At 61.1% G+C, this 47,810-nt stretch carries 36 protein-coding genes and 2 pseudogenes; 12 read left to right on the top strand and 26 right to left on the bottom strand.

Annotation, left to right across the window (positions count from 1 at the left end; genetic code table 11):
- Window positions 1-362: 362 nt before the first annotated feature.
- A pseudogene (locus AC629_RS19415) lies at window positions 363-874 on the top strand (LysR substrate-binding domain-containing protein); the annotation flags it as partial.
- Window positions 875-1,033: 159 nt separating this feature from the next.
- On the opposite strand, the gene AC629_RS46925 reads toward AC629_RS19415, so the two are convergent.
- A complete protein-coding gene (locus tag AC629_RS46925; protein ID WP_168195533.1) occupies window positions 1,034-1,195 on the bottom strand; it encodes a hypothetical protein in 162 nt (53 codons plus the stop codon).
- Between the two features lie 379 nt (window positions 1,196-1,574).
- Complete coding sequence (locus tag AC629_RS19410; RefSeq protein ID WP_084806632.1) at window positions 1,575-2,402, bottom strand: exopolysaccharide biosynthesis polyprenyl glycosylphosphotransferase; 828 nt, start codon at window positions 2,400-2,402, stop codon at window positions 1,575-1,577.
- Between the two features lie 428 nt (window positions 2,403-2,830).
- Between AC629_RS19410 and AC629_RS19400 the strand changes: the two genes are divergently transcribed.
- The 3 genes from AC629_RS19400 to AC629_RS19390 are packed head-to-tail and all read left to right on the top strand — an operon-like array spanning window position 2,831 to window position 6,404.
- The gene (locus tag AC629_RS19400; RefSeq protein WP_084806630.1) at window positions 2,831-4,165 is read left to right on the top strand and encodes an O-antigen ligase family protein; all 1,335 of its coding nucleotides are present in this window, start codon (window positions 2,831-2,833) and stop codon (window positions 4,163-4,165) included.
- A 17-nt stretch (window positions 4,166-4,182) separates the two neighbouring features.
- Window positions 4,183-4,938 carry a glycosyltransferase family 25 protein gene (locus AC629_RS19395; RefSeq protein ID WP_168195532.1) on the top strand — a complete coding sequence of 252 codons (756 nt, stop codon included), beginning with the start codon at window positions 4,183-4,185 and terminating at the stop codon, window positions 4,936-4,938.
- Between the two features lie 20 nt (window positions 4,939-4,958).
- Entirely contained in the window at window positions 4,959-6,404 is a 1,446-nt protein-coding gene (locus AC629_RS19390; RefSeq protein ID WP_143199262.1) for a hypothetical protein, read from the top strand.
- A 26-nt stretch (window positions 6,405-6,430) separates the two neighbouring features.
- Here AC629_RS19390 and AC629_RS19385 read toward each other — a convergent pair whose 3' ends face one another.
- Together AC629_RS19385 and AC629_RS19380 are read right to left on the bottom strand one after the other, a co-directional pair.
- Complete coding sequence (locus AC629_RS19385) at window positions 6,431-7,672, bottom strand: glycosyltransferase family 4 protein (RefSeq protein ID WP_245331919.1); 1,242 nt, start codon at window positions 7,670-7,672, stop codon at window positions 6,431-6,433.
- 72 nt (window positions 7,673-7,744) lie between these two features.
- On the bottom strand, window positions 7,745-8,434 hold the full coding sequence (locus tag AC629_RS19380; RefSeq protein ID WP_168195531.1) for a class I SAM-dependent methyltransferase: 690 nt from the start codon (window positions 8,432-8,434) through the stop codon (window positions 7,745-7,747).
- Between the two features lie 260 nt (window positions 8,435-8,694).
- Here AC629_RS19380 and AC629_RS19375 point away from each other — a divergent pair, with 260 nt between their 5' ends.
- From AC629_RS19375 to AC629_RS19360, 4 genes are all read left to right on the top strand, one after another.
- On the top strand, window positions 8,695-9,870 hold the full coding sequence (locus tag AC629_RS19375) for a polysaccharide deacetylase family protein (RefSeq protein ID WP_168195530.1): 1,176 nt from the start codon (window positions 8,695-8,697) through the stop codon (window positions 9,868-9,870).
- A gap of 33 nt (window positions 9,871-9,903) precedes the next feature.
- Complete coding sequence (locus tag AC629_RS19370) at window positions 9,904-10,971, top strand: putative sugar O-methyltransferase (protein WP_084806624.1); 1,068 nt, start codon at window positions 9,904-9,906, stop codon at window positions 10,969-10,971.
- A gap of 223 nt (window positions 10,972-11,194) precedes the next feature.
- Window positions 11,195-12,712: an oligosaccharide flippase family protein gene (locus tag AC629_RS19365; RefSeq protein ID WP_084806623.1), complete on the top strand. Its 1,518-nt coding sequence runs from the start codon at window positions 11,195-11,197 to the stop codon at window positions 12,710-12,712.
- Window positions 12,709-13,779, top strand: coding sequence for an acyltransferase family protein (locus tag AC629_RS19360; RefSeq protein WP_084806622.1), 1,071 nt, complete (start codon window positions 12,709-12,711; stop codon window positions 13,777-13,779). Before AC629_RS19365 ends, AC629_RS19360 begins: the two co-directional genes overlap by 4 nt.
- Window positions 13,780-13,827: 48 nt before the next feature.
- On the opposite strand, the gene AC629_RS19355 is transcribed toward AC629_RS19360, so the two are convergent.
- Together AC629_RS19355 and AC629_RS19350 are read right to left on the bottom strand one after the other, a co-directional pair.
- Window positions 13,828-15,105, bottom strand: a complete 1,278-nt coding sequence (locus AC629_RS19355; RefSeq protein ID WP_168195529.1) for a polysaccharide biosynthesis/export family protein — start codon at window positions 15,103-15,105, stop codon at window positions 13,828-13,830.
- Window positions 15,102-16,673 (bottom strand): tyrosine-protein kinase domain-containing protein, encoded by a 1,572-nt coding sequence (locus tag AC629_RS19350; protein ID WP_168195528.1) that lies wholly within the window; start codon window positions 16,671-16,673, stop codon window positions 15,102-15,104. Before AC629_RS19350 ends, AC629_RS19355 begins: the two co-directional genes overlap by 4 nt.
- 569 nt (window positions 16,674-17,242) lie before the next feature.
- On the opposite strand from AC629_RS19350, the gene AC629_RS19345 reads away from it, so the two are divergent.
- Together AC629_RS19345 and AC629_RS19340 are read left to right on the top strand one after the other, a co-directional pair.
- Complete coding sequence (locus tag AC629_RS19345) at window positions 17,243-18,526, top strand: WecB/TagA/CpsF family glycosyltransferase (RefSeq protein WP_084806619.1); 1,284 nt, start codon at window positions 17,243-17,245, stop codon at window positions 18,524-18,526.
- Between the two features lie 8 nt (window positions 18,527-18,534).
- Entirely contained in the window at window positions 18,535-19,746 is a 1,212-nt protein-coding gene (locus AC629_RS19340) for a glycosyltransferase family 2 protein (RefSeq protein ID WP_084806618.1), read from the top strand.
- Here the strand turns inward: AC629_RS19340 and AC629_RS19335 are convergent.
- The gene (locus AC629_RS19335) at window positions 19,743-20,684 is read right to left on the bottom strand and encodes a glycosyltransferase family 2 protein (RefSeq protein WP_168195527.1); all 942 of its coding nucleotides are present in this window, start codon (window positions 20,682-20,684) and stop codon (window positions 19,743-19,745) included. The genes AC629_RS19340 and AC629_RS19335 overlap by 4 nt on opposite strands.
- Window positions 20,685-21,758: 1,074 nt before the next feature.
- On the opposite strand from AC629_RS19335, the gene AC629_RS46920 reads away from it, so the two are divergent.
- On the top strand, window positions 21,759-22,178 hold the full coding sequence (locus AC629_RS46920; RefSeq protein WP_168195526.1) for a response regulator transcription factor: 420 nt from the start codon (window positions 21,759-21,761) through the stop codon (window positions 22,176-22,178).
- Window positions 22,179-22,279: 101 nt separating this feature from the next.
- Here the strand turns inward: AC629_RS46920 and AC629_RS19325 are convergent, their stop codons facing one another.
- Window positions 22,280-22,675 (bottom strand): response regulator, encoded by a 396-nt coding sequence (locus tag AC629_RS19325; protein WP_084806635.1) that lies wholly within the window; start codon window positions 22,673-22,675, stop codon window positions 22,280-22,282.
- Between the two features lie 422 nt (window positions 22,676-23,097).
- Here AC629_RS19325 and AC629_RS45420 point away from each other — a divergent pair, with 422 nt between their 5' ends.
- The gene (locus AC629_RS45420; protein WP_143199261.1) at window positions 23,098-23,310 is read left to right on the top strand and encodes a hypothetical protein; all 213 of its coding nucleotides are present in this window, start codon (window positions 23,098-23,100) and stop codon (window positions 23,308-23,310) included.
- 7 nt (window positions 23,311-23,317) lie between these two features.
- Here the strand turns inward: AC629_RS45420 and AC629_RS19320 are convergent, their stop codons facing one another.
- The 18 genes and pseudogenes from AC629_RS19320 to AC629_RS19235 form a co-directional block, all read right to left on the bottom strand.
- The gene (locus tag AC629_RS19320; RefSeq protein WP_084806634.1) at window positions 23,318-24,301 is read right to left on the bottom strand and encodes a FecR family protein; all 984 of its coding nucleotides are present in this window, start codon (window positions 24,299-24,301) and stop codon (window positions 23,318-23,320) included.
- A 353-nt stretch (window positions 24,302-24,654) separates the two neighbouring features.
- The gene (locus tag AC629_RS19315) at window positions 24,655-25,197 is read right to left on the bottom strand and encodes an RNA polymerase sigma factor (RefSeq protein WP_084806615.1); all 543 of its coding nucleotides are present in this window, start codon (window positions 25,195-25,197) and stop codon (window positions 24,655-24,657) included.
- Window positions 25,198-25,375: 178 nt separating this feature from the next.
- Window positions 25,376-25,969 (bottom strand): energy transducer TonB, encoded by a 594-nt coding sequence (locus AC629_RS19310; protein ID WP_143199260.1) that lies wholly within the window; start codon window positions 25,967-25,969, stop codon window positions 25,376-25,378.
- A gap of 47 nt (window positions 25,970-26,016) precedes the next feature.
- On the bottom strand, window positions 26,017-26,667 hold the full coding sequence (locus AC629_RS19305; RefSeq protein WP_245331918.1) for an STN domain-containing protein: 651 nt from the start codon (window positions 26,665-26,667) through the stop codon (window positions 26,017-26,019).
- A gap of 282 nt (window positions 26,668-26,949) precedes the next feature.
- Window positions 26,950-28,014: a lytic transglycosylase domain-containing protein gene (locus AC629_RS50610; protein WP_502693029.1), complete on the bottom strand. Its 1,065-nt coding sequence runs from the start codon at window positions 28,012-28,014 to the stop codon at window positions 26,950-26,952.
- A gap of 145 nt (window positions 28,015-28,159) precedes the next feature.
- Entirely contained in the window at window positions 28,160-28,564 is a 405-nt protein-coding gene (locus AC629_RS19290) for a hypothetical protein (RefSeq protein ID WP_143199258.1), read from the bottom strand.
- Window positions 28,565-28,625: 61 nt separating this feature from the next.
- Window positions 28,626-31,001 (bottom strand): filamentous hemagglutinin family protein, encoded by a 2,376-nt coding sequence (locus AC629_RS19285; RefSeq protein WP_084806610.1) that lies wholly within the window; start codon window positions 30,999-31,001, stop codon window positions 28,626-28,628.
- Window positions 30,937-40,779, bottom strand: a complete 9,843-nt coding sequence (locus AC629_RS19280; RefSeq protein ID WP_084806609.1) for a two-partner secretion domain-containing protein — start codon at window positions 40,777-40,779, stop codon at window positions 30,937-30,939. The genes AC629_RS19285 and AC629_RS19280 overlap by 65 nt, the downstream gene beginning before the upstream one ends.
- A 122-nt stretch (window positions 40,780-40,901) precedes the next feature.
- Complete coding sequence (locus AC629_RS19275) at window positions 40,902-41,435, bottom strand: YbjN domain-containing protein (RefSeq protein ID WP_084806608.1); 534 nt, start codon at window positions 41,433-41,435, stop codon at window positions 40,902-40,904.
- A gap of 37 nt (window positions 41,436-41,472) precedes the next feature.
- Window positions 41,473-41,970, bottom strand: coding sequence for a hypothetical protein (locus AC629_RS19270; protein WP_084806607.1), 498 nt, complete (start codon window positions 41,968-41,970; stop codon window positions 41,473-41,475).
- Window positions 41,971-42,326: 356 nt separating this feature from the next.
- The gene (locus AC629_RS50195) at window positions 42,327-42,893 is read right to left on the bottom strand and encodes a peptidylprolyl isomerase (protein WP_349531127.1); all 567 of its coding nucleotides are present in this window, start codon (window positions 42,891-42,893) and stop codon (window positions 42,327-42,329) included.
- Window positions 42,859-43,374 (bottom strand): SurA N-terminal domain-containing protein, encoded by a 516-nt coding sequence (locus AC629_RS50190; RefSeq protein ID WP_349531126.1) that lies wholly within the window; start codon window positions 43,372-43,374, stop codon window positions 42,859-42,861. The genes AC629_RS50195 and AC629_RS50190 overlap by 35 nt, the downstream gene beginning before the upstream one ends.
- Window positions 43,371-43,973 carry a hypothetical protein gene (locus AC629_RS19260; RefSeq protein ID WP_084806606.1) on the bottom strand — a complete coding sequence of 201 codons (603 nt, stop codon included), beginning with the start codon at window positions 43,971-43,973 and terminating at the stop codon, window positions 43,371-43,373. The genes AC629_RS50190 and AC629_RS19260 overlap by 4 nt, the downstream gene beginning before the upstream one ends.
- A 2-nt stretch (window positions 43,974-43,975) precedes the next feature.
- Window positions 43,976-45,853: a putative porin gene (locus AC629_RS19255; protein WP_084806605.1), complete on the bottom strand. Its 1,878-nt coding sequence runs from the start codon at window positions 45,851-45,853 to the stop codon at window positions 43,976-43,978.
- Window positions 45,854-45,898: 45 nt separating this feature from the next.
- On the bottom strand, window positions 45,899-46,639 hold the full coding sequence (locus AC629_RS19250; RefSeq protein ID WP_084806604.1) for an energy transducer TonB: 741 nt from the start codon (window positions 46,637-46,639) through the stop codon (window positions 45,899-45,901).
- Window positions 46,636-47,124, bottom strand: coding sequence for a hypothetical protein (locus AC629_RS19245; RefSeq protein ID WP_245331917.1), 489 nt, complete (start codon window positions 47,122-47,124; stop codon window positions 46,636-46,638). Before AC629_RS19245 ends, AC629_RS19250 begins: the two co-directional genes overlap by 4 nt.
- Window positions 47,125-47,133: 9 nt before the next feature.
- Window positions 47,134-47,538: an ExbD/TolR family protein gene (locus AC629_RS19240; protein ID WP_084806603.1), complete on the bottom strand. Its 405-nt coding sequence runs from the start codon at window positions 47,536-47,538 to the stop codon at window positions 47,134-47,136.
- Between the two features lie 5 nt (window positions 47,539-47,543).
- Window positions 47,544-47,810 (bottom strand): annotated as a pseudogene (locus tag AC629_RS19235) (MotA/TolQ/ExbB proton channel family protein); the annotation flags it as partial.

Here is a 47,810-nt window from a genome sequence, read left to right as displayed (position 1 = left end):
TCAGTTTGCGGCGTTGGTCGGAGCGGCCATGTGTTCGGCCTGTTTGCGCGGTTCACTTGACCGCTGGCCATAATGCCCTCCGCGGATCAGGTCCCGATCAAAAGCACGCATTCGAAGATGCCATGGCCCATGTGGGTTGTCCTGATCGCCGGATCGACCTGCGCTCGCCGGCGGCCGCACCAGCGAACAGACAGGATAAAAACAAGATCGCTGCGACCGTTCTCATCGCGGGTCTCCTTCGATGGTGGTCGGGTTCGCGATCAGCCACCAGGCCACGAGCGAAGCGCTCAGCACGGTCGCCGAACTGACTGCACGACGGTAGCGCCCCGTGCCGACCGGAGCCGTGCGGTGGCCTCTCCCAAGTCGAGGTGATCATCGACTACGGGCTGACCAACATCGTGGCGCAGCAGGTCGATGCGGGCATCCGCCCCGGCGAGCTCGTGGCCAAGGACATGATCGCCGTGCGTATCAGCCCCGATCTCCGGATGGCCGTCGTCGGCTCGCCCTCCTACTTCGCCGATCGCAAGCGGCCGAAAACACCGCAGGATCTGACAAACCACAATTACCTCAACCTTCGCCTGCCGACGCATGGCGGCAGTCTCTACGCGTGGGAGTTCGAGAAGAACGGGCGGGTCGAGGGACAGCTAGTGTTCAATAGTGCCGGCCTTCTCCTGGACAGCGCGTGAAGGGCTTGGGCCTAGCCTACCTCACCGAGGGACACGTCCGGCCTTACGTCTCGGAAGGTCGACTCATTCGCGTGCTGGCCGATAGGTGTCCGCCATTCTCCGGCTATCACCTGTACTATCCAAGCCGCCGGCAGCCCTCGCCGGCTTTCTCGTTACTGGTCGATGCGCTCCGCTACAGGGGGCACTGATCCGCTCGGAGCATCGCGGCGCTCGTGGCCATCTACGGCCTGTTCTCCGATCCCGGAAGCAAGCAAGATCAGTCCGGCAATACGCAGCACTCAGCTATCTGGATGCGAAGCTTCTCCAAGTGCGCTCGCAAGTCCTTCATCTCGCCCGCCAGTCTCGGGCTAGTGCTCCGTCCGCCAAGGTTTTTGCCGCGCCTTCGCCTGCTGCTTCTCCAGCTGCTCCTCCACGGAGAGGACGACGATGCGCCGCGCTTCCTGGTCGGTTATTTGCTGAAACGCTTTGATCAGACGAAGCATCTGCAGATCTTCGACGTAACTCGACATGGCAACGGCCTCATCGAGAAAACCGCAAGCTCAAATCGGGAAAGATATGCAACGGTCCTCATCAAATGGGAACAGGGAATTTCGTCAAAGGTTAAATCCTGCCGGCTTGCCGTTGAGCCGGCGGAGCGGCCCCGGCGATATCCCCAAAGCCCCCTGCCAGCCGGGGCCGTCTCTCCGCCAAGAGGTCTAATTCGACGAACGGATGAACTTAAGTTCGGCTCTCGGCGTATTGGGTTCATTAGTGCCAACCCAGCGGTTAGGCCCCGTATGCACGAGTCCCTTGAAGATCGTCTTACGGAACAGGCGAAAAGATTGCGGGGAGGAAGCCAAAACGGCTCCGCCAGGTATCGAGCGGTGCAACCTAAGTGAACTGATAAGCTCAACAAGCATTCCTGGATCGCAGGATTTCGACGACAGTTCTCGCGATGATGACGATGTCGAGCCAGAGGGACCACTGGCGTATGTATTCCAGGTCGTGCTGAACTCGCCCCTCCATGGCAGCGATCTCGCGTGTCTCGCCCCTGAATCCATTCACTTGGGCCCAGCCTGTGATTCCAGGCCTCACGACCTGACGACTAGAATAGGCAGTGATCAGCTCTGAATACATCGCATCGTGAACGAGTGCATGCGGCCGTGGTCCAACAAGGGACATGTGGCCACAAATTACATTGAAGAGCTGCGGAAGCTCGTCGAAGCTCGTTCTCCGGAGAACGCTTCCAACTCGCGTAATGCGCGGGTCCCCCGATCGCGCCTGACAAACCTCGACACCATCCTCCATGCAGGTCATCGTCCGGAACTTCAGAATTCGAAAGCACTTGCCATTCCGACCGCCCCGAGATTGGCGAAACAGAACCGGCCCCGGCGTTTCGAGCCTCACGGCTATCGCTACAGCAAGGAACAGCGGGAATAGAAAGACGATTCCGGTCAAGGCCAACACAACGTCCAAAACTCTCTTGCTCGCACAATTTGGGTCGCGCCGTGGAGCTTGTCGTGCGACGCGCCCTGCGATGTCGGCTCGCCCGCCTCTATCAAGGCGGTCATTGTCCGTTCCGTATCCGAGCCGTATGTCCGGCACTTCGCCTGCTCCCTCGGACCGGCGCCTCCCAACCAGAGCCGGTCGAACAGAACCCGCCGGCGCCGGGCCAAAAACGGTGAAGTTTTGTGGACGGGCAGCAGCGGACCGCCCATTCGGATCAAGCAACCGCATCTTGGCATTACCTCAAGGGCCGACGACCCAACGTGCTCCCGAGGAGTTATCCTGCCCGTTCCCAGGGCACTTAGCCCTTGACGGCGCACGCTTTGCGGCCGGGCTGCAGGAGCACGATAATCGCATCGTACACATAGCGCATGAACCGGACGACAATTCATTGGTGCTAAGTCCGATGCTCCCGCGCCGATACATTCGGGTGTTTGCTCGTGGGCACCGAAGCCAGCCAAATTGCGAGGCGACAATCAACTGAGTCGCCATCCGATCGAGGCATTTCCGCTCAGTGAACGTTTGCTGGATTCGGCGACTTCCAACGTTCACGCAAAGGAGCTCATCAGCGCCGGCGTCGCCGCTTCCCTTATTTCAGACGTACGCGCCCCGCCTTGGCCCGATCGCCAATCCTGCGCGATCTTCGGAAAGGCTTGATCATGGTTCTGACCGCCGCCCTCACAGGCCTTCTTCTGCTCATCGCCCTTGTTACGGGCGTGCGGCATATGACACTAGCGATCATGCTGATACGCCCATCGTGCGATCGCCTGTTCGAATGGGTGAGGGATGCGTCTGGTGGCCACCTCGGCCCGGGCGCCGCATTTAACGCGATTGTCATCGGAATGGCGCTCGTCGCGATATTCTATGTTCCGGCACTTGCCTTCTCCGCCACCTTCGTCGCTTGGTTCGCCTTTCTTCTGGCCGCTGCTTGCTCACTCCTTCGCACTCCGGATCCCGAGGGTGGACTTCGCCTCCTGTTGGCGCTGATCACCTATGCGGCCATGTTTATGATCCCTCACGTTGTGATAAAGAGCCGCGGGACAATGTCACTCTGTTTCACCGTGGCGATCGCCTCATCTGTCGTACCGTCAACCTTCGCGCTGCTGGAAATTGCAATGGACCCCGCCACCCTGGTGGGAGACCACAGACTGCAAAGCACATTTACACATCCTAACATCTACGCGTTCTACCTTCTCAGCTTGGTAGTTCTAATACTCTTCTTGAACTCGACCAGGCGGATCGCGCTTACCGCCTCCACGCGACGAGCGATGTTTGCCTATGCAGGCTATCTTCTCTTCCTGCTGCTGCTCACCAAGACACGAAGCGCCTGGTTCGCAATGCTCATCGTCCTGGTCGCATACGCGATCGTAATCGACTGGCGCTGGCTGCTTCCCATGCTGATTCTGCCCGCCCTCGCCGTTGTCATTCCCGGCACCAGTGAACGGCTATCGGATCTCGAGTCTGGAACAGTTGCTGTTGGCATCGAGCAGCTCAACTCCCTGGCATGGCGCGAATTGCTATGGCGAGACACACTCGAATGGCTGCGAGACAATCCGCCGGGTCTGCTCGGGTATGGGCTAAACTCGTTCCAGTCTTACGTGCCACTCTTTTTTTCGCTTCTGGATGCGGAGGCCGGAAGCCCCGATGTGCAAGAGGGGCTCGGTCTCCACAACGGCTTTCTACAGATCTACTTCGAAATGGGGCTGGCGGGCCTCATCGCGTTCGCGTTCTTGATGGGGGCAATCGTCCTCAGACTGATCACCGCGTTCAATAAGGACTTCGCCGGGTCTTTCGTCATGTTGATGCTGTGCGTCGGATACATGATCGTCCTCTACTACGACAATCTCTTCGGCTATTTGCAATTCCAATGGTTCTTCTGGTTCACGGTTGGCACCGCATGCGCTTCGGGTGAGCTCGTTTCTGCCTCGCGCTCCCTCTCGCAACCGCGCGTCGTGTCGAGACCAAATCGGTTAGCGTCTCCGCCAGGGGTTTGACAATGGAGATGCCCGCGATGGAATTTGAGCCGACCACAGCGGGTCGTTCACTGCTGAATACGTTTGACGCAACAAGAATAGTCAATCTGGCGGCTCGGGAAGATCGTCGCCGCGACACGACCTCTGAATTCGCTCGGCTCGGCCTGACCATCGATGGCCGCAGGATAAAGTTCCACAATGCTTCGACCTTCGATAACCCGCACCCCTTTCCGACGGTCGGCGCGAGAGGCTGCTTTCATAGTCATTTGGCCGTACTCGAAGAGGCGCTGCAGAAGCGATTCGAAAATGTACTAATACTTGAGGACGATTGCGACTTCGTAGGAAGCATTGAAGTTGCCCTCGTGCGTGCTCTAGATGCGCTGGGCGAGCAGGACTGGGATATGTTCTTCGGCGGCCATGAAGACCTTGAACGTGACGAATGCCAAGCAGGACCAATCCAACGGATTTGTCCCGGATGCTGGATACGCGGTGCGCATTTCGTAGCTTTTCATCGCAAGGCGATCGAACTGATGGTGCCCTTCCTTCACGAGGAAATCGCGCGTCTTGCAATTGATCCTGTCGGAGGATCGCGCGGCATCGACGCCGCGTATACCAACTTCGGAAAGAGATTTCCGGAGCTCCGCTACTTTGTCGCGTGGCCGAAATTGGGTTACCAGCGTCCATCCCGAACGGATATAGCCCAGCCATCGGTCTTTGACCGAATGCCTGTCGCGAACCTCCTGGTTGTGCCTGCTCGCCGACTGAAACGATATCTAAAGAGAAGCGCAAGCTGAAACAGTGCAGCGGTGGGCCCATGAAATTGACCACCTCGCGTCGTGAGTTTCTGGTGACCTTGACAGGCTTGCTGACCATGCAGCCTCGGTTGCTGGCAAGCACAACTGGTTCCACCGGCACCTTCGAGCGCCTCTTCAATTCACAGTCGCTCTGGAATGCACGCCCCGTTGATCCTGTGCTTGGCAGGGCGACGATCCCGCGAAAAGACAACGTGGCGTGGCTGGAGCAGGACAAGTACGCTGCGAAACTGTTTCGCGCCACCGCCTCGGACGGCCCCATGACGGTTCAGGGAAAAGATGCGGCCGAAGGAATCTGGGTGGCCGACGAGCTGCGGAACAGGCCAGTCATCGTTCCACATTTCCCGGACAACGTCGTGCCAGCAACCGGCCTGGACGGCCATTGCGAAATCCTGGACGAGAGTACCGGTTTCATCCATTCTTTCTTCCAACTGAGTTTCGACCCTACTGAGAGAGTTTGGAAGGCCGGCAAATACACCGCGTCGTCTGTGAGCGGTACCGGATGGGGATCGCCGGCTCGTCCGGACGGACCACGTGCGTCTGGAACTCCTTCCACCAGCGGCATTTTACGAGCGCACGAGATTGGCAGTGCTATCGTGCCTCACGCGCTAGCCGTTGCAGCCCACACGAACGCCTTGAAGTCGGGGCCTCTCTATCCCGCAACTTTGCAAGACACGACGGGCGCAAGCGAATATTCAGGCTCCTTTCCGATGGGCACGCTCTTCATGCTGCCTCCCGACTTTGATTCCGAGGCGCTGAGTTTGCCAAATGCCCAAGTTATCGCCAGGACATTGAAGGTTTACGGCGCGCGGCTGACCGATACCGCCTTCCGGACCTTTTCGTTTGCGGGCGAGATCGGCGGCCAATGGTCTCAGGCTGTCGATCGAAACAACCTTTGGCGGTCATCCTGGGCAGCGGATCTCGACCGAATTCGCGATCATCTCAGGCCGGTGATATCCACGTCGAGTTGGTTGGACTCGGAAGGCGTAGCCTTTACTCCGCTTCCGTGGGAACGAATGAACCTTCTTTCCATGCGCGGGCCTTGGGCAAAACAAGAAGGCCCGGAAGAGTCGGAGAGCGGCTTCGAAACGATCTCCAACTTGTTCTTGTTTCCTGAGACCCGGAGCCCTATCGCATACAACCAGACACTTCATCTAAGAGACGACGCGAGTCACGATCCCTGGTTTCAATGGACACAGGGTTGCTGGTACATCAACCCCAAGCCTGGCCAACGCTATCGCGTGAAGGCTGTGGGGTTCAATCAAGCAACAGGTGGGCTTGACGTCCGGGCGCGCGACGGCACAACCGTTCTGGCTTCAGTGTGGGACTTGAAGGTAGGGGAAACAGCTGACCTCACCTGGCCGGCGCGCGCGTCAATGACCAAGGTCTTTGTCCGCGCGCCCCCGGGACCTCCATCCGGCATTCGACTCGAACTGCAGGCTGCATAGCTGCTTCTGGAGATTTACGGGGTAATCTATTGGACTGCAGTTGACAGAGGCGGCGAGCTTTGAAGCGCGGTCTGCTTTGGGCATGCCTTCGTGGCAAAAAGATCGGCCAGCGCCGCGGCTTCGCTCTCGATATTGTGCAGCGCAAGTACCCGTTCGCGGCCACGCCGTCCCATTGCCGACAGCTTTTCGCGCGACGCCAGGAGACACTCTGTCATGGCAGTTGCCAGGGCCTCGATCGAACCGGCAGGGACCAACCAACCGGTTTGGTCTGGGACGACCAACTCGGGAATGCCGGCGATTTGGGTGGCTACCACCGTACGCCGCAGTGTCATCGCCTCCATAATGACGACCGGGAGGTTCTCCGCCAAGCTCGCAACAACCAGTGCTCGCGCATAGATCATCTCCCGGCGAACGTCCTCGCTGCTCATCCAGCCGCGCAGGCGCACGATCTCGGAAAGCCGGAACGTCGCGATCAGGCCCTCAAGCTCTGCTCGCATCTCGCCATCTCCGACCAAGATTATTTCGAATTTGTGCCCCGCAGCCGCCATGAGCGCTGCAGCCTTGATCAGGATGTCCTGCCCCTTCTCGCGGCACAGTCGTCCAACGCAAACGAACCGTGCTGCTTCGCAGGGAGTTTCGTCGTTCCCCGCTGCGTGGTGAAACTGTTGTTCTATGCCGCAGCGTATCAGCTTGATCTTGCCGCGATCGGCACCGTCGCACCAGCGGTACAGCTGAGAACGCCCGTAGTGGCTCACTGCAGCAACAAACGCGGCCCGGCGAATCTTAACCCGGAGCCCAAGGAACTCGGGCTTGTCATATTCATCGTAGCCATGAACCGTAAAACTGTACGTCGCCCCAGAAAGCTCCGCGGCAAGCATGGCTACTTCGGCAGGGTTCGTCCCAAAGTGGGCATGAATGTGCGCCGCGCCCGTCGCGCGCACGAGCGAGGCAACGCGGCATGCCTCGAGCAGGTACAGAACATGCAAGATTGGACCACGATCGCTCCGGCGCATCATTCGCAGGCTCATGACCAGAGACCTGATGAGGCTGCGGGGACGCAGGATGAGCATTAACCCCGCAGCTTGGATCAGACCGAGCGGACGACGCAGCAGGTAGAATGTGCGTCGTTCCTCTTCGATATCGCCCGGATCGACCAACGCCTTACCGGACTTGGCTGCGACACGGATGATTTGAACATCCAAACGCTCCAGCGCAAGGATTTCTCGTTTGATGAACGTGTGTGTGACGGCGGGATATTGATTGACCAAGTAGAGGACGCTCGCCCTCTTTGCGGCTGCAGCGAGCGGCTCCTGCAATCGTCCTTGATGCATATGTCCCCCTCAATCAAGCAAGTACTCATGCTGCCGGATGGCTGGTCGAGATAGCCGAACCTGCCAGGAAACTCCCGAACCATGCTGAAGTTTCACCTCATCGAGGACCTGCACGCTATCGCGCGAGCGTTGCCAGGCACGCCGGGACTCCGCTGACTCCCACAGGGAAATGACAAACCTTCCGTTCTGTTCAAGGAAAGTCGAAAAGTGCATCAATATCTGATCCGGCTGCTCGAAGTAATAGAGGACCTCGTTGAAGACGATCAGGTCGAATTTCCGATCCGGCACATAGGTTGCGAGGTCCGTCGCCACAAATCTCGTGGAAGCGTCTGTCCACTCCTGCCTCGCAGTCTCGATCGCACGATCAGACAGATCAACGCCAACATAATCGATCGGCAGTGGATGCAGCCAACGACGCAGGACACCGGATCCGCAGCCGAGATCGAGGACGCTGGAAACGTTGCCGCCGCACCTGCAATACCCGACGATCACAGCGTAGCGCGTCATTTCCTCAGGACGGCTGAGATAATCCCAGCGGCCACATGCATATTCATGATCGAGAATCTCCCTGGACGCACGGATCCTGAGGCGGCCCGATCGCTCGTTCGCAAAGGCCGTGTCCACCAGATCGCGAACGCCTTCGCGCAGCCGCGTCGGCACCATCTGCAGGATCGCCTGAGGCGGGTGAAACATCTTCATGAGATATCCCGAGGTCGCTTGGCACGGACGCTCCCGCATCCGTGTCGCGCGAGTCATCAGTCCCAGCGGTTGTTGCGAGGTTGCCACGCGCTAGTATTCACATCGCATCGAACACTAGCATTCGGTTCGCTAGTGCACAGCGGATGCACGCCCCTAGCGGCCGGGATTCCGGACTAGTCCGGATCGGTCATTGACCCACTGCGCCCCTCGCCGACTATGGCGGACTTGATCGGCGGACAGCCCGACCTGGGATCACTCATTTGGATTCGACTGCAAGAGCAGCAGGTGCAACCTCCCCGGGTACCGGTTGGAGGCGATCGCCCGCAATTGGCTTCTTCCGCGCCCTCGCCCGCAACCTGCTCTATCGGAGTGGTGCGCTAACGCTATATCACAGGCTCCGCAACCGTCAGGCTTTGACTGTCGTAACCTTTCATCGTGTGCTGCGGCACAACGACCCCCGCTGGGAAACAGCTCTATCCCCGTGGACCCTCGCTGACGATATCTTCGACCAATGCCTGACGTTCTTCAGAAGCCATTACACGATCGTCACGCTTGATGACGTCAAGGCTTCGGTCGCAGGGGCGCGTCCTCTGCCACCTCGGTGCCTGCTCATCACGTTCGACGACGGCTTTGCGGACAATCTCGACTATGCCCTCCCCTTGCTGCGGAAGCACGGGGTCTTCGCGACCGTCTTCGTGAGTTCCGACGTCATTGGTCGGCAAGAGCGGCTCTGGACCGAAGATCTGCTTTGGGCGTTCATGGCGGGACGCGTTCGTCCGTGCGAGCTTGCCCAATTGCATGCGCTCCTTCTCGGCCGAGGAGAGCACGATCCCGACGATCCAAAGCTGATTTGGGACATCGTGCGACGCGGGCCAGAGCTACATGATGAGCAGGTCCAGGCAGCATTTTCCGGACTCGACATCGACTTGAATCGAATTACGTGGCCGAGACAAATGCTTACCAGAGATGATCTGGCACACCTCGTTGCTTCCGGGGTATCCATAGGAGCGCACGGCAAGACGCACACCGCCCTGACCTCCTCTTCGGATGTAGCCACTGAGCTGAGCCACCCGCGCGCTGTTTTGAACGACATCGTGATGGCCCATGGCCAGAGTTCAGTTGATGCGCTGTCCGTTCCCCACGGGGCATACACACCTGGCATTGTCGATCGGGCGCTGGCCGCCGGCTACGAGCTCGTCTTTACCGGCGACGCCGTACTTTCGAGGCTGAAGAACGGTTTCCTGGTCAGTCCGCTCGTAGGACGCCTCGATGTGGACGGTCGGCGGATCGCTCCAACCGGCGACTTCCTGCCCGAGGTGCTGGCGGCTTCGCTATTCATCGCCCCGCAGCGACAGTCTGGCGTCGCCTTACGATTTGTTCGCCCAGCACGACGCAGTAGATTCGCTAATATGGCCGCGCGATGCAATGTGCCGTAAGCTCCGTCCTCCTGTGACGGAGCGGGAGCATGGATGCGCACGTCGCCGTTCCGTGGTGCCGTTATGATCAGACACATTCTGAGGAAAGTGAACGATGCGGCCGGCGAGACGCTTGGAATACGACTCATTAGAGAGCGAGATCTTTATCCTTGGCAGTTACATCAGCCCGGTGGATCATGCCAGACGACGAACTTGCCGCCATCGGCAGAGGCTTATCTGCGGCCCGACAATCCCCGCCTGATAGAACTTAAGGAACGATACGGAAAGTGTGACGCACGGGTCACGACGCCAGCGATCTGGGAAGATGGCATCCTAGCCGCCGCGGATATCGCGTACTTCCGAAGAGACAATGCGTTTGTTTGGCAGGAACCTCGAGGAACCCGCTTTAACGAGCTCGCTTACGCTGCGAGCTACTACGCCCTTAAGGCAAGTGGTGCCGACGACCTACTAACTCTACTCGATGAGGACGGCTTGTTCGGCGCCCATGTCTTCAGAATCGATGGCCGGAACGTTTCCCGAGATCTGCTGGATTCAGTACGAGAGATCGATTTTGTCCGTACGCATCTACCTCTCGCCAACACGCGCACCAACATTCTTGATATCGGTGCTGGATATGGTCGGCTACCGCACCGACTGTCTCTCGTTACGCAGGACACCGTCAACATATATGCCACCGATGCGATTGCCGAATCCACCTTTGTTTCGGAGTTCTATTTGAAGTTTCGCGTCGCGGAACGAGTCTCCATCATACCACTCGATGAGTTTGAAACGTTTATTGCCAGCACTCCGATTGATCTCGCAATCAATATCCATAGCTTTTCGGAATGCAGCTTGGTGGCCATTGATTGGTGGGTGGAGCGTCTCGCAGCAAACAAGGTGAAGCAGCTTTTGGTCATTCCTAACCATGTCGATGCCGCGAGCCAACGTTGCCTCACAAACCGGGGCGAGGACATGGAGCTGATTTTTGAGCGCCATGGGTATATCGCCGTCATCCGGGAACCGCGATACCCTGACGGCATACTGCAACGCTATGGCATAGATCCGTCGCTCATTGCGTTGTTCTCACTATCTCCCCGCGCACCTCCAAATATAGAACGCTAAGGGTTAGGCTTGGGAAGAGGCGTCATGTCCCGGACATGTCGCCTCAACCGTTTGAAACGAAACGGCGATCATCGCATCCGCCTTCCGCCATTCGCTCTGCGTCAATCATCAGATCCGCGACTGCTTCGCTGAGATTAAGAACTAGTCCGGATAGCTATTTTACTCGGCCCGCCAGTCTTGCTTACGCTCCGACCATCGCCGGACACACGCGGAAGACCCGTTCATGCGCCTGCGCAATGCGATGCTGATCTCGGCGCTGCAGCAGAACGCCACGCTACTCGTGCTCTTTGCAACCGGGGTCGTCATTGCACATCTGCTTACACCGACGCAGGTCGGTTCATACGCGGTGGCAATCGCGGCCGCGAACATATTCATTGCGCTGAAGGATACTGCCGTCGGATCCTACGTGATCAGCGCGCCAGAACTCGACACTGGGCTCTTGAGAGCGGGATACGGCTTGAGCCTCGCGATTACCGGGTGTGTTAGTATCGGATGCATCGGCCTGAGCTTTGCTCTTTCGCAGTTCTATGACGACCCGGTCCTAGGTTCAGCCTTGCGAATAGTCGCGTTTGCTCAGTTGGCGCCTGCCGTTGCCTTCCCCGGAACTGTTCGCCTGACGCGCGGCATGCGATTCGATTCGCTACTGGCGATCGGTCTTGGAGCGGCCGTGGCGCAGAGCCTGGCTTCAATCGTCATCGCTGCCCGCGGCTACGGAGCCGTGGCCTTGGCTTGGGGCTATTTCGCAGGGGCTATCGTTACAGCAATGATGACCATTGCCTATGAACCAGAGACGTTACGGCTGCGGCCAACTCTGGCTGGCACGCGGCGCCTGCTCGCCTTTGGGGGCTGGACCTCGGCGATGATCGTGGTCGCCAGCACATCTTCGTCGGCACCGGAACTGATGATTGGCCGGATCTCGGGCCCCGCCGATGTCGCCCTGTTTTCCCGTGCACAGAATTTGGTTTCGTTTATTCGCAATAGTCTTGTGTTCGGCATCGGGCGGCCCCTGCTTCCGAGTTTTGGGCAACTCGAAGCGACGGGCGCCAGTGTTGCCCCGATGTACCGGCGCTTCATTGAGATCATTACCGGACTAGCCTGGCCGGCCTACGCTGTGCTGGCGATATGGGCCGAGCCGCTCGTCACCTCGATCTACGGCAAGGCGTGGAGCGTCACGGGCACAATGATGGTGCCGATCGCGATCGCTCACGCACTTACGTTGACGGTCGCCGCCCACTACGATGTCTTGATCGTGAAGCGGCGTGAGCGAGCTCTGTTCGCCTGCGAGTTCGCGAGCTTCGCCTTTACGGCCGCCGCACTTGCGATCGGTCTGATGTTCAGCACCAGCGCAGCCGTCTGGAGCCTCGTTGCAAGCGGTGCCTTTTCAGCCATCTGCTATTTTGGGGCCGTCATATCCGCAACGGGCGCCGCGCCCAATGGGCTGTTCCAGGCCTGGCGCCGAAGCCTCGGGCTTGCTCTGGTCGTCATTCCCGGTTCGATGGCAATGCGGGTCCTGATGCCAGACCAGCCCGTCGCGATCATGATTGGATTCGTCGCGTCGGGCGCGCTCTCCGCCCTAGTCTGGATGGCCGCGGCTATCATTCTTCGACATGAACTGTCGTTTCACATCAGCGCCGTGCTCGAGAAACTTTCGCCCACATTGCGTCTTTCTCCTTCTCGATTCTCGGTTGCAGCCAAAGAAGCCGATGAACATGTACGTCGGCGTAGAGCTCCGATCATATGAAACAACCAGCGCCGCCGTTCGATGACATGGAGCCACAGGGGCTGGACGCGCGTGAAGGTGAACGGCGAGCGCACAGCCCAGCGCTCGACGGGCTACGCGCAATCAGCATCCTACTCGTACTGGCCACTCACCTGCTTCCGTTGGGCCCCAAAGCTCTTCACCTGAACTCTACGGCTGGGCCCATGGGAATGAGCCTGTTCTTCACTCTTTCAGGCTATCTGATCGTCAGCACGCTACGGTCCACCGCAACCCTGGAATTTGTCGTAAAACGGCTCGCCCGGATCCTCCCGCTTTCATATCTGTACATCCTGTTGGTCTTCTTCATTTTTGGATTGAGCGGAAGAGCACTACTCTTCCATCTTGGGTTCATCGTCAATTACAGGGAAGATCAAATGCTGCCGGTGACGGCGCATCTCTGGTCGCTGTGCGTCGAGGTTCATTTCTATATACTCGTGACACTACTCGTCGTACTTGGAGGCCGACGGACTCTCTTGCTCGTGTGGCCACTCTGTGCTGCGATCACCGTCATACGCATTGCCGGCGGCGTCTACATAGATATACCAACTCACCTTCGCATGGACGAAATTCTCGCAGGCGCCTGCGTTGCCACCTTGCCCGTCAGTCATTTCCGCCATCCCACCATCGCCTGTTTCATTTGGATAGTGGCGGCCGGCGTCTGGGCGCTGACGTCGCACCCGGATAGCGCTTGGCTGCAATACTTTCGCCCGTATGCAGCAGCCCTTTTGCTCTGGGCAACGATCTCCCAGCCATCGAATCGACTGGTCGCGCTGCTTGGCAGCCGAGTGCTTCGCTACCTTGCAGCGACCTCGTATGCCCTTTACATCATTCATCCGCTGACAGCCAATGGATGGTGGAACGCAGGGACCATCTGGGAGCGATATCTCCTCAAGAGGCCGCTAGGGATTGCCTTCACCTTGATCGTAGCTCACCTGTCCACCTTCTATTGGGAGCGCTTCTGGATACAGAGGACACGAGGCTGGGTTCGCTCCATGCGTATGAAGAGCGGCCGCGCGGTTGGACGTGCTCAAAATGTCGTGGGGACTTGACTCGGATCTCGCGGTTGCTCTTGGCCAGCGGCGCCTTAGGCCCGTGCGTTATCTTATTTGTTCTTCTGGATTGTCAGCCCGCGACAGATTGGTCGAGTTCCTGGAATCGTACCCCTTGAGGGGGATCCTCGGAATCTTGACTACATCATTGGGCAGGACAAGGGTCGTTTCGTCCGCCACAAATTCGCGTGTTGTATCACCGTCTCTCCGAACCAGCGTGACGTCGGGCCGTTGAGCTTGACCGGCCAGGCGCTCGCGCGCTTCCGCCGGCGCGCTGATCTCTGCCTCGGCTAGGAGGTCTACCGCCGTCTTGAGGCGTGCCCGAACCTCGGCGAGTTCTTCCTTCGTCTGTTGCAGATCGCGCGTGTTCGACCGGTCCCTCTCGAGGTCGCGTTCTCGGAGCCGTTGTTCGGCAAGTGTGGTATTTTCCTCAGCTCTCACGATCGCCGTTTTCATGTTCATCTGCTCATTCGCGATTTGTGCGGCCGCTCGTTCCAGGTTGAACAGGGTCGGCATGAGGGCGAGGCCCCGAGCCGAGAGTGAGCGCATATCCTTCAGCTGCTGCTGAATGGTGGCGTCCTCTTGCGAAAGGGCGTCGATTTGCCCCCGCAACGAAGCAATCTCGCGCTGATACAGCGACTTGATTTCGTCGAGCGCCACCTTCTCTGAATTCGCGGTTTCGTTTGCCAGAGCGAGCGTAGCCTGCTCACTTTCCATAATGGCCAGAATGACGGAATTATCCTTCTGGTCGTTGAATTCCGACGGCAGGGGAATGTCCTTGCGCGCGGCAAGCTGGGCCGTTAGACGCGCTGCGCGCGCTATAAGTCGGGTCTGCTTCATGGACAGAGTCCGGATCTCGCCCCTTGCGATTGCGACATCGCGATCGAGCCGGAAAAGACCGAGTTCGGCTCGATAGTATCCGCCAGCGATTGAAATTGCCTGCAGGACCGTGAGTCCTGGTCGATACGGGTACTCTCCTGGTCGCTGGACGTCTCCGACAATGGAAAACGGGCGATACTGAACGATCTCGGCCGCGGCGAGCGGTCGCTCCGCGCCTTCAGAACGTCGCGCGAGCCGATTGGAGATTTCCTCCGTCAAATCATTCAGGCGCAGGCCAGTCACGCTGATATTGCCTATCAGAGGCAATGACACAACTCCGTCCGGAGTGACGGCATACTCGCCATTCAGGTCCGGCCATTCCTGCACCTTCACCTTAAGCCGGTCTGAGATGCCGAGCCTGTAATCCTCCGCGTCAACCGCGGCCGTGCTGAGCAGCAGCGCGGTACCGACAGCGAAGGCAACCTCAGTCCATCTTCGTTTCATCATAATGGCTCGCCCTTCCGAGTTATGTGGCCCGGTTCCTGTCGAACGGGAACGAACGATCGCGTCTGGGCCAACGTTTCGGCATCGAGCGAACTCCAGGGAGTCTTGTTGATCACGGCGCCTCTGACCTTGTGCCGCATGGACCCCAACGCCTCCAGCCCTCGCTCCATCTGGCCTTCCGATGTGCGGCCCCATTCCACGACGATCAGCAGATCGTCAAGAATCTGTCCCGCCGAGCGAACTTCCACCGCGGATACAAGGGAAGGCAAGTCGAGGATGATCCATTCGTACGACTGGTCGCGCTCGCCAGTGATAGCGCTGACGAGATTGCCCCACAGCAAATCGGGGCTGGTGAGCGCTCTGCCTGACGGCATGAAATCGAGATTGGAGCCGACCTGTGCCCGGATAACCTCGCTCGCAGCAACTTCTCCTCGAAGCAATTCCTGAAGACCTGCCGCTTCCGAACGGTCTTGAGGTCCGGGGATGTGCGGGCAACATCGGGAGGCGTCGACAAAGAGGACCCGCTGCCCGTCGCGAGAGATCAGCTTCGCGAATTCCGCAGCAACCGTCGTCTTTCCCTCTCCGTCTTGACAGGATGTTACGCCGACAAATCGGGGGGGCCTTTCAGACTGTTCAAGGACCGCCGAGCGCGCGCGCCGGAGCACTATGTTTTGCAACGTCCAGGCTTTTTTGACATCGCTGCCAGTGTTGCTCTTCGTCCTCACCACTTGCGGCACATATCCGAAGCACTCGGCTGACGTGAGCGCGACGAGTTGGCTCGAGCTCCGCAAGCGTCGATTCAGGAAGGTGATGGCCAGTCCTGCGCCCAGTCCCAGCATCCCGCCGGCGCCGGCTCCAAGGATAAGTATCAACGGCTCCCCCAGTCCATCCCTGGAGGGGGGCGGAAACGCTTCGCTGATAATCCGGGCCGTCGGACCCAGCACCTTGATTCGCTCTCGCAGAGCGGCACTTGTGGTGACAACCGCATTCGTGTCGTTCTGAACCTCAACGAATGCGCTGGCGATCTCATTGGTTAGCTGGGCAGCATCTCCGGCTGCGAGCGCTCTGCTACGAATCGAAATGATCTGGCTTGCGCCAACGCGTGCAATCAGCGTGTTCGACCTGAGGTTTCGTATCGCCGAGCGCCTTCTGTCCGCATCCGCCCTCTCCTGTCCGGACGCTTGCATCGAGTTCGACAAGGGCCGGTCAGTGGGATCAAGACCCATCCTGCCCAGCACACGTTCTGAGAAGCCTTTCGGGAGAATGCGCTCGATGACGTCGAGTCCAACTCGGTCGATGACCCGGTCAAGCACGCTGTTTGATCTCAATATTTCGATTGCGCTCTGGATCAGCGAATTTTCGACCAGGATCTGCGTCACCACGGCATCCGGGCCGGACAACTGCAATGTCGTGTTCGAAATGAGTAGTTCGGAAGAAGCGCTGAAGGCTTGGCTCCTGACGAGGCTGTAGCCGAGCCCCACCAATGATCCCACGGCCGCGGCAATGAGCATCGAGCGACGGATCATCCGCTTGCGCTGCCGCACCTTCATCAGGAATGTGCTCAGGCCCATGCCATCGCGCCACGCCTCCGATGGCGTGGATGGGTCATCTGCAGGAAGCGTGACGGACGGGCGCCGTCTATTCGCCATATCAAGCATTGCGACCAGTCCCCGCGTTCCGCGCGCATTACGGGGTCCCGAGACCTTTATTCACTGGCGCTCGAGCCCGAGTCTCGCAAGGAAATTCCGTCCTCGCAACGGATGCGACAGTAGCGATCATGCCGAAAGCTACAACGTAGCTGCAATCACTCCAGAGTAACTAGTCCGTCTGGATCCTCCCCGCGAGGTGAGGTGCTGACCAAAATCGCTCCTGAAGATCTCACACTAGAAATGCGATTGAGTGCCCGGGCGCCCGATCAAGTACACCGGTTCGGACCCAGCGAGAGCTATCCACAAAACCGTTTCGAACTACTCAGCATGCGAGGGCTCGTCCATCCCGCAAGAGGATGGCTTTCGTCAGTCCACGCTGAATACACTCCACATCCAATTCGCGCGTAGCGGTGCTCGAAAGACGTTTGCTTGGTCCCGCACGTCACCTCTCGCGATTTGATCGATGGCCAAGGTTAAGATGGAGAGGGACGATGTCACTTTCTATGCAGGCACATCCGAGCACTGTTCTTCGACGCTCGCTGAAGCCGGTGGTTCCCAATTTCTCACGACCTGCTGTTTGCATCCAGGGTCTGCTGTGTGACGTCGTGACGCTTGACGAAGCGCGGCAGTTGACAATGGCAAGCATCGACGGTTCGCAGCGTTGCAGCATCGTCACGCCGAATGCGGACTTCTTGCGACTCATCCGCGCCGATCCCGAGTTTAGAGATGCGGTGCTTGCCAATGATCTCTCCATCTTCGATGGATTGCCGCTCGTCTGTCTGGCGCGAGCGCTTGGTATACCGGTCCGAAATCGGGTTTGTGGATGCGACCTGTTTGATACCCTGATGCATCAAACGAGTAGAAGTGTCAGCGCCTTCTTCTTCGGCGCGACTGACGAAGTCGGGCGGCGTGTACAGGAACATCTCGGCGATATCCGATCTGGTTTGCAGTGCGCCGGGCTATGCGCGCCGGGCTTTGGCTCCGTTGAGTCGATGAGCACCCCTGCCATCCTCGACTCCATCAACAAGACTGACCCCGACCTCCTGGTGGTATCTGTCGGCGCGCGGAAGGGGCTGTTGTGGCTTAGTCACAATGAGCATCTGCTCTCGGCGCCGATCATTTGCAATCTGGGAGCTACGATCAACTTCGTCGCAGGAACAGTACGGCGCGCACCTTCTCATTTTCGACGCTACGGGCTCGAATGGCTATGGCGTATCAAGGAAGAGCCGAAGCTCTATGTTCGATACGCGCTCGATCTCGCCACCCTGCTCTCCGTGCTCATTCGCGAGATTTTGCCGTGCATGATGGCGCGGGCGCTTCATCAGCCGTCGCCGGCACAGCTATCGGCGGCACGCCTGCAACATTCGCATCGGGGCTCTGAGGACCTTCTGGCATGTTCGGGTGCGTGGACTAAGGACAATCTCGCGCCGTTGCGGGCTGCGCTGACGGCCGCCACGCACAATAAAAGCAACATCACCGTAGATCTCGATGGCGTCACGTTCCTCGACGCCGCCTTCCTCGGCCAGATACTTCTCGCCTACGGTTACCAGCGGCGGGTGCATCGCAGCTTCGTTCTTTGCGCAACCAACCCGAAGGTCAGGAAGGCGCTGCGGCATCATGGCTGCGGCTTTTTGCTTATGAGTAGGCGGGAAGCTTCCGCAGGGCGATCGATCGGACCGCGCCCGTGGTTCGCGGGCCTGCATGCTGCACACCAATTTTGGAGGCGAAGGTTGAACACTGACGGTACCGGTTGGCTTCATTTCCACCGACACTGAGGTCTGTCTTGTTCTCCGGGATACTCGCCACAATCCTGGAACTCGCCGCCGTCGGTCTCGTTCTCGCGACGCTGGCCCTCGTGATGCAGACATGCGGGGCCCTTTTCCTCCGCGATCGCCCCTTCGCCATCTCATCACATCGCCCTTCGATTTCGGTATTGATTCCGGCCCACGACGAAGAGATGGATATCCAGGCGACCGTGTATCGTATCAAGGAGGAGCTCACGCCGAACGACCGGCTTTTGGTCATTGCAGATAACTGTGCCGACAGGACCGCCCTGCTGGCGACGCAAGCGGGTGCGGAGGTTGTTGTAAGAAATGACCGCGATCGGCCCGGTAAGGGCTTTGCTCTTGCCGCCGGTCTTCGCCACATTGCCACAATGCCCCCTGAAATCGTCCTGTTCATAGACGCGGATTGCCAGACCAGCCCGGGCGGGATCGAATTGCTGGCCCGCGCGTGCTACGCCGCAAAGGGACCGGTGCAAGGGCTTGATCTTATGGTCGCAAATCCCCGTGTTCCCGCCTCCCCACGTTCGCGCTTGGCCGAGTTCGCGTGGCGCATCAAGAACGATCTCCGCCCGACAGGTTATGCCCGCCTCGGCCTTCCCTGCCATCTGCTCGGAACGGGAATGGCAATGCCATGGCGGCTCGTCCGGCCGGATCTATTCGCGACGGGCCACCTGGCCGAAGACATGCTCTTTGGTCTCGAACTTGCTCTTGCTGAACGCCCGCCTCGATTTTTCCGCGCGGCGCGCGTGACCAGCTATTTCCCCGACAATCAACGTGGTCAAAGTCAACAAAAGGAACGATGGGTGCAAGGACACCTCGGCCTGATCATCAGCCACTTGCCTCGCCTCATCTATCAGGGATTGCAACGACGCGACATAGGTCTGCTCGCGCTCGCGGCTGACATTGCCATTCCCCCGCTCGGCATGCTTGCGCTGGCCAACATGCTTCTGTTGAGCTCCTGCCTCGCCCATATGGTCCTGGCGGGCAGCATTGTCCCGGTCGCCGTTGCCGCACTCGCCAGCTGCTTATTCCTGTTCTCGCTTGCAACAGCCTGGCATCTCTGCGGGCGCGACCTGATCGGCCTGAATGAAGTCAAGCAACTACCACGGCACATCATCATGGTGATGAGGCCGATCATGAAATTGGCCCGGGGACAAAGAATGCCATGGATCAGGGCAGAGCGGATTGGACGACCTCGACTTCCGCACTAATCTCGTGCCGAACTGACGACCTTCCACCGAGCCGAGTCGGCCCGGCTCAGCCGGAAAAGCATTCGCCCGAAAGACGAAGTCCTCGTCAAACGCTTAAGGAAGCGGCGGGTATCGTAGCGCGCGACGCAAGCATTGAGAAGGACGGCACGCGCCTCGGCATTTCGTCCGTGATCGAGCAGCTGGCGCGCATACTCCAGCATCAGGAAATTTGCATAGCGGTCGGCACTCTCGACCAATACCGGCGGGACCCTGCCATCTCGCATGAGCCAGGGAAGGCGTTGCGCAAAGAGTGGAACGACAGGACGGTTGCTCGATGAACATGCGTCGGCATAAGTTGCCGACAGTCTCGCATTGTAGAAGAATGGCCCTCGGCACGCCAACCGGCACCACATGTCGATATCCTCGCCGGTCGTGATCCCTTCAGCGAAGAGCCCTGCCTGGAGCAATTCGTCCCTGCGAACCATGATCGAGCTCGAACTTGCAGGATAGTTGCTGTTGCGCAGTGCGAATGAAAAATAGTCATCCACCATCTGCGGCCGAACCGCTGCATCAATCAAGGGTTGGTCGGCGCGGCTTTCCAGCCGCAGATTGCTGAATGCGGCAATTGCTGCAGTCGCCTTCAACGGCTGCAACAGCCCATCCAGATGGTCCGGCGACCACAGATCGTCCGCATCCAGGAATGCGATCCATTTCCCCTGCGCGACCGCAATTCCACGATTCCTGGCCGCCGATACTCCGGCATTGTTCTGCCGGATGAGGCGCAGGCCGCAGACGCCAGCCGCTTTCACAAGCTCAGCGCTCCCGTCCGTTGATCCGTCATCGACAACGATCAACTCGAAATCAGTCTGCTCCTGACTTGCCACCGAAGAAAGCGTCTTCAGGATACAATGCGCTTTGTTGTAGAGCGGAACTACGACGGAAACGACAGGGTTCGCCACGTCATCGGATCTCCCTAAGGGCGCGATTTGCAGCAGACGAATGCGCTGGGTCACAGGCGCTGCACGATTGCAAACAACTGACGCCTGCCATTATGCGTCTGAGTTCACCCAGCGCAATTGACCAATTGAGATTGTCCAGCGATGGCGGACTAACCCTCTCGCCTGCACACATCCGCCGAGAATTTGGTTGATCGCTATTTGGGCTGCAAGCAGGTCAAGTCAGCTTGTCAAGTTCAGCGCCAGTTTACAGTTTACGTCGCTCGCGCAACCTCCGCGAAACTCAATGAGTGAAGTTCACGATGAAGATGCATGCGGAGCTAGCTCGACTCGCAAATGGGGGCGGATAGCAGGAACCAATAGTCACCGCCCGTGTTTCCTCGGCGGTTCATTGGCAACCATTGTTGTTGTCGGCAGAAGGATCGACAATGGCGCTAAGAACGTAAGCTTCCCTTCCCGTTCGAAACAATGTTTCATCACCGTGACTTCTACGGTTGCTCTAGCTAATCCATCAGGACTAGCTCGTTCGCATTGCTGTCAAATGCGATGCGGTGTTCGGCCTTTGTAATAACTTGTGTTTCGGCAAATTGGCATTTTTAACATTTGACATGTCCACAGCTATTCCGATCGGGTGTAATGAACGCTTCCGGGAAAAAATGGCAATCGCTGATAATGCACTGTACTCAAAGCACCTTCTTCCGAAGGAGTGACTGACAAAGGTTCTACATCCATTTGAGGCGAGTTATGTCAAATGAGCCGGTAGTACCAACGTTCATCCTGGAGGATGATGGATTATTCCGAGAGGGCCTCCGCCTCATCCTATCCAAAACCTGTTTCCGTCCGCAGAGTTGCGGAATTGAACTCGAGGATCTCGGCACACTGCCCTGCGATGGACCGTTTTTGATAATCGTCCGCGTTGGGCCGAACCGGGACCTCATCTGCAGAAGAATCAGAACTAATTGCCCGCTCTCGTTTATTACAGCAGTGGCTGATGAGACATGCTCGCAGTTTCTGAAAAGGGCGTTGGATGAGGGCGCAAACGCAGCGCTCTTCAGTTCAATCACGTCAAGAGCTCTCGTGAGTTCGCTGCACGCGGTCACGAACGAGCAGCTCAGAGTGATAGACGCGCGGCTCTGGTCAAACGGGACTGAACTGCATCAGGGGTCGACACCTACAAATGTCACACAGGGCGATCCAATAGACTCACACCTCTTAAAGCAGCTGTCGGCGCGCGAAGTGGCTATTCTTGATCGGATTGTCAGAGGCGACTCCAACAAGCATGTAGCGCTACATTTCAAAATCGCCGAGCCCACCGTCAAAGCGCACGTCAAGGCAATTTTTCGCAAGATCAGTGTGACGAACCGCACTCAAGCCGCGATCTGGGCAATGAATCATCGGCTGAACGTGTCATCGGGCACAGAAGGAATCGCTGAAGATTTGCATGGTGCGCAGGAATTGAACGGATCGATCGGGAGCAACGGTGCGTCCGCCGTGTGATTCGATCCAAAAGATTTCGGCTGGGTCTGCGACCAACGCCAGTCGGACTTCGAGGGTATCGTCATTGATGCCCCGGATCGGTCGGAGCTCAGCCGGCGTGCCTACGCCGCGAGACGCGGCACTCGGCGACACAACTCGGCAACGTTAGCCGTGACTTTCTCGAGATCGTAAGGTTTGTCCCATCGCCGCACATGCTGGAAGCGGTCGGGGATGTTCTCGACACCATAGCCAGTCGTGAAAATGAAGGGCTTTCCGTCGCGCATAAGTTCGTCCGCGACCGGAAAGGCAGAGCATCCGCGCAGGTTGATATCGAGCACGGCGACATCGAAAACATCGTGCTCGATAGACGACATCGCGTCGACGAGTTCAGTGACCGGCCCGATCACATGAGCGCCGAGCTCCCGCAGAGCGTTCGCCAAGTCGTCTCCGATAAGGTACTCGTCCTCGACGATTAGAACTCGGCAGTCCTTCAAGGAAGGCTCGCTGTGGTGGACCATCTGTTCCACCTTTCGTGTCGTTCTGGCTCCTCGTGAGACAAACGCCGATCAACGAAAGCGTTCCCGAACTCGGTTCCATGTTCCCGGCTAACTTCCTGCGGAAGCGGTATAATTCTGCATCACCGGCTGAGGCCGCCCGTAGGCGTCGGTGACTGAGCGACAAATTGCGCTCTCGCCTGCAGAACGAGGGAGCGCGGCCATGCCGGTTGATATCTATCGCGTTCGCGACTTGACGCCTGAGATCATAGGGCAGAACGAACGCGTGCGCGCTGTCGTCGCCAAATCCTTGGAGAATCCGTCCCGGATACGTTTCTAGGTCGCGCTTCCCACGATCCACGCCCGGAAGAGGACGATCAGAACTGGCCTAAAGAGGCAGCCTAGAGAGATCCGATCTCGCTCTTGCCTATTGCGGGGAGACCAAGATGGATCGGTCCCGACAACTCCAACATCTCGAACAGGCCGAGCATCACCTGTTGCGCGGCGAGCAGAACGTTTCCGATCAAGAACAGCTCATCGAAGTCCTTGAACGCCATGGGCATGACACAGCTTTGGCCCGCGCACTGCTGGAAACATTCCTCTGCACGCAAACGCAGTTCGTTGCGCACCGCGATCAATTGCCGCGCACAACGGCGTGATGAGACATCAGCTCAAGATGATCAATCCGCCGGGCAGCGAAGTGACGTGGGCGTCGGTGAGCTGTTGAACCTGGCTGACGAAGCTGTCGAGCTTGGCGATCTCGAAGTCGCCGTTAACGGCTCGCTGGCGCAAAGCTGCACTGACGATGACGATCTTGCCCGGACGGTATCGATTGACCTCGTCGACCACGCTGGCGAGCGGACGATCGCGGAATATCAGAAGTCCTGACTGCCAAGCCGTGACTTGTGCGGGGTCGACGGAGACGCGGGTCCCAAGTCCAGCCGAAGAATAGGAGATCTGCTCGCCTTGGCTGACCTGTGCCGATTGGCCGGTATGCTGGACATCGATCGTCCCGCCCAGACAGGTCACGGCGACCTCGCCATCCAGGCACCTGGCATCGAAGTGCGCTTCGCGTGCCATGACCTGCCCGCCGGCCGCAAGCACGATCAGCGGGCCCTGCGGCGAACGGCGCGCGTTGACGACGACTTCGCCCGACACGAGCTCGATAGTCGGCTGATTCTGGCGCGACTTCAGCGCGATGCTGGTCTGGGTATTGAGGTCGAGCGAGACTTCGGGCATGACTTCGATTGTGCGCTGCTCACCCTTTGCGGTTCGATAGTCGGCGGCGAGTTCTTGCCATGACGGCCAAAGGCCGAGGGGCGGCTGCACGATTGCAAAGCCTGCGGCAGCGGCTGCCGCGAGGCCGCCTCCGAGCATTGCACGACGGCTGATCCGGCTGCGGCGAACTGCCAAGTCGGCAACATGAGAGACGTTGCCTGGCGCGGTGAGCCGACCGGCAACGATCCCGGCTCGCTGATTGATCAGGGCGGCGCGCCTGAATGCGGCCTCATGGGCCGGGCTCTGGCTGCGCCATCGCTTGAACGCGTTAAATTCGTCGCGGGTCGGTTCACCGGTCCTGAGGTGGACGATCCATGCGATCGCCTCGTCGAGAAGAGGATCTGACTCGGGCGGTTCAGGTGAAAGAGTCACAGCGGTCGCTCGTTTGCCGCGCAAGCCGCCGCCGTGTGCCTTGCGGGCGAAGGTGCTTTGCTGCGGATAAATGATTTCTCGGCGCACCGGGCGGTTGCAACGGGTGCCGAACAATATCTCAAGCCTTTAGCGGCCTGCGTCATGATTCTCCTTGATGGCCCCCGCGGGCACCACTGTCTCCTCGCCGCACCCTCCGGTCGCATGGAAGGCTGCGGTTCCCGTTCAATAGACAACTGACAGAGCATAATAACGCAACAAAAAATGCCGAAAGGCGATTGGTTCCTGGAAAATTACTGGTCGGAGGGAGGTTAAGCCTGGTCGGCCTCAAGACGCGCGATCACATCAGGCCGTGCTCAGCCCCGCGTGCGCGGACGGCCCAGGCGGCTAACCAGCGGGCGCCCGATGCTTTTGGCACAATGCTCCAACGCTTGCCGATAATCGCTGGTGAGGGTGCGAACGCTGATCCCGAGATGATCGGCCGTCTCCTGGGCGCTTTTGCCTTCCAGCGAAATCATGCGCACGACGAGGCGACAGCGCTCAGGCAGCTCCATGAGCGCCCGCTCGAACGCCTCGAAATCGGACCTCTCTTCGGCGATTTGCGCCGGACTTGGCGCTTCGTCGGGAACACTGAGCTCCGCATCGATCTCCGACGGCGGGACCCGGTAGCTTCCCGCCTTGTGGCGGTTTTTGGCGATGTTAATGGCAGCTCGGAAAATATAATCAGCGGGCTGCTGCACCTCGGTCGCGTCAGGAACGCGCCCCAGCCGCAGGAAGGCCTCGTGCAGCGCCTCATAGGCGAACTCGGAAGACCCCAAACGTCGCGAAAGGTGCCTGATGAGGGAGTCGTAATTTTCGACGAGTTGCCGCCGCAGTTTTACCGGATTGGACTCCGCCACCTTTGCGGCCCCTTACACACCACCTCGATCCATGCACAAGCGAGGCCAACTAGCTGTTAAAGGTCACGAATTGCAGATTTATGACCGCGGAAAGACTGATGTCGGCGAGGGCCGAGTTGTCGCAATTGAGACTCGCTCTTGCCCCGTTCAGGGGTCGAACCCCAGCGCTACCTCGACCTTAAGGGAAGCCGGCAGAGCTGGGGGGAATCGGCGGCAGGGGCTGGGCGCGGCGAATAGTATCGATCGCCGCATGATCGAGGATTGGCTGCCCGGAACTGGTCCTGACCCAGACGCTGATCACTTTGCCTTCCCGGTCCATCAAGAATTCGGTCCGGACGGTGCCTTGCATATGCTGGCGCTCGGCAGCTCGCGGGTAGCGCTGGAAGCGCGTGATATGTCGCAGCAGCTCGGTCCTGAACGTGACCTTGGCAGAACTCGGCACCGGATCAGACGTGGCTTTGAAGCCCGCACTTGGCATGGGCGGCTCAGACGCCGCCGCCTCCTCGGCCGGGAGCGCGGCAAGCGCCTGGTTGGAGATGGCGGCAGGCGTTTCAGTCGGTCCGTTAGCCTTGCTCGGCGGCGCAACCGCTTCCGACTGCGGTGCCTGATTGACCGGGATCGATAGCGGGTCTGGCCGCGGCAGGAGATGAACCTCAACCAGCCTGGCCTGCTCGGGCGTGCCGCCCGCTGCGTTGAGGTCAAGCCTCAGCCAATAGACTCCACCCACGAAAAGAATGCCGACGATCGCCGGAAGCAGCATCAATCGCAGCATCGTGGCGGTCGGCGAGGCGCCGGGCGTATCGTCTGTGATGAGTGATCTCACTTCGATGTGCTCACTGCGACTACGGCGCGGATTGGCTGCGGCGCATCGGCCGGTGTCGGCCTGCTGATAGTCAGGCCCTGCAGCGTGGTTGTGATGGCGCTATCTCGCGCATCGTCGCCAGTCGAATGCAGCAAGGCTGCCTTGCGGACGGTACGCGAGGGATCAATCCACAGATCCAGAACCGCGCGATAGTTCCCTGTGGCGCTGCGGGGATTCTTCAAGAGCGCGTACTGGATTTCGTTACGGACAGTCTCGCTATAATCGGCAAATCGTTCCAGATCGTTCGGCCTGGCAGTTGCGCGCACGCGCAACTCGCCAAGGGACAGATCCGCATCGCTCAACGCATCGACCGGAGGCAGCTCCTGCTTTTCGAGCGGCGCGGGTGCCACCAGCGTGATGGCCTCCCGGCTGGCGTGACGCACCACAAGATCGGTATTGCCAAGAAGGCGCTTCAAGGCGTCGTCCGGCGTCATGCGGCCCTGGACAGCAACCGATTGGCGTCCGGCGGCCGAACGGCTGTCGTAGAGCACCTGAACACCTACGCGGCGGCCGTAAGCATGCAGGGCGCTGACGAGCGACTGCGCGGGAATATCGAAGGCGATCGGCTGGGATCTGGGCGAGGACTCGGGTTCGGCCGCGCTCGCCATGCAGATGAACGCAACCGCTGTCGCCCCCAGCATCGCTGCTACCACTGGCCTGAGGGCGGTCGCGCGGCTCGGCCGGGTTGCGATGGGTCTGCGCATGACCAGTCGGGAGTCTGGCGCTAGCATTCGGTCAGTTCGCTCATGGCGTATCGTGAAGTTTCTGCCGCACCCCCACCCGGACCGCAGGGGAGGCTATCGGTGGTCCGATCCTTTCATATAGCGATTTTATGACGGATTTCCGTCCCACGATTTGGGACCTCGTCGGATGGTTCAATCGGTTCGGTCCTAATGGTGTCCGAGCGGAGGTGTGTAGACTGAGGGCGCGGGGCGATAGGGAAATGCGGAGTGACCAAAATTCTTGCCGTATTGCTGCTGCACGCCCGGGACGTTGACGACGCCGATCCTGGTATCCGGCGAGCGCGCATCGAGTGGCGGGGTATTGGTGATCGGATTGACTTCGTCGACCTTCCGCTTGAACTCGCGGTTCAACTTCTCGAACGCTTTGCCATCGTCTTTCTTGGCATTCGTCGCCGCACTGCCTCCTGCGCCCTGATTGGCATCTGCTGGTCCCAGCGGCCGCGACGGGGGCTTGACTATGACCTCAGGCAAGAGGGTCGGCACCCCTTCCTGGGCGTGTGCCAAGGTCCCGCTGATCAGGATCAAAAACAACGCGGCTGGGATGACCGGCGTGGAATGTCTTGAAGCAATCATCGTCCTGCCTTGACCTGCATGACGAGCGTGCTGAGCTGCGTGTTGAGCGCTGCGAGATTGACGCGGCCGATGCCGGAGGAGCCGATACACCGTCTCCGGCACCCCACTGCGCCCGAGCCCCCCCCCTCCCGGCTCACCGAAGGTCGCAACAGGTACGTTGCCCGTCACCCTGAACCCGCGCGCGAAGAGCTTGCTGCGCACCGCAACACAATAATCAACCGAGCGGTACGAGAACCGCGTCTCGCCGTGGCCGGCGCGATATTTCATCACGGCGGTGCAGAGATCCCCGCCTGCCAGTCGCCACGCTCGTGCCAGATAGGTGACGCCATAACGGATATTGTTTTCGGGCACGGCGAGATCGCTATTCGTTCCGGCAAAGCCGAGCATGCGAGCGGTCGACGGCAAAATCTGCATGAGGCCGATCTCGCCGACACCGCCGATCGCGGCCGGATTGTAGCCACTCTCCACCGCCATCACCGCCTCGGCGATCTCAGGGGCGAGCCCCTCGCGCTTGGCCTCCTTCTCGATGAGTGTCCGATAGGTCGCATGGCTGTCGAGGATGCGCAGCAAAGGCGAACCGGCTTTCGCGGCCTGGTCGTTTTTCTCGTATCCAACGCTCGACCTACCATCCGGCGGCATGTCGCTCGTTTGCTCGGGAGACGCCGCTGCAGCAAGGTGCGTCTCGGATGAAGCCGAGGACGCCGGCTGTTCGGCCAATGCAGGGGGCAAGAGGATCACGTGCCCAAGTGCGATCGCAGCGAGGGCAATTTGCGGCCGCATCATCTCACTTGTCTCCTGCCGGCCGTTCGTTGGGCCGAAGCGAGAGTCGCAGCCTCAAGGGCTGGAGCATGTCCTCCGGCGGCGCGCCGACATTGTCCCGGGTCAGCAGCGCGCGAAGGTGAACCGCGATCTCCTTGTCCTCGAGCCCATCGAACTCGAGACGCTCAATCCGGCCGTCAGGCAGGATCCATATCCGAGCCACGAACTTCATCGGCGATGCGCTCGATCCGGGCTCGTACTTTCTCATGTAGTCCTGAAAAGCGCGCGCGTCGGCATCGTTGCCCGCCAGACGCTGCTGCAAACGGCCTTGCAGCCCCCCGGCAAAACTCTGCCACGATGAGGGGGCCGAAGCGGCCGACCGGTAATCCGCCTCTTGTGCCACCGCGCCGAACACGGCGGACGCGGTCATCAATCCGCTCGCCGCTCCGAGCGAACGCAAGATATGCCTAAGGAAAGTATGTTGGCCCATCTTACTGTCCACCACGCCGACGTTTTTCGTCTTCGTCCCGCCTGTTAAGATCGGTCGGGCCCAGTGCGTTGTTGTCAGTTCTGGGGAGATTTGCATCATCGGCCTGCGATCCGCCCCCGTAGCCGACAATCTCGACAATCATGATAGAGGCTTGGCCGCTGTTACCGGGCTGACTTGGCAGGCCCGACTGCTGCGTGGCTGCGGTGGCGTTGGAAGCCGTTGCAAGCGCCGCCACCGGCGGCCCCTGCACCGTCGGGACACCCGTCACTGTTCCCTGCCCCGTGATGTTGGCGGAGTTGACGATCTGCAGCGCCGCGAGACTGACGTTGCCGGAGTGGCGGATACCCGCCTCACCGGCATCGATCGTGCCGATAGGCGCGTACAGATCGATATCGCCCGGCGGCACCTGCGGAATCGGATTAAGCGTCGCAATGCCGGCACCGGCCGACGGCACGGTCGGCGACAGCGAGACGTTGCCGTAATTGTCGTAGGCGCGCTTGGGCGGCGTGAAGATCGTCGTCGTCTTCGAGCCGCGGCCGGCGTTGATGTCACCTTCCGCCGACCACACCAGGATGTTGCCGCCGAACGTCGTCATGATGCGGCTCTGGCCGAGCAGCACGCTGCCGAGCGAGTAGACGTCGATGTCGCCCAGTCCCTGCGTGATCAGACCCGCGCCGGCGCCCGGTGTCACGCCCTCGACGCCAATGGTCGTCTGCCCTCCCGGATTGAGGATCTGGATGTCACCGCCGAACTGAGTATTGATGCCGGCGTCGGTGGTTACCGGGACGGTGACCCCATTGATTGTATTGGAGCCCGTGACGCTGCTGAACATGGTGATCTTGCCCGAATACGTCACCGGATTGCCTTGCGCATCCCGATCCGGGAACAGCGTGGCGATTGCCTGCCGGCCGCGCAAATAGCTACCGTAACGACTGCTGCTCTTGTTGTTGTACTCGCGGCCGCCCTCCTTCAACTCCGTGTAGTAGACTTGCCGAACGAACACGCCCTGCTGCTCCGTCGGCAACGTCAGGAAGAAGGCGTACGCATCAGCCTTCGAGCCGGTGAAGACATAGGACTGGCCCTTGAATGAATAGTTCCGGCTCGGCGAGAACCGCTGACGCAACCAATCGTACAATTCGTCGGCGTAGGCCTTTGCGACCTTGCCGCTGCCGGCGAGTGGCGTGCCGTCACCCGGAAGCTGGTTGGCAACGTCGAAATACAGCTTGGCGAAACCAGTGTAGTCAGGACCGTTGGCGCCGACAGCAGCCATCGTGACAATGCCCGCACCGCCAGCGCTGTTGGCCGGATTGACAATATCACCCGCGCTGACCAGTGAACCGTAATAGCCCTGGTACAGGTTGCGGCCGGCCTGCACCTGAAGCAGGCCGGGACCGAGAATAGTGACCGATTGGTCGAAGATATCGCGACCGGCCGTTATCGAAGAGATGTCGTTCGGCCCGGTGTTGAGGAACACGCTCGGCGTCGGGCCGGTGCCCGCGATATCGCGTCCGGCGATCACCTCGAACGGCTTGGCGGCGATATACCAGTTGCTGTGGGTCGGAACGAAACCCGAGAAGAAACTCTTAGTCTTTGTCTGTGTCTGTCCCAGGGTAAGATCGGTGATGTCGATGCCAGCATAGACCAAGGCTGGCTGGCTATCGCCTGCATGCAGGTTGGAGATGGGCAGGTCCTCGCCGAAAGCAATTGGATTGAGTGAATTATCCCGGAAGGCGGCGTTCGCCCAGGCGTTGCTGTCACCAGCGCCGCCGGTGCCCGTGCTGAAGACGGGATTGAGCGGCGTCGCCAGCGTGCTCATGTCCGCGCCGGACATCGCCACCACCTGGCCCGTCCCGTAGATCGAGCCGGCCGCCAGCAGTTCAAGCTGGCCGAGCGGTGACGGCACCAGTTCGATCGCCGGAAGGCTTCCGCCGAATCCAGGTTCGGCAAAACGAATATCGCCGTTGGCGGCCGCTACGATCAGCGTCCCCGGGAAAAGACCGGCGCCGTTGGAGACGATCCCGTTCAACACAGCCGCATCACCGCCCGCAGCGTAAAGGTTGATCGCCGTCGTTGGCGTCCACAACGTGAAGTTCGACTGTCCGCCGCTCTTGAGCGTCGTGCTGCCGTCCGCATTCCGCACCGTATAGGCAATGCCGTTCAGATCGACCGCTGCCGCCATGCCCGCATCGCGTGCGCCGCCAAGCACCAGGTCGCCACGCGTGACGATGCTGACGCTGCCGTCACCTGGGATGAAGAGCGGACCTGGTGTCTTGAGCGAGCGCTTGTAGACGTTCGGATCCGTGGCGCGCGGATCATACGAAACGAGATAGGATCCCCAGTTGTTCTGGGCCAGCGCGCCGACCGATCCGGCACTCACGGTGATGTCGCCACGCAGGTCGCTGATCGAGCCAAAAAAAGTCCGACACCGGGCCGAAAGGTGTGGTCGCTGCCAGAGGATTCAGTCCGCCGCTGATCTTCACAACAAGATCGCCACCGCCGGTTTCCACCAGCGTGCCATTTGGCAGAACGCGTCCAGTCGAGGCGACCGCCAAATCGAGGCCGGTCGATCCGTTGCCTGTCACGCCTGCATTGCCGCCCGCGATCACGGTCAGGTTGCCGCCGCCGAGCGTACCGATGCCCTGGAAGCCGATGAGTTGTTGGGTGTTGCTCCAGGAATAAGTCTTCGCGAACGAACCGAAGTTAATCCACCACGCGGCCGGATCGGCAGAGGAGCCGCCCCCTTGCTGGCGGAACCAGTTAGCTGTGAGATCGGAGTCGACGTAGCGGGTGTTGTTGTCGGCAATCTGAATATTTCCGGTGATGTCCTGTTGCGCGGTGAGCAGGAGATCGCCGCCATGTTCCGGGTACCAGGCGTGCGAGTTGCCGCCACCGGTGATGCCGACCAGATCATACGGATTGCTGCCGTTAGCCACCGGGATCGCTGCCGATTGCGTGCCCGCGGTATAGACTCCGTACGGCGTGGCCTCGCTGAAGCTCCCGCCTGCCAGCAGGTCGAGACTGCCGGTGCCGGTGCGGAGTACGCTGAAGAATGTGCCGTTCAGCGATGAATTATAGGTCGGATCGTTCAGCGTCAGGTTGCCGCGCCCGTTGAGCGCTTGCGTCGTTTGCAGCGCCCGCTGATCAGCGGCCGCAAGATCTGCGCCGCTCACGAGCCGGATGGACGCCGACAATGAACCCCGCGCAAGCATTGCCGCTACCGCCGACGTCGCCGCTGCGGCGGGAACGCCTGGGCTCGTCACCGTTCCGAGACTCGGCCAGGTGATTCCATTCTCGAACGCCGGCCACCACGAACCATCCAATGTTGTGCCCGCCGGGATCGTGCTTCCCGGGGCATAGTTGTTACCAGCAAGGTCATAGAATGCACCCCAGTTTTGATCCCAGGCCTGGTAGAAGGCATCGTTCGGAATCGTCCAGTCCGCCGTGAGGGTGACGTTCCCCGTCGAATAGCGGCCATCGTTGGGGAGCCCCCAAGCGCTGCCACTGAAGGTGCGAAAGAGCGGGCTGGTCGTGATATCGACCAGATTATAGGTCGGCGGTATGCCCGGCGACGACTTGAAGCCGTCGGAAATGCTTCCCTTGACGGTCACGTTGCCGCCGGCGCGGATCACGAGAGCCATTGGCTCGCCGGCACCGTAGGTCACTGAGTTCGGATCTCGATCCGCGCCCGCGCCGTAGCGATACTTGGCGAGGTCGATGTCGCCCAAGGTGGACAAGTCGCCGCTCGACGTGATTTGGACGCCGGGGCGCAGGTGGTACGCGCTGCCGTAGGCCGACAGGCCAGCAACGCGCGTCGCCAATCCGCCATTGCCGAGCGCGGCGTTGATGAAGGCCGTGCTCGCAGCATCATAGCCGTCGAGCGTCGTCTGGGTAATGGTGCTGCCGCCCGGCAGGTCATAGGTCCAGAAGGCGTTGAGTGCGATGCTGTAGGCGCCGTTGATGTTGAGCGGACCTCCGGCGTCGATGGCGACGTCGCCTGAGGTCTCGCCGGTGCGCTGCGCGTTCAGCACGACGTCGCCGTATGCGACGCCGTTCGGCGTGGTGAGATTCATGGTCGCGCCGGGCGACAGCGTGAGCACGCCACCCGCGGCGGTCAGTTCGATATGGCCCCGGTTCTTGGCCTCGACCGGCAGTCCGTAGCTGTCGACCTGAAGCACCGTGCCATGAACATCGAGCGTGCCGGTCGAGGCGAGCGTCAGCCCGTTGCCGGCAGAGAGCCGGATGGTGCCGGGCGCTGCGCCGGACGCATCGATGGTGCCGTTGACGGTCAGGCTGCCGTTGTCGGCGGCGATTGTGACGTTGTGAGCCTTGACTCCGTTGCCGATGACAAGATCGCCATTCCGGATGTCGAAGGCACGCGCTTCGAAGAAGCCGCCCTGGGTCAGCAGCGCGTTGAGCGTCGCGAAATCGGCACTGGAGAGCGCACCGGTGACGACGCTGAAGTCGCCGCTCGCGTAACCACCCGTCGCCGCGCCGTTGAGCGCGCCGCCGAGCGTGACTAGTCCGTTGCCGGCGTTGATGCTGATCGATCCGGCGTTGGCCTTTGTGGCGAAGACGTCGATCGTCGAGCCGGCCGCCTGCGTCAGGCTGCCCTGCAAGCTGTTGAAGATCGCCGTACCGCCGAAGCCGTAGACGGTCGCCTTCTGGATCATGGACGGCTGGCCCGACAGATCGATGCGGCTGCCGTCGTTCAGACGGATGTCGTTGGTGGCGTTGACCACGAACTTGCCGCTCGGCAGCAGGATGGCGGTGCCGATGGCAACGCTGTCGCCGGAAAGATCGATCTCGGCACCCGACACCGTGGTCTTCGCTGCGCTCGGCACGACGCCTGCGAGCGCGACGACATTGAGCGTACCGCCTGCGGCATAGGCTATGATCGACTTCTGCGCGCCGGTCAAAAGCGGCGTTGACAGCGTCAGATTGCCGCCCATCCCGCTCTGGCCGAACACCGCGGCAGGATCGGAGCTCGGTGACTGATAGACAAACAGTTTGCTGTTGCCGGCCGACACGATCTTCGAGCTGCCAATCATGTTGACGTTGTTGAAGCCATAAATCACGCGGTTCGCCGTCGACGTGTCGAGCGAGGCGAAACGGCCGAAGTCAATCTCGTCCGCTACGAGATTTAATGTACCGGCGCCAGTGCCCGGGCCGCCTGCGGCGATGGCCGGCGGCGTGGCGCCGCTGACGCCGTTCCACGTGATCTTGTTGGCAGCGATGGTGGCCTGATCGCCGGCCGCGCCGTAGCCGTAGATCGCCGAGGTGTTCAGCACCAGATCGACACCGCTACCGGTGGCATCGAGACCGGCGCTGCCGAACAGGTTGATGGAGTTCGCGGCGCCGAGCGTGATGGTCTTCAGCGCTGGCGCGCCGTGCAGCGGGTCGCCGTTGAGAAGCGTGTTGAGCAGCGTCTGGTTGAACAGCAAGCCGGCGGGTGCGCCGGCCGCCGCGATGGTGGCGGCATCGCCGATATTGATGGTGCCGACCGCTAGTGCGATGTTGCTCGACCCAAAATGGGCTGTTGGATCAATCGTAGAGGCGCCGTTGGTGACGAACGCCAGCGTCCCTTCGGAATAGAGCGACGAGCCGGCGCCGATATCAATGGTGCCGCTGCCAATATTCGACGGCAGGAAGTTGACGTCACCGTTGGACAGCGCCAGCACGGTGTAGCTGCTAGCCGCATAGCTCATCCCGGTGGATGCGGAATCGAACGGGACTGTGCCCCGCCCGACGGTGTTCAGCGTCACGTTGTTGCCGACGGTGATGTTGTTGCCGATGAAGAACATCTCGCCGGCCGAAAGGGACACGCCATCGCGGATGAAGAGATTATATCCGCTGGGCCTGTAGGCCTGATTGAAGACCAGCGTGCCATTCAAGATGCCAACGGTTCCGTTGACCAGCAGACGCGACGCCTTGAGTGCGTCGATGTCGGCGGCACGGACCGAGACATCGGTGAATCCAGCCGTCGGCACGTCGGAATAAATCTCGCCGACATTCATCAGCGCAACCTGACCGGCGTTACCACCCTGCGCGCCCTGAAACAGGGCCGTTCCGTTGAACGATAGTGCGGAGCCAATTGTAGTCGGGTCCGGGGTCTCGAACTGTATTTCCAGAGCCTTGCCGTCGCTCGGCAGCAGCGGGCGCACGCCGCCGAACTGCGTCACCTTCGCAACCAGGAAGTCGCTGTAGCTCTGCTCATTGAACTGCGAATACTTGCGAACAGACGTACCCGCAGTAATCAGCGCCGTCACCGGGAGGCTGCCCTTGATCGCGGTGTTGGCGATGCCGGTATAGACGGAGGCGGCATAGGTACCGTTGCCGATTGTGGTCGGGTTGCCGATCGGCATCGTCGTGCTGCCCCCAACCTCCACGCGGTATCCGCCGGGCAGCAACGCATAGTTGGATGGCAGCAGTGTATATGTCCCCGCCGGTAGCCCCGGGACGCCGGCAGGTATGGTGATCTGCTGGCCAATCACAGGATCGCCGGCGCCGTTCTCAGGCGCGACTGGCGCATAACCCGACGCATAGCCGGGTACGATAGCGTAAACCTTGTCGTTGGTCTTGCTGAGAGGGGTCGCGGGATTGGCATTGACGAGTGGCGTGTTGATCACGTTCACAGATCCGCCGCGTCCGGAGACGAAGCCCGCGCCGGCGAGCGTGCCGCCGCCCGACATGTCCAGGACCGCGCCGCTCGCAACGTTGATCGACTGCCCGTCCAGGAGGATGCCCGTTTGCGGCCCATTGCCGGTGAAATTGGTCAGGTCGATCGCCCGGATGCTGGTGCCGTTATAGCTGTAGGTGACGCCGTCGATCGTACCGCCATAGGGGATGGTCAGGCCCGCCATAGAGACGGAGGTCAGGCTGCCGGCCAGCAGATCGACATGCGGCGTGAACACGGGCCAGCCTTGGCCGAAGGTCAGGACGCCGAGTGGCGCACGGACGATGCCGCCCTGCTCGATCACCGGCGCCTGGAATGCGAGCTGGCCGAAGACCGAGAACGGTGCGTCCGGAATAGTGTCGGTGGTGCGTCCGATGGTCAGCGTCGTGGTCGGGTCGGAATTGCCACTGCCCGCGGTCACGACGGCGCTGGTGTTGGTTGCTGGATAGATCTGCGCGGCGAGAAGATTCAGATTCCCGCTGGTCGCAAACTGGGTCTTCTCAACTCCGGTCATCGACAGGAAGCGGATGTCGCCCTGGCTGAACAGCGTCGTCAGGAACCCTGGCGCATACATGTTGTTCGGCGCCCGCGCCGAGAATTCGACGAGACCCTGGATATCGATCTGATTTGCGTGAGCCTCGAAGGTGGCCGATGTCGGCAACGCCGCGCCGCCGGGATTGCGGATGCTCCCGCTGACAGTCCCGTCCGGAACATTGGCTGTCGGTTCGGTGAACAGGATGTATGGGGCCGACACTCTCACGTTGCCGGTCGTGGCCGGCATCGAGCTATCGATCGGTCCAACGACGGGAGCTCCCGACGTGAAGGCCGCCGCGGTCAGCGTCAGGCTGCGTCCCATCGCCAGCGACACATTGCCGGAGAACTGCATGTAGTCGCCGGAATTCAGGGTGAGGCTGTCGAACCCGCCGGCCTTGACCATGTCGGCGCTGACCGTGGTCTGCCCGAACATGAGCGATGCGGCGTTGGTGCCCGGCGCGCTATCTGCCGGCAGCGGCGAATCCGGGCGTCCCTGCACCACCGTCATCACACTCGGCACGATTGGACCAGTCGGCGGCACGCTATTGGGGAAGGACAGCGTGTCGAAGAACGGCGTGGTGAGCGCGATCGACAAGCTGCCGCCCGAAGCGCCGACACCGCCGGCTACCGCGTGCAGATTGCCGTCTAGGTAAAGCCCGCTCTGCGAGGACAGCGTGACAGAGCCGCCATTGGTGGCGATCGTCTGCGGTTGACTGCCGGCGTTTGCGTGTCCCGCCGCGAAATCGATCGCGACCTGCGTGCCATCGGCATTGAGTTCGGCGCCCGGACGAATGATCACGAAGGCGCCGCCGCCGTTGATGGTGATGTTGCCGCCGTCGGTCGCCTGCCCGAAAGCATGCCCGGCCGCGTCGGACGCCCGGTAGGCCAGACCCGAGACATCGAGCTTGGCAGCGGCATCGACCCAGATCGAGACGCCGCGACCATTGCCCTGTGCGTCGAAGTTACGAGCAGCGTCAGTTGAAGATCCATCGGCATCATTGACCAGCTTGATGCTACCGCCGTGCGCGGTGAGGTTGCCGAACACGCTGATCTGACCGAAGGCATCGAGGGTGATGCTCTGGCCCGGATCAACACTGATCGAGGCGCCATCGCCAACGACAATGGCGCCGCCGCTTGCGATCGGACCAGTCCCGGACCTGATAAACGAGTGTAGCGCAACGCTGACCCCGCCCCGCTGGGTGAGCGTAGCCTTGAGCGGATCTTCAGTGAACAGCGGCGGCGTCCACAGCGCCATCGCCGACGATGGAGCGCTGCCGGCCGGCATCGCATAGCTATCCGCCGTGAAGCGGTAGACCGGCATCGCGGCCGCAACCACAGTGTTGTTGGCAACCACAACTCCCAGCCCGCCATTGATGTCATAGTTCGAGAATCCGGCCGTGAAGAACGAGTACTGGAGCGCGGGTGCAGGTTCGATGGCCACGGTTTGCGGTATCACCGCGCCGGCCGGAATAATGCTGCCGACCGGGTAGGTCATCGGCGTGGGCTGAATTGTTCCGGCTGCGTAGGTGACCTGGTAGGGATTAACCGGAAGACCGTTTGGAAAGACGTTTGAGGGAACGATGGTCCCGGCGGGGATTTTTCCACCTCCCGCCCAGCTGGTGATGATCGAACCGGCAGGCACAATGGACGACCCACAGGGCCATCCGCCATAGCAGCCGCTGTCGGTCCAAACCAACAGTCCGGTCGGAACCTGCCAATCAGCGCCGGTCGGTCCGCTGGGCAATGTGTTGCTCAGTGTTACGTCAGCGAGTAGCGGCGTATCGAAAACCATTGTGGTAAAGGTCAGCGTCAACGGAGCCGGCAGCGGCTGTCCCGCCGGAATGGTCATGGCCTGCTTCAACTTCACTGCAGCTGGCGCCGGCGTACCGGCAGGCAACACACCGCCAGCGAGCTCAGCATTGTCGCCGATCAGGATGTTGCCGGGCGTGGAGATCGTCAGCGTGCCGCCACCGGTGACGCCCCAGGCGCGAATAGCGCCGTCGAGCACGAGCGTTCCAACACCCGGCGTTCCGGCGTTCTGCTGCGTGTGACCGGCATTGATGGTGACGTTGCCGCCCTTGCCACCCAGGGTCTTGCCATTGGCAAGAATGGCGCCACCTGAGGAAACGTCGATGGTGCTGCCGGCCGCAAGCGTCACGTTCTGCGTCGAATCGAAGGTGACGCTGCCGCCATTGAGGAAGGCCAGATTTGCGGCACTGTCCGGATCGGTCATGGCGTTGACCCACAAGCCGCTGGTGTCGATCGTCGCACCCGACGCCAGCGTCAGTTGCGCGCCGCCGGCTGCAATCGTCAGCACAATCGTCCCGGTCGTGCCAGCCGTGATGTTGCTGATGGTAACGCTGCCGGAATGCGCGACAATATCGGCCCCGACGTTGACGGTCGGCGCGACCAGCTTGACCTGCGCACCGGGCGCGAACTGCAGCGGTGCCTCGACGGCGATCTTGTTGCTGGTTACGACGTTGAGGCCGCCGAGGTTGAAGCTGTCGACCGACGCGGCATTGAACCAGGCGGTATTGACGCGGTCGGACGGCAGCACGCCGGTTGCCGTGAGGCCGTTGGTGATCGATGCGACCGATCCGAACTTCACGTCGGTGTTGTAGCCGCCGGCCAGGCCATAACGGTCGTACTGTCCGAGCGCGAGTGTGCCGGCGAGTGGCGCGATGTTCTGGGTCAGCTTGTAGCCATCCGTGACGTTGGATGGACGGGCGCTGGTCTGCCGCGTGCCGGTGACGACGTCGGCGACGATATTGCCCTCGAAGATGGATGTTGGCGTGGAGAGGATCAGCTTGCCGGCATCACGCCCGACGGTGTAGCCGTCCTCCCACCGGGCGTTCTTGTTGCCGCCGAGGCGATGGGTGTAGATCTCGACGACTCCGGCGCGTTCGTGATTGACGACGAAGCCATCGACCGCGGCCACATAGGTCAGGTAGCCGGGGGCATTGTCGACACTGTAGGTGCGTCCATCGCTACCAAGCAAAGCGCTCTGGGCGAGGTAGCCGCCCTGATACTGCAATGAACCACCGGAGACATTGAAGATCGAGCCCTGTTGCGCGACGACCTGCGGCGCTGAGAGTGTGATCGTGCCGCCGACCGCGGTCCACTCGCCGATCGTGTGGCCGGTAGTGTTGAGATAGCCCGAGACCTCGAGCAGACCGCCAGGGGTGTAATAACGGTCGGTGGCGTAACCGCCGGTGCCGGCCGGCACCAGGATCAGATTGCGAGCGTCGATCCAGACATTGCTGTTGAAGAGCTTGCTGCTGTCGCGGTTGGCAGGCGAATCGCGCAGCTCATTGCCCTGGATGTTGACCTCGAATTCATTCGACGACATCGCCAGCGGAACGTTCTGCACCCCGGACACGTCGATGCTTGCGCCGGCCTCGGCGAAGACGCGCTGGCCGGCGCTGACCGCGACCTGCCCCCCCTGGGCCATGGTCAGCGAGCCGGTTTGGAAGTCGACGAGGCCGCCGGTGACGATCTCGATGCGCGACTGGTCGGGTCGGTCGGCCAGCGTCGAGAGATTGTCGAACCGGCCGGTCGCAAGGGCATTAACCCCCGCCGACGCGATCAAACCATTCCGTTTCGAGTTCTGCGCGGTCGTATTCGGATCGATGCCTGCGAGCAGCGCCGCCGCTTCAGGTGTCTCCGGCAGGATCGCGGCAACGCTGTTCCCCGTCAAGGTAACGCTGCCGGTGACATCGCTGGCCGAGTTGAGCAGATGGATGGTGCCGCGCTGGTCGACCGATGTGGTCGACAGCAGGATGCCGTCCTGCGTGATGGCATGACCGGCGAGCGTGATGTCGCCGTGCTGGGCGAAGATCAGGCCGGTATTGTTGACGGTGCCGCTGCTGCTGCCGCTATGCAGCACAGGCGCGATCTCGTTGCCACGCGTGGTGGAATTCACGTTGCCGGTGGTGGCAAAACCAGTCCGGAGGATAAAATCGTCGCCGGCCGCCAGCATCGCCTGGCCCTTGGGCGTGGTGATGGAGCCGGCGTTGTCGACCTCGGTCCCCATCATCAGCACGAAGCCGCCGCTCGACGTGACCGAGGCCGGCGCATTGGTGTTGATCAGCGCGCCGTTCTCGACGACGATCTTGCCCCCTGCCCCAGTGAAGCTCGGCAGATAGTTGCTGCCGCTCTGTGTCGAATAAATGCCGTTGGTGAGGAATTGGTTGTCGGTGATGTTTGCGGTCGACGCGATCAGCGAGCCGACATTGATCTGGCTACCGCCGCCGAAGATGATGCCATTCTGGTTGATCACCAACACCTGGCCGATGGCGTTGATGTTGCCGAGGATCTGACTGGGACCGAGATTGCCGGTGACACGGTTCAGCGCGGTCCAGCTGCTCGCCTGCTGATTGAAGTTGACCGTGGTCTTTGCGCCGACGTTGAAGGTCTGCCAGTTCAGGATCGCCTGCGGCGCGGTTTGCTGAATGTTGACGTTGGTCTGCCCGTTGGCACCGACCGCCTGGGTCGGCGCATTCGCTCCGCTCCAGCCGGCAACCGGATTCGGCACCAGGCCGCCCGGAGTCAGTCCATTTGGCACGGCCACGCCCGGCAGCATCGTCGAGGTCTGGCGCGCCTGTGCGGCCGCGCGTGCGGCCGCCTGAACCGCCTGCATCGATTGCAGCGCCTGGGTGGCGCGCGACAGCGACTGCTGGGCCTTCTGCGCCGCCTCCTGCGCCTGCTGCGCGGCAGCCCGGGCTGCATCCGATGCGATCGTCGTGGCACCGGTGGTCGCACTCGTGCCGGACCCGACCGAGATGGCATGCGCACTCGGCATTCCCAGCACCAACGCCAGCAGGCTTGTTCCGGCAAGCAACGTGCGGCGTGTGGCGATGGTTGGTCTCACGCAAGGTCTGACCTGCGCACCAGTCTTGACATCGCGATACAAACGGCGGGCACGGGACGAATTCTTGCGGACCGACATGGATTTTCCTCTGGGCGAATTGCGGACGTGGTCGCGATCAGGTCTGTTTGTGAGCGGCGCCTGGCGGAGACGCCAGGCGATCGGATACGGCTTTGGAGGTCATGTCGGCGGAACGATGCGAATTACTGGACTGTGACGGGTGCGGTTGGCCCGGAGGGACCCAGCTCCGGGTCAGCGTGGTGCGCTGCGGCTGGTGCGATGGGCAGGTTCTTGCCGTTGGCCGCGGGGGCCTTGGGCAGTTCCTCGCGCAGATACGCGATGAGCTGCTGCACGAGGTGATCCCAGATCTCGATCTGGGCGCGCAGGTGGTTCGGCGCGACGCCGCCGGCGACGGAGAGATCGAGCGAGAGCACCAGGAACGGATGGCTGAGCTGCAGGCGCGCGAAGCGGCGGGTCGCATTCCAGCGGTTCACGAGATCGAGCGGCAATTCGCCCTGCACCTGGAGGACGGCCAGGAATGCGACATCGAGGAATCCCTGATCGGCGCCGGAGAGTCGGTTGCCCGGCCGGATATCGAACGCGAGACCGTTGGTCGCCGAGCGCAGATAGGTCGTATTGGTGACCGGGTCAGTTACCGTTTCAGTCCGGTACCCGGAAAGTTGGATGATCTCGCGGAGGTTGTCGAGGGTGAGGTGGGTGATCGTGGTGTCGGACATAGCGGGCTCCTGAGAAAATGTGTGTGAGACGAATAAGTCAGTGGGTTGATGATTGAAGCGATTCGACGGGCGGGGTGGCAGCATCGCTGCCGGGCCCCATCGACTGCGTGCGCGCCGCAACGACTGAATGAGACGGCCATGTTAAGCTTTGCGCGATGACCGCAGCCTGGGCCGCCCCGCATTGAGTCGACCGCTCCGGGCTGACGCCGTGGATTGTTCGCGCCAGCTCGGCGACGACATCGTTTGCAAGACAATTGCAGGCGGCGGTGGTGAGATGCAGATGACGGCGGGCCACGCGAGGCATGACGGCAGAGCGCTTGCGCCCGCCCGCCGCCTGGGAGCCGACGATCCCGCAGCGGCCGGCTGCGAGATCGCCGGCGAACCTGGCATCGATCCGCAGCACGGGTGCGTCGATATCCTGATCGGGCTCGTCATGGATCGGCAGGTCCTGCAGCGTGGCGCGCATATCCCCGATCAGCAGGCGCAGATGATGGTGGATCTCCTCGCTGTGCGACAGCAGCTCTTCGATAAGCACTCCGCCCCCCCAGCAGCAAGTCCGCTTCGATCGCGATGTTCAGCCGAACGGCCTCGAGGAGCACGGGAAACACCTTGCGGATCCGCCAGGAGCTGACACCGCTCACGGATTCGTCGCCGCCGTTGATCACAATGCTGCAGCGGACGGTCAGGCATGTAGCCCCATCGGCGCTTGTTGCGATCAGGTCGCCGAGCTGCACCGACATCCTGCATCCAGCAGGGAGAACCCGTGCGCCACTGAGGCGAACCGTGGTGCTCCGGTAACCACACGCGTCGAGCACGGCGCGCACGTGGTCGGCGGTCAGCAGGGGCTCGGGCGCCAACGGCGGATTGAACGGAGCGATCGGCATCGGGAAGCTACCTTGCAGCCCCGACCTGCCCACCGAGCAGCGACGACAAGGCAAGCTCGTTGACGACCGGTGGATTTTGCTTGAGCAGCTCCGCCAGATAGGCGCGCCGCAGCACGGCCGCACGTTCGGATCGCATCTGCTGGACCAGCTGATCGCGCACCTCGGGAAGTGTGCGTGTATAGGACGCCTTGGTGTCGATCAGCTTGAGGATGTGCCAGCCGTCATCGAGCCAGATGGGCTCGGAGATGGCACCCTTGGTCAGTCCCATGACCTGGGAACGGATTTCTGGGCGGATCTGGCCTTCTGCGATCCAGCCGAGGTCGCCGCCATTCTTGGCGCCAGTTTCGCCGGCGATCGCGGCAAAGTCCGCCCCCGGCGCCTTCAGCTTGCGTTGAATTTCGTCAAGGCTCTTGCGAGCCCTGTCCTCAACCACCTTGTCCGCAGTGTCCTTCGGGCTCGCGACGAAGATCTGCGCGAGCTGGAATTGTCGCGGCATCACCATGGCGGTACGGTTGGCATCATAGACCGCCTGCAACCCGTCATCGCTCGGATAGTTGGCGGGCGGCGTTGACACCGCTTGCAAGTAGATCTCGACCAGGGCGCTCTCCCGCACCCGCTCGAGCTGGGCCGCCACGCCCGGCTGCTGATCCCATTTTTTTGGCCCGCACTTCTTGCAGAACAAGCCGGTTGGCGAGCAACGTGCGGACCGTTTGGCTTAGCAGCGCCGGATCCTGGGTGAGCGCCGCCTGTTCGCGTGGACCGAGAGCCGCGATATAGCCACGGATATCATCGGCCGACAGACTGGCATCGCCGACGCGCGCAATCACATCGCTGCTGCCGGTCTTTGCGGAAGACGCGCCTTGTGCCGCCGGTGGCACTGCGGCCTGAGCGGACAGCGGCTGCGCCGGCTTCGGCTTGATGGATGCAGCCTGCGCCGGACGCGGCGCCGCGGGCGCGGTCTGGGCCATACCTTCGGCCGGCAGGCAGAACAGCGTGACTGCTGCCGCGACAATGGATGCCGGTTTCCCGACCTTGATGATGACCGTCCTGTTCATGGTGTCACCTTCTGATCGAGGATCTTGTCACGGGTGTCCTGAATGGTGTTCTGGAATTCGACGCGGCGCAAACCGAGAGCCGGCTCATGGGCGACGATAGTGTCGCCGATGGTGACCTCCTGGTAGCGATGCAATAGCTCGCGGCCGGCCTTGAGCAGCTGACCGTTCTTGGCGACGCAGCCCTTGGTGCTCGCCTTGTACGCGGTGGCCTCGCCCTCGAATTTTGCGCGTTCGGCATCCTTGGTGCGGGCGACGGTGGCAGCCTCCTCGTAGGCGGTTTTCCATTTTTCAAGCGTCTCGTCGCGTTCGCCGAGACGCTTGTTGAATTCCTCAACCGCCTCGCGCTGCTCCTTGCGAACCAGCCGCACCTCGGCCTTTGCCGCATCGACCTGTGCCTTGGCTGCCGCCTTCTCACGATCGAAATCGGCGATCTTGGCCTGGAGTGCGGTGCGTTCATCCTCGAGCTGACGCAATTGAGCGGTAGAACTGCGCAACGCCTCGCGCAGGCGATCGGCCTCCGTGTCGGCAAGCGCGGCCTGGGACAGCATCGTTGATGAGACCGAGGCAAGCAGGGTCAGACAGACTATCCGTGTCTTCATGATCAGAACTTCGCGTTGAGGTCGACTTGCAGGACGTCGACGGCGTATGGGGACCCGGAGATGTTGGTGGCGCTCATCCAGCGCAAGGACGCCCAGACGTTCTCGCTGAGGCCGAGATTGCCGCCGAGGAAATAGCCCTTGAGGTTGGTGCCGCCGAGCCCGAAGTCGGAATCGGCGAAGGCATCGATGGTCGCGTCCGATTCCAGATATTTGTAGCCAACGTGGACGTTCCAGTCCCACAGACGCTTGATCTCGCGATCGCCGACAGTGACGCGGGTGAGCCAGCCCATGTTGCCGCCGTCGTAAACGCCAGGCGTGTTGCCGACGCCCGGTCCGAAGTTGTTGACGGCAACCTGGCTGATAAAATTGCGATCGAACGCGCTGTTCCAGACGTACTCGCCGTCGAGCACGATGTGCGCCGGATGGAAGTACCCGAGATCGAGCTGGGCGCTGGCGACGACCGGCCGGAACGCGCTAGCCAGGCCAAAATACTGGAACTGGTTGATGGCGCCGAAATTGTTGAAGGTGTCGGGGATGATGTTGCGCAGCTCCCGGTAGGTGTTGCCCTTCTGCGCGAACAGGGGACGCATGATGTCGGTGTCGCAAACATCCGATGCATTGCGTACCGTGCAAGGACTGGACAGCTGGCCCTGGACATTGGTGAAGTCGTAGTACGCCACTGCAAGACGCAGGCTGGATTGCGGGTCGAACTGGTAGCCAACCCCGGCCTGTCCGCCGAACAGCCACCTGTTTTTGCTCGCGAATTTATATGGCAGGCCGGCGTTTGGGTCGCCGACGCTCGCACCGGCCGAGCCGAGATTGATGCCGGCGTTGAAATCGGTGTTGTAGATCGGAAACGCGCCGGCCACGGCGAAGGGCGTCAGACCTTTGGCGACCTCGTGCTTGGCCTGTACGGCGACACCATCGAAGCCGAGGTCGCGGTACCAGAAAAGATCGGCCGGCGACCAGAACGGGTTGTCGAAGCGGCCGACCGAAACGGCCAGATCATCGAATGGCGAATATTTCAGGAAGGCGCGGTCGAGCCACAGCGCGTATTTGGAGAAGTTGCCGCCGTTATAGCCGAAGGTCTGGTTGGTTGAGACCGGCGAATTGTTCTCGCCGGTCGCGATACGCAACCCCGCGGTGAAGCCGTTGGTCAGGTCCGCATCCATGCCGAGCCGGGCCCGGAAGCGGAACTGGTTGCGGTTTTGGGCGGTGTCGTAAGTCGGCGGCCAATAGGGATTGCACCCCGGGGACAGACAATTGTCAAACGGCGAGCCAGTATTGATGGCATTGAAGTTCGTGGTGCCGGCGGGATCGTTCCCGGTCGGAAAGAAGCTCCCTTGATAACGCGCGCGCAAATCGCCGTAGAAATGGATGCGCTGCGCCCATTCGGGGTAGAGGCCCGGGGACGCCCAATTCTCTTTCTCGGCCTTGGCCATCACCTCACGCTTAATCTCATCGCGTAACTGCCGTTTGACGATTTCCGGCACATAGGTGACGTGCTTGGTGCCGGGAGGATTGGCCGCCGCGGTTGCCGCCGTGGCGGCCTTGGCGGCCTCATCAGCCTTGGCGGTGGCGTCCTTGGCGGCCTGCCGCGAGACATAGGCCTCGTCCTCGGCCTGCTTGATCAGGGATTGCGCTTCGTCCTCGCTGAGGAGCTTCCGCTTGACCATCAGGTTCAGGAGATTGACGGTCGTATTCGGCGAGGTCGGTTTGGCCTGCGAGATGGCAGGCTTCTTCCCATCGCCCTTCTTCGCCGGTGCGCTCTCCTGATCGGCGGCAGTTTGGCCAAGCGCCGGGGCCACGCAAAGCAGCGCGCACAGCGAAACCGCGAGCGGCAGTGTGCGCCGGCGTGTAGATGAATTGATATCGAACATCAGTCCCCAGTCCTCTTACGCATCATGTCTGTGGTGAAAATCGCCTCAGCTCGGCCGACGCGCGGTGACGCGCGCAACCATCGGCATCGGCATGTCTTTCGGCGGCGGCTCGCGCAGCACCAGGCTGCCGAGCACCTCGTTGCGAATGACGGCATCAAGCTCAGGATCGCCCGTCGAGGAGACCTGAACCCGGCCCACCCGGCCCGTGGCGTCGACCCACAACCGCACCTGCACCTGCATCGCCGCGTTGCGGGTTCGGCCGTTAGCGCGCAGCGCCGTCTCGATTTGCGATTGCACGATCGAGGCGTACCAGCCCCAGCGGCTGCCACCGCCGCCACCGCCGCCATACGGGCTGCCCCCTGGCTTGCCGCCGAGGTTGAAGAGATCCCCCGGCCCCGTCGCCTGGGCATCGAGCGACAGCGGTCCCGGCGGCTCGTCGTTCTTGGCGTCCTTTGGCTCGTCCTTCGGCTGGTCGAGCGGCTCGTCTTCCTTGAACTCCGGCTCGGCCATCTTCGGCTGCTCGATCATCTTCTGCTCGGGCAGCTTTTGTGGCGGGGGAGGTGGCGGTGGTGGCGGCGTGATGTTGACGATCGTGAGCTCACGCACCTGCCGCGGCGGCGGCAGATCGTCGTGGCCGATCAAGAGGTAGCCCGCCCCGCCGAACAGCAAGGCGATCACGGCAACCGCGGCGCCATAGCGCAGATAGGAGCTGCGGAAGCGCGAACGTAGACCTATCCTCGCCGCCAGCTCGCCCGGCGGATACCCAACGTCCCTCGGCTCGCTCATGACGCGTCCTCGACCTGCCGGCGATCGCCCTGCCGCTCGATGCAATATTGGGCGACGAATTCCACCAAAGTGGCGAACTCTCTCGTCTCCAGCGTCAGCTTCAGGGCGGGCGAAGCATCAATCTTCAGATGAAAGGTCGCATCCTCAGTGTTGAACTCGACATAGGCGTCACGATCGAGCGACAGCCGCGGCCTGCGGCCCCGCGATATCGTTGCCAGCAACGGATCATCCACCGTCTCCGCGAACCTGACGCGTTCACGGAGCGCGCTCGCGAGATTGACCAGCAGCGCTTCACCCCGGACCGGGAACGGCAGGACGACGGCGCCTTCGCGATTGCGTCCAGTCGCGAAGACGGGCGCAACGTCTTTGACTACCGGGTCGACCAGCCGCAGCCGGACGAGCGTTCGCAGCAACGCATCGAGAACCCGTTCATAGGCGCTCTTGCCGGACACGGGCGTGTGAGGGACAGGCGTTTGCATCGGCATCAGACCGCGTCACTTCACGAGCGGCTTGGTGGCGAGACCGACCTGGTTGAGGCCGATGCGCCCCAACAGGTCGAGCACGTCCATCACGCTCTGGTATTGCGCCTGTGCGTCACCGCGCAGCACCACCGGGAACTCCGGCGTCAGCGCCTTCTGTTGCACCAGGCGCTGTTCGAGCTCGGGCAAACTCACCGGGATGGTGTCGAGAAAGATCTTGCCGTCGTTGGCGACGGTGATGGCCTTGGTGGTCTGGGTCGCCAGCGACGGCGCGGCGGAGGCCTTCGGCAGGTTGACCTTCTGGCCCTGCACCGTCGCCGTGGTCATGATGATGAAAATCACGAGCAGCACGTAGGCGAGGTCCAACATCGGGGTGATGTTGATGTCGTCGTACGGCTTGGAGTCGCTCTGGATTTGCATCGCCGTTACTCCGCGGCCATGCGATGATCGATCGGATCGGGACGATCCGCGGAGTAGAACTCCGCCATCTTCGTCACGAACTCGTCGACGAAGACCTGGATGTCGGAGCTCAGATCCTTGATCTTCGAGATCAGGTAGTTGTAGCCGAACAGCGCCGGGATCGCGACGCCGAGACCGGCGACGGTCGCGACCAGCGCCGCCGCGATACCGGGCGCGATCGCGTTGACGTTGACATCGCCCGACTGCGATCGCCGCGAAGGTGATCATGACGC

The sequence above is a fragment of the Bradyrhizobium sp. NAS80.1 genome (genome assembly GCF_001908205.1).
In the GTDB taxonomy this organism is placed as follows: Bacteria; Pseudomonadota; Alphaproteobacteria; order Rhizobiales; family Xanthobacteraceae; genus Bradyrhizobium.
The sequence above is the reverse complement of the archived record's forward strand: the minus strand, read 5'-3'. Positions and strand labels throughout refer to the sequence as shown.

Coding starts and splice junctions, on each gene's coding strand:
- AC629_RS46925 (WP_168195533.1), bottom strand. CDS start 1,195: ATGTCGAGTTACGTCGAAGATCTGCAGATGCTTCGTCTGATCAAAGCG.
- AC629_RS19410 (WP_084806632.1), bottom strand. CDS start 2,402: ATGCGGTTGCTTGATCCGAATGGGCGGTCCGCTGCTGCCCGTCCACAA.
- AC629_RS19400 (WP_084806630.1), top strand. CDS start 2,831: ATGGTTCTGACCGCCGCCCTCACAGGCCTTCTTCTGCTCATCGCCCTT.
- AC629_RS19395 (WP_168195532.1), top strand. CDS start 4,183: ATGGAATTTGAGCCGACCACAGCGGGTCGTTCACTGCTGAATACGTTT.
- AC629_RS19390 (WP_143199262.1), top strand. CDS start 4,959: ATGAAATTGACCACCTCGCGTCGTGAGTTTCTGGTGACCTTGACAGGC.
- AC629_RS19380 (WP_168195531.1), bottom strand. CDS start 8,434: ATGAAGATGTTTCACCCGCCTCAGGCGATCCTGCAGATGGTGCCGACG.
- AC629_RS19370 (WP_084806624.1), top strand. CDS start 9,904: ATGCGCACGTCGCCGTTCCGTGGTGCCGTTATGATCAGACACATTCTG.
- AC629_RS19365 (WP_084806623.1), top strand. CDS start 11,195: ATGCGCCTGCGCAATGCGATGCTGATCTCGGCGCTGCAGCAGAACGCC.
- AC629_RS19360 (WP_084806622.1), top strand. CDS start 12,709: ATGAAACAACCAGCGCCGCCGTTCGATGACATGGAGCCACAGGGGCTG.
- AC629_RS19355 (WP_168195529.1), bottom strand. CDS start 15,105: ATGATGAAACGAAGATGGACTGAGGTTGCCTTCGCTGTCGGTACCGCG.
- AC629_RS19350 (WP_168195528.1), bottom strand. CDS start 16,673: ATGGGCCTGAGCACATTCCTGATGAAGGTGCGGCAGCGCAAGCGGATG.
- AC629_RS19345 (WP_084806619.1), top strand. CDS start 17,243: ATGTCACTTTCTATGCAGGCACATCCGAGCACTGTTCTTCGACGCTCG.
- AC629_RS19325 (WP_084806635.1), bottom strand. CDS start 22,675: ATGGTCCACCACAGCGAGCCTTCCTTGAAGGACTGCCGAGTTCTAATC.
- AC629_RS45420 (WP_143199261.1), top strand. CDS start 23,098: ATGGATCGGTCCCGACAACTCCAACATCTCGAACAGGCCGAGCATCAC.
- AC629_RS19310 (WP_143199260.1), bottom strand. CDS start 25,969: ATGCTGCGATTGATGCTGCTTCCGGCGATCGTCGGCATTCTTTTCGTG.
- AC629_RS19305 (WP_245331918.1), bottom strand. CDS start 26,667: ATGGCGAGCGCGGCCGAACCCGAGTCCTCGCCCAGATCCCAGCCGATC.
- AC629_RS50610 (WP_502693029.1), bottom strand. CDS start 28,014: ATGCCGCCGGATGGTAGGTCGAGCGTTGGATACGAGAAAAACGACCAG.
- AC629_RS19290 (WP_143199258.1), bottom strand. CDS start 28,564: ATGACCGCGTCCGCCGTGTTCGGCGCGGTGGCACAAGAGGCGGATTAC.
- AC629_RS19280 (WP_084806609.1), bottom strand. CDS start 40,779: ATGTCGGTCCGCAAGAATTCGTCCCGTGCCCGCCGTTTGTATCGCGAT.
- AC629_RS19275 (WP_084806608.1), bottom strand. CDS start 41,435: ATGTCCGACACCACGATCACCCACCTCACCCTCGACAACCTCCGCGAG.
- AC629_RS50190 (WP_349531126.1), bottom strand. CDS start 43,374: ATGAACAGGACGGTCATCATCAAGGTCGGGAAACCGGCATCCATTGTC.
- AC629_RS19260 (WP_084806606.1), bottom strand. CDS start 43,973: ATGAAGACACGGATAGTCTGTCTGACCCTGCTTGCCTCGGTCTCATCA.
- AC629_RS19255 (WP_084806605.1), bottom strand. CDS start 45,853: ATGTTCGATATCAATTCATCTACACGCCGGCGCACACTGCCGCTCGCG.
- AC629_RS19250 (WP_084806604.1), bottom strand. CDS start 46,639: ATGAGCGAGCCGAGGGACGTTGGGTATCCGCCGGGCGAGCTGGCGGCG.
- AC629_RS19245 (WP_245331917.1), bottom strand. CDS start 47,124: ATGCCGATGCAAACGCCTGTCCCTCACACGCCCGTGTCCGGCAAGAGC.
- AC629_RS19240 (WP_084806603.1), bottom strand. CDS start 47,538: ATGCAAATCCAGAGCGACTCCAAGCCGTACGACGACATCAACATCACC.